We start from the raw sequence: 57,671 nt of genomic DNA on the forward strand, positions 1-57,671 counted from the left end.
GATCATGGTCATGAATCCGGCCCGCCCCACCTTCGACACCCTGGTACAGTATACTCTGGAACCTGAGTTGTACAGCCGCCGCATCCTGACCGACTGGCTCGACTACCTCAACCAGCACCCGGATAACGGTGCGGCTCCCGCCGTACACCTAAAGCTCGACACCGGTATGCACCGGCTGGGATTCATGGAAAACGAAATTGATTGGCTCCTTGGGCAGCTTCGGGCCCAGCCAGCCTTAGAGGTCGCTTCCGTATTCAGCCACCTGGTGGGTGCCGACGAAGGAGAGCACAATTCTTTTTCGCGCCTGCAGTACGAGCGTTTTGTCCGGGGAGCGGCCCTGATTGAGGAAGCCCTGGGACGACCCGTGGTAAAGCACCTGCTCAATTCGGCGGGTATTGTCCGCTTTCCTGAGTTCCGGCTGGACATGGTACGGGTGGGTATTGGTTTGTACGGGGTGGAAGCCACCGGACAGGAACAACGCTTCCTGCAGTCGGTAGGTACCATGAAAACCGTGATTTCGCAGATTAAACCCATTCCCGCTCAGAACACGGTAGGCTACAGCCGGCGCGGCAAACTACAGCGGGATACCCGACTGGGTACCCTGGCCCTGGGCTACGCCGACGGCTACGACCGGCGTCTGGGCAATGGCGTGGGGCAGGTGTGGGTCAATGGGACCCTTTGTCCGACCGTGGGTAATGTTTGTATGGATATGACCATGGTAGACCTTACGCACGCTTCCGCCGAAGAAGGCGACGAAGTGATAGTGTTTGGTAAGGAACTACCCCTCATTGATTTAGCTGCCCGCATAGGTACCATTCCCTACGAACTCCTGACGGGTGTAAGTGAGCGGGTAAAACGGGTGTACTTCAAGGAATAAATCAACCCTTTTTCTTTTTTTAGTATATAATGAGGAATTGAGCAGGCGCTGGCAAAGCTTTCGACGCCCCTTTCTGCCCGGGCTTTGTTGTGTTTTTTCTCAGGTAGAGTACTGTATTACCCATCTTCTTCAGCGTAGTCGAAAGCCCCCGGCCCACTGGTCGACATTTGTTTCGATTGATAATCATCCATTTAACCAGCCAATCCTCCCTTTTTACTTTTTATCCGATTTGGCGCGGCCTTTCTGCCGCCTGATGGCACAGAATTTTAGCAATTAGACCCCTAGTGGGCGGCTATGTGAAAGAGTGATTAAGTAGTGATGACGTCCACGAATCAGGGAGTTTGCAAAAACTCCCTGATTTAAAAAAATTATTAAACCTTAAACCAACTAAGTTATGTCAGGCAAATTGAAGAATTTAGACGACCTGCTGGTACACCAGCTTCAGGACTTGTATAGTGCAGAAACCCAAATCATTGAAGCGCTTCCATTAATGCAGGAAAAGGCTCAGAATGAGAAACTGAAGAAAGCTTTTCAATTGCACTTAGAGCAAACCAAGAAGCAAAAAGAGCGTCTTGAAAAAATTGGCAAACTTCTGAATATTAAAATGCAGGGTGAAAAATGTAAGGCCATGGAAGGTATCATTAAGGAGGCCCAAAGCTTTCTGAAAGAAGACGCTTCTGCCGAGGTGATGGACGCCGGCCTTATTGCCGAAGCCCAGCGCGTTGAGCACTATGAAATTGCCGGTTATGGTACCGCCCGTCATTATGCCCACGAATTAGGTCACAATGAAGCGGCGGATTTGCTGAGCCAGACACTTGAAGAAGAAAAAGATACGGATGAGAAGCTAAACGATCTGGCAATCCAGCGTATTAATGTAAAAGCGGAGTAGTACTTATTCCCTTTTTATATAATAAGAGCGGCCACCTACGGGTAGCCGCTCTTTCTTGTTGAGGTAGGTACGTCTTTAAATGGCTTCCAGAATACGTTCCATAGCTACCTCGTAACCAATTTTACTTTTCAGCTCACTGATAGCTACGCGTTCCTGTTCCATGGAGTCGCGGTGGCGGATGGTAACGGTATCGTCTTCCATGGTCTGGTAGTCTACCGCTATGCAGTAGGGAGTACCTATCAGGTCCTGGCGGGTGTAGCGTTTGCCAATGGCAGCGTTGTCGTCATACACCGTCCGGAACGACGACTTCAGCGACTGCGTTACTGCCTGGGCTTTTTCGGCCAGTCCATCTTTTTTCACCAGGGGCAGCACCGCGGCTTTCACCGGTGCCAGAGCCGGGTGTAGTTTCAGGTACATACGCTCTTTCTGGCTTTCACCCTCTCCTACCGTTTCACGGGTATAGGCGTTGCAGAAAGTGGCCAGGAACAGGCGGTCAGCGCCCACCGATGTTTCTACTACGTAGGGTATATAGTTCTGGTTTATTTCCGAGTCGAAGTACTGCTGCTTCTTTTTGGATAGCTCCTGGTGGTTGCGCAGGTCAAAGTCAGTCCGGGAGTGGATACCTTCAATTTCGCGGAAGCCGAACGGAAACTGGTACTCAATATCCACGGCGGCGTTGGCGTAGTGGGCCAGCTTTTCGTGATCGTGAAATTTTAGACTTGCCGTGGGCAGACCAATGGCCTGGTGGAATTTCATCCGGGCTTCTTTCCAGGACTGGTACCACTCCATTTCGCTGCCGGGGCGGACAAAGAATTGCATTTCCATTTGCTCAAATTCCCGCATCCGGAACGTAAACTGCCGCGCTACGATTTCATTCCGGAATGCTTTTCCAATCTGGGCAATTCCGAAGGGTACTTTCATACGTCCGCTTTTTTGCACGTTCAGGAAGTTCACAAAAATCCCCTGCGCCGTTTCGGGCCGCAGGTAAATCATGTTGGCATCTTCGGCTACCGAACCTACCTGGGTACTGAACATAAGGTTAAACTGGCGTACGTCAGTCCAGTTGGCCGTACCCGACACCGGACATTTGATCCCTTCGGATATAATCAATTCCCGCACCCCGGCCAGGTCATCGGCACTCAGCAGGCGGCCCATTTCGTTGAGCAGGTTTTGGGCCTTCTCATCCTGTCCGGCGGCCTGGTATTCTTCGGCTTTTCCTTCAAGAAGTTGGTCGGCGCGGTAACGCTTCTTGGAATCTTTGTTGTCAATCATGGGATCATTAAACCCATCGACGTGCCCCGATGCCTTCCAGGTAAGCGGGTGCATAAATATGGCCGCGTCAATCCCTACTATGTTGTCGTGGAGCTGGGTCATGGCCTTCCACCACACCGTTTTCAGATTATTTTTTAATTCAACGCCATTCTGCCCGTAATCGTAAACAGCCTGTAAGCCATCGTATATTTCAGAGGAAGGAAAAACAAAGCCATACTCTTTGGCATGACTGATAATGTCTTGAAGTGAGGTAGCAGGTGCCTGGCTCATAAGTTGTAATCAAAAGTATTGATAAATGAAGGAATGTCTTTTTAGCTATTCAGGTACATATAAGAACCTGGAATAGCCGCAAAATTAGGCATTTCGACCGCAAACCACATTGAAGTGCAGAGTTTTTGTAAATTTGATAGAAAATAACCATTCGGCAGGGCCGTTTTCAGTCCGACCGCCCCAAGCCAACTACCCGGCTTTTTTAAAGTACCACACTATATGCTTTAATTTTTATCCGCATGTTTCGTCGCCTCCTTTATCTCATTCAGGACTTTTTTGGCATTTCACCCAGAGAGGCGCGGGGGGCATTTTTGCTTATTATTATCAGCTTTATAGCCCTCTGGACACCTACGCTATTCCGGCACGGGGTACTTCCCTTTCTGGCCGAGTCGCCTCAGGTAGTTCATCCGGTGACGCTGGACAGTGTGGCCGCTACGCTGGAAGCTACCTCTGCGGGTCCCGACGAGCCGCTTGAGGCGGTCGGTCCGCGCAGCCCCGCCACCGCTGCCCGGCCGGTACGTCTGTTTGTTTTCAACCCCAACACGGCCAGCCCGGAGCAGCTACAGGAACTTGGGGTACCTGCTTTTCTGGCGAAGCGCATCGACAACTACCGCCGCAAGGGAGGTACCTTCCGCCGAAAACAGGACCTTCGGCGAATTTATGATTTTCCGGATGACCTGTACCAGCGACTTGAGCCGTACATCCAACTGGATGCACCCCTACCTACAGGTACTTCAGAAACGACTGCGGCCATTCCCGAACGCAAAGCCCCCACCACGCTGCCGGCCGAAATTAAAGCCAGCACCCGACCGGTGGTAGTTCCGTTTGACATTAACACCGTAGATACCGCTCAACTCATCCGGCTGCGTGGCATAGGAAGTACCTTGTCACTCCGCATTGTCCGGTTCAGGGATGCGCTGGGCGGCTTTCACTCCACCGAACAGTACAGTGAGATTTTCGGACTGGACTCCCTGGCCCTGTCCGAACTGCACCGCTACGCCCGGGTCCAGAGCGGAGTTCAAAAGCTGAATATCAACACGGCTACCGCCGAGGAACTGAATCGCCATCCGTACCTGAGAAACCGGCGGCAGAACGAAGTCATAATCCGGTACCGTGAGCAGCACGGTCCTTACCAGACACCCGAAGATTTAAAGAAAATAAAGGTACTTGACGAGAAGACAATAAATAAAATAGCGCCTTATCTGGCTTTTTGAGAAGCTATTCATCAGATGACACCGTGGCCATCCGATGAATAAGTTGATTGAGAAGTATCAGAAGTTAGGTTTCAGCAAGTACTTGGAGTAGAACTCGTCAATAACCCGAACGGCTTCATCAGGCGTGTCAACTACGCTGAAAAGTTTTAAGTCTTCCTTGCTGACGGTAGCTTCCAGGTCCAGCAAAGTACCCTGAATCCAGTCGATCAGTCCGGCCCAGTAGCTGCGCCCCACCATTACAATCGGGAACCGGCCGATTTTTTTAGTCTGGATCAGCGTGAGTGCCTCGAAGAGTTCATCCAGGGTACCAAATCCGCCGGGCATTACAATAAAACCCTGGGAGTACTTGACAAACATTACTTTACGGACAAAGAAAAAATCAAAGTTGATATTCTTGTCGGGGTCAATGTAGATGTTGCTATGTTGTTCAAAAGGTAGTTTAATGTTCAAACCCACTGATTTACCGCCCTGCTCATAAGCTCCTTTGTTACCGGCCTCCATGATACCCGGTCCACCGCCCGTTATTACTCCGTACCCATGGCGCACCAGTTTGGCAGCGATCTCCTCGGTGATGGTATAGTAAGGATTATCGGGTTTGGTGCGGGCCGAACCAAAAATAGATACGCAGGGACCAATCTTGGCCAGTTTATCAAAACCTTCTACAAATTCGGCCATTACTTTAAAGATCACCCAGGAATCGGCACTCTTGATCTCGTTCCAGTTGCGGTCTTCAAATGCTTCTTTTATTCGTTCCTCATCTTCCGGAATCGTCGGATTCAGGAGGGAAATATCCACATTGGCCGGTCCCGGATCTTTTAATTCTTCATTCATATTTGCTGATGCGTTTAATTATACAATTTCAAGTCCGTAACTTTACGTTATGTTTCGGTAAAGCCGGATAGTTACAACGTTAATGTAGCCATTTTAGTTATTTAGACTATACAATATAACCATAAAATGAAAAAAAAGATTGCCATAGGTGCCGACCACGCCGGATTTCCGTACAAGCAGCCTATTACGGAGTGGCTTGAAAAAAATGGCTATGAGGTAACCGACTACGGTACCAACGGCCCCGAGTCAGCTGACTATCCGGATTTCGCCCATCCGGTGGCCAGTGCCATTGAAAACGGAGAATTTGAGAGAGGGGTACTTTTGTGTGGAAGCGGGCAGGGAGTATGTATGACGGCCAACAAACACCAGGGTATCCGGGCGGCGCTGGTGTGGGACCTGCCCCTGGCCGAACTGACGCGCCAGCACAACAATGCGAACATTATCTGCCTGCCGGTACGCTTTATTGAACTGGATAACGCCCTGGCCTGCGTTGAAAAATTCCTGACTACGGACTTTGAAGGCGGTCGCCACCAGACGCGCGTGGGTAAAATGATTTGCTAAACCGGTAGTAGTAGCGCAGCTCTTACCCTATTTTTTCATAGATACCCTTCCATTTGCTGGGCCGGTAGCGGCTTTTCAGTGCTGGTACCCGCACAAACAGCTTGGGCATAATATTCTGCTTGTCAATGATGTACTCTGGGGGGTCCTGCCGGAAGTTGTCGTATACGTGAATAACGCTGTCGAAGTTGTCCAGGTTCTCGAGATCGTAGCTGGCCAGGTCCCAGTTCAGGTAAGGCGTGGCCGAAAAATTATTGATGTACTCGCCCTCGTCTTCGCCCAGTACCAGTATATGCTTCCCCTCAATTTCGCTCGGCAGCAGGGCGCTTTTGGCCCGCAGGTTTTCCAGTCGGCCCGCCGACAACTGTGGTAACAGGTCAAGTACCCCCTGGTACTGAATGAGCAGGATGCCCCCCATCACGAACAGAAAAATAAACTCGGCCGCCCACTGCTTTTTAAAGCTCTGGAAGTAGTAGGTAGAAAAGAACGTAGCGGCGGGTATAAATATGACAAACTGCATCGGGGCCAGGTACTGCATGAGCGGTATGGTCAGGATGGCCGTAAAAAACCAGATGGCCATGATTTGCTGCACCCGTGACTGGTAGTTGACAAAGCGGGCGGCGGTAAACAACCGCATAAAACCAAGTACCCCTACCACCAGCGGTATCAGCAGCGACACCAGCAGGGACGAAAAATCATTGAGATTATACTGCTTCACCTGAAATACCGAGGTAAGCAGGTTGCGGTTGAGGCTATAGATGCCGTCGTTGAGGTAGAAGTAAAGTACCACCATCAGCAGGGGAAAGGCCGAGCCAAAAAAGCCCAGCAGGTAGTGCCGGAAAGTAGCCCCCGTATAAAAAAGCAGGGAAACCGAGGCCCAGACCACAAAGACCGACGCCGGCAGGTAAAACAGCGTGGCTATGCCAATGTACATACCCAACTCAAAAACCTCGTTGGTTACCTGACGGCGGGTTATCAATTTGACCATAGTACCAAAGGCCAGCAGCAGGAAAGTAGTGGCCATTAGCATGGGCGACAGTGTAGCCAGGTCAAACGAGATATTCAGCAGCAGGGCATAAATGGCACCCGGAACGTAGCTACGCTCCGAAAACAGCTCCCGGGAATGGATAACGTAGTTGAAGTAAATGATCTGAAAAATAGAAAGTACCGCCGCAATGGCCTGAAAAGCCAGTTGGGACCGCCCCACCAGGGTATCGATAGTCCAGTAAACCAGCCCCGAAAAAGGGCTCACGTTGTCCCAGATGTCACGGTACAGCATAAAGCCCCGGTTCATCTGCTCACCTACCAGCATCCAGTTCAGTTCGGGAACCAGCAGCGGTACATCGCTCCACAAAAAAGGTAGCCGCAGCAGCAAAAAAAACAGCACCAGGCTGATATTCTGATATACGGCGTTAACTCTAAAAAAACTTAGCAAAGCAGTTCGGGGTTATTACGGATGCGAATTGTTTTACGAATTTACACCCCAGGCTCCCACAAAAACAAAATAAGTATGGATATTTGTATTAATTAAAGAGTAGTACGGTTACTGAAGGGGACAGGGCCTGGAATTTTTCTAAAGAAGCGACGGAGCTACCGGCTTTTCAAATCAGGGCATCGTCCCGGTTTATTTTGATCGCTTCTCCACCTGCTACCTCCTTTCACTATATTTCAAAGAGAATGGAATCCAAAAGACAACAAAAAGTAGGCCGCCAGGTACAGAAAGACCTGGGTGATATTTTTCAGAAGGAAGCGCGGCACCTGATCAACGGCTCGTTTGTGACGGTTACGGCGGTCCGGATGACCCCCGACCTGGGTATTGCCCGGGCTTATCTGAGTTTTTTGCCCGAAAAAAACAAGCGCATACTCCTGGAAAGTATTCAGGAAAATGGGCGCTTTATTCGTCAGAAACTGGGGGAAAGGGTACGTCATCAACTTCGGATCGTACCGGAGCTGCAGTTTTTTATTGATGACACGGCCGAGTACGCCGCCAAAATGGACGCCCTGTTTGCTAACCTGGACATCCCGCCGGCTACCGACGAGGACGAAAGAGAAGACGACACCAATTGACCGGCCCGTATCAGGACTATGAACCTCCCCTTTCGGATTGCGCGCCGGTACTTTTTGTCACGCAATAAGCGAAGTTTCATCAGCATTATCGCGCTCATCGCCATGGTGGGCGTGGGCGTAGGTACCATGTCTATGGTAGTGGTACTTTCCGTATTTAACGGCATGGAGGACCTGAACCGTCAGATCTTTAAAACATTCGACGCGGATATAAAAATAACTCCGGTGGAAGGACGCCGCTTCGCGGTGAGTGATTCGCTGCTGAAGGCGGTACAGACCACCAACGGGGTGTCGCTGGTCACGCAGGTGATTGAAGATAACGCCCTGGCCCGCTACAACGATCTGCAAACCATTGTCCGCCTCAAGGGAGTTGACAGTACTTTTGAGCAAAGGGGGCAGTTGGACACCGCTCTTATTGAAGGTTCACTGCGCCTGCGCACTCCCAACGGTACCCAGTACGCGGTAATTTCGGAGGGTGTACGGAATTCGCTCCTCATTTCGTTGGAAGATTACCTGACCCCGCTCGAGCTCTGGTACCCGCGCAACGACCGCCGGACCCTGAATCTCACCGCTCCCGATGCCTTTAACCAGGTGTCGGTTCGGCCGGGGGGGACTTTTTTTATTGAGAGCCGTTACGACGATTACGTCATAGCGCCCTTATCGGTGGTGGCGTCGCTGCTGCAATACGACAATGAGCGGACGTCCCTTGAAATTCAGTTGAAACCCGGTGCCACGCCCGGCAGCGTACTTCAGCGCCTGAAAAAAGCCATCGGTCCGGACTTTCTGGTTCAGGACCGGGACTCTCTCAACGCTGATTTGCTGCGGGCCATCCGGGTCGAGAAACTGTTTGTTACCATTACGCTTTCCATGATAATTCTGGTGGCGGCTATCAACATTTTCTTTTCGCTGAGTATGCTGGCCATTGAAAAAAAGAGTGATGTTGCCATGCTGTACGCCATGGGCGCTACGCCTGGTTTGGTAAGGCGTATATTCCTGGCCGAAGGAGCCATAGTAGCCCTTACGGGTGCCGTGGTAGGTTTGCTGGGCGGAATTGGACTATGCTGGTTACAGCAGCAATACGGGCTGGTTTCTATGGGCATGGTTAGCTCGCTGGTTGATGCCTACCCCGTTAAACTGGACCTGGGCGATGTGCTGCTGACCGGCCTGATTATTATATTAATTACCATAACGGTATCTTACATTCCGGCCCGTCGGGCAGCCAAATCGGGTCAGTTTGTGCGGGTAGGGTAATTGAATATCTTTTTGAATTACAAATTTGACAAACCATCACGACTAAATTAACATAGCTCAATGATCAAGAAATCTTTTCTTCTCTTTATTATTTCTACTCTGTTTGCTCATTCATTATTTGGACAAATTCAGATTGATTTGAATAAAATAAAAGAATTGACTCGCGACTCAGCATCAGCCTACTACTATAAAACATTAGAAACTGAGTTCATACATTATCCAGAATCTATAACTATGGAGCGGGCCTTATTCCTTTACTATGGAAGGTTATACTCCGCTAATTATAAATTATTTTATACTACTGCCGAAGAATCCCACTTTCTGAGAGCTTTAAAGAGTAAAAACATTATAAAGGCAGCGCAAATAGGGGAAACTATAATTGCAGGTGATCCAGCCAATCTATCTGCCCTTTACCAGTTAGCAGGTTGTTATAAAAAAGCAGGCAACGAAGTCCGTACCAATCATTTAATTACAAGAGTAAACATACTATTAGAAACCATTTTAGAAAGTGGAAGTGGAAAAACTGCGGATGATGCCTGCAAGGTAGTTTCAATTGGCGATCAGTATGCTATTATGTCAATTCTGGGTTATAACGGAGCATTCAAAGGTTCTTCTCAGAAAGGAAAAACGGGGACATCAATGATTGAAATATGGGAATATAAAGACCCTAAAACAAAAAGCACTTCTAAATTTTATTTTGACCTGCTAATGAATGTGGAAGATGGACTAAAGCATATTAAATACCCTGATTGATAAATTTTAAATAATTAAGTATACCCAAACATCTGTAATAAACATCTACTGCGCAAGGTAAGTTTAGTACTTGGAAAGCTGAAGCTATCGGATAGATATTCTTATTAGGCAAAGGCTTTGCTGCCACAATTGCAAAAAAGACCCACTAAATCAAGTAATACCTCTGCATATGATTGTTAAAACGAACCAACCGAATGAGCGATAAAGAGTGTACCTGGTTCAAAACCGTAGTTTTTTTCCTGATGCTGGGCCTGCTGGTACCAGCGGGTCAGGCGGCTGGCCTGACGCTGACCCCGGCCGATACCACGAGGCGGGTACCCGGTGCTGTATCAAAACAAGGCCCCTACCGCCCCGCCCGGACCCTGAAAAACGATATTATCCATACCAAACTGAACGTGCAGTTCGACTGGCTCCGGCAGCACGTGCTGGGCAGCGCGGTTATTACCTTTAAACCGTATTTCTTTCCCCAAAGTACCCTTGAACTGGACGCCAAGGGTTTTGATATTCACAGCGTATTCCAGATTGACACGCTCCGTCAGTACGATTCGCTCTCCCGGCGTACCGTACTGGAACCCATTATTGATTCCCTCGACTATACGTACGACCGTCGGAAGATGACGATTTATCTCAAGCGAAACTATACCCGAAAGGATACCCTGTACGTCCAGATCAATTATACGGCCAAGCCCAATGAGCAGCCCCGGGGCGAACCCGACGACCACCCTACCGACAAGGGCCTGTACTTTATAAACGCCGACGGACTGGACGAGGGAAAGCCCCGCCAGATATGGACCCAGGGCGAAACCGAAGCCAACTCGGCCTGGTTTCCGACGGTGGATGCTCCCAACGAAAAAATGACCCAGGATTTCTATATTAAGGTAGAAGGTAAATACAAAACCCTGTCGAACGGACAGCTCATCAGTAGTATACCCAATGAAGACGGTACCCGTACCGACCACTGGAAACACACGCTTCCACACGCGCCCTACCTGGCCATGCTGGCCGTCGGCGACTTTGCCGTGGAAAAGGAAACCATGCCCAACGGTCTGGAACTGAGCTACTACGTGGAGCCAGAGTACGCTTCGCACGCCAAAGCCATATTTGGCCGGACCCCCGAAATGATTGCTTTCTTTTCCAATACGTTCGGAATTGAGTTTCCGTGGGAGAAATACGCCCAGATTGCCGTGCGCGACTTTACGGCCGGGGCCATGGAAAACACCACCGCCACGGTTCACGAAGAAGGCGTACAAACCGACACCCGCTCGCTGGTTGACGGTAACTCCGACAACGTAATTGCCCACGAACTGGCCCACCACTGGTTTGGGGATTTGGTTACCAGTGAAGAATGGGGCCAGCTACCCCTGAACGAATCTTTTGCCAACTACTCAGAGTACCTCTGGAACGAATACTACAAGGGCGAAGACGAGGCCGACTGGCAGAACCTGCAGGAAATAAAGCAGTACCTGGCCGAGTCGGACCAGAAGAAAGTCCCGCTTATAAGGTACTTCTACAAGCACCGCGAAGACATGTTCGACAGCCACTCCTACGCCAAAGGAGGCCGTGTTCTGCATATGCTCCGCAACTACGTAGGTGACGACGCTTTCTTCCTGGCGCTGCAAAGGTACCTGAAAGCTCACCGCTTTGGAACCGCCGAAATCAACGACCTGCGCCGGGAATTTGAGGCCGTAACCGGTGAAGACCTCAACTGGTTCTTTGACCAGTGGTTTATGACGCCGGGCCACCCGGTCATCAAGGTTGAGCAGGAATACGCCGGAGCAGCGGGCAAGCTTCGTCTGAAGATAAGCCAGCTACAGGATACCCTGGCTACCGCCGTGTACCGTTTGCCCCTCAAGGTAGACGTGTGGGTGAATGGTCAGAAAAAGCAGCATGAGGTTATTATCAACAAGTCCCGGCAAACGCTGGAATTCCCCGTTGCCAAACGCCCGGACCTGGTCGTATTTGACGCGCAGGCGCAGCTGTTGGGTACCGTTGAGCACGAAAAGAGTCGCCCGGAGTGGGTATACCAGTACTACCATTCGGATAAATTTGCCCACAAGTACGAAGCCTTGACGCAGCTGGAAGGCAAGCTGACCGACTCCACGGTGCGGCACGTCATGATGCACGCCATGACCGACCCCTTCTGGAAAATCCGTCAGGTGGCGGTTTCCAATTTTTCCGAATACGATGGGGTGGAGTTTGTGGAGGCCGAACGGCAGGTGCAAAGCCGGGCCCGCGTGGACCCCAACTCGCAGGTACGTACGGAGGCCATCCTGACCCTGGCTTCCTTTGGTGACAATGCCAACGACCCCCTCTTCCGCGAGGCCCTGAACGATACTTCCTACCTGGTAGTATCGGTAGCCCTGGACGCCTACCTCATCGGACGACCCGGCGACGCCGATGACATAACCGCCCGCTTTGAAAATTCGCCCAACGACGCCATCGTAACCGCCATAGGTAACTACTTTGCCGGACTGGCCAAGCCCGATCGTTTTGAATGGTTTCTGGAAAAAATGAAGGATATGAAGCCTTCGGACAAGTACAACTTCCTGCAGGTTTTCGGCAAGTACCTTATCAAATCTCCGTCCGACGTACAGCGCCGGAGCGTTCCGATTCTGGAAAGTCTGGCCCGCAACAGTCCGGCTTACTTCGTCCGGTTCGGGGCGTACCAGGTACTGGGGCTGCTTACGGATATTCAGGGAGTGGCCTCCATCCGGAAGGACATTCGCACCAGCGAGCGCGACGCCAAGCTGAAAGAAATGTACACGCAGATTGGGGAGTTTTAAAGTTGCTGAACTTTGATTTATTTCAAGGAGGAAGCCCGGGGTTTCCTCCTTTTTTTTAGTAAAGTACTTATGTTTCCTGAAAACAGCCGGACCTTTGGATTCAAAGTACCTGGCTATTCAAGTAAAATACCTTGATCTGTGCCTTATCATAGTACCTGCCCGCGACCTACGGATTTTCTTTTTCCCAAATAAAAATAGATAATAAAAAAGCTAACGGCTTTTCAACCAACTTTTTAAAGCTCTTTTCCCATGAAAGATTTCCTCAAACGCCGCTCCTTTCTGAAAGCCACCGCGCTGCTGGGCTCGGCCCTGGGCCTGCCCGCTATTTCCAAAGCCAACGATTCTATTGAGGATCAGATCCAAAGTACCACCTATGTACCCAAAGCCGCCGGTAAGTCGGTAATTGGCCTTAAGGTTGCTCCCATGCAGCAGGTACGCATTGGTATAATCGGGGTAGGTAACCGCGGCACCGGCCACATGAAGCTGGTGCACGGCTGCGGCGACAAGGCCCGCATCGTGGCCATTGCGGATATCCGGGAGAAGTACGCCAACCGGGCCAAAGAATGGCTGGACAGCAAGGGCGTAAAAGATGTGACCTACTATACCGGCAAAGAAGATGCCTGGAAAGAAATGGTCAAGCGCGACGACCTGGACCTTGTGATTGTGGCTACCCCCTGGGAAGACCACGTACCCATGGCCGTTTATGCCATGCAACAGGGCAAACACGCGGCCGTGGAGGTACCTGCCGCCTATACCCTCGACGACTGCTGGAAACTGGTTAATACCGCCGAGCAGACCCAGCGCAACTGCATGATGATGGAGAACGTCTGCTACGGCGATGAGGAGCTGATGCTGCTCAACATGGCCCACCAGGGGGTGTTTGGTACGCTTACCTACGCCGAATGCGGCTACATACACGACCTGCGCGAGTCGCTCCTGAGCCCGGACAACTACTACAACCAATGGCGGATCAAGCATAACGAAACCCGCGACGGCAACCTGTACCCCATGCACGGCCTGGGGCCGGTGTCGCAGTACCTGGGCATTGACCGCGGCGACCGCTTTAACCACCTGGTGTCCATGAGCTCGCTGGAAGCCAGCCTCAGCGAAGACTCCACCACCCTGGCCAAGCCCGGCAACCCGTACTACGGCAAAAAGGGCTTCAAGCACGGTGATATGAACAATACCCTGATCAAGACCCACCTGGGTCGTACCATTCTTATTCAGCACGATGTCGTAACCGCCCGCCCCTACAACCGCATCAACATGCTGGCGGGTACCAAAGCCTTCCACGTAGGGTACCCCAGCCGGATTTCCATCAAAGGCCAGGATAGCCACAACTACCTGAAGGAAGCCGAGTACAAAGCCGTCAAGGAGAAGTACACCCACCCGATCTGGAACAAGATGAAGGAGGAAATCGCCAAAAACGGTGGCCACGGCGGTATGGACTTTGTGATGATGTACCGCATGATCGACTGCTTCAACCGCGGTATGCCGCTGGACATGGACGTATACGACGCCGCCTCCTGGTCGGCCGTTACGCCACTGTCGGCGCTTTCCATCAAGGGGGGAAACACACCGGTGAAGTTTCCGGACTTTACCCGCGGCCGCTGGAAGGAAGACCGACAACTGGGTATGCTCGGGCCATTATAAAAACCCGTACAGCCATTGCAACCAATAAAAGGTTTGTCAGGTCTTACCGGCAAACCTTTCATCTTTTTGTATGAAAAAGCTATACTTCTTTCTGTTAATCGCTATCGCCACGGCCTGCGATTTTGAAACCACCCGGCCCGCTTCCCTGGCCAGCCTCGAAGGCGCTTACCGGACCAACGGTTTTCTGGACCCGCTCTGTATCGCTATTTCGGATGAGAGCCAACTACCCGCGCTGGAAATCAGGAAACAGAGCAACGGCGACTATAAAATTACCCGTACCACCTTTATTCCCCAGAAAGACGTACAGACCCTATCCCCCGTCCGGGCCGAAACCAGCGCCGATACGGTAAAGCTTTTCTACCAGAATAAACCCGTAGGTACCTACGTATCGTCGAAGTGGTACAACGGCAAAAATGAGGTCATATCGCCGGTACTGCGGGTTTCCTACAACAACACCCAAAAACAGGAGTTTTTCTACTTTGCGGGGGTGAAGCGGTGAATTGCAATGACCAGTGATCAATGAACAGTGACCGGTAATTTAGTAGGGAAATAATTATTACTTCTTACCGTAGCAGCAGCCGTCTTATCTTCCGGATAAGGCGGCTGTTTTTTTGCGGTGCCTTTAATAGTAGTAAGGTGTAGAAGGTGTTCGACTGCCTGCGCTACCGGCAGTGGCGGGCGCATTTCAATTCCAGTAAGGTACTATTGAAGGTGGATACACCGGTGATTGCGGTGGTGCAGGGTAACGAATTTCAATTCCAGTAAGGTACTATTGAAGGGACGCAGGGCGCGCTCAATCACATCCTCAATGTAGCATTTCAATTCCAGTAAGGTACTATTGAAGGTATTTCTACTTCCTGATCATTTACGCGGCCGTAACCATATTTCAATTCCAGTAAGGTACTATTGAAGGGGGGAAATATTTCGGGAGAAGCTGGCCGCTAAACTGGATTTCAATTCCAGTAAGGTACTATTGAAGGTATGGATGTTGTACCGACCCCCTAATTATTGGACAAAATTCCTAGGTTTAAGGTTGGAACTTTTTGTTGCTTTTGATGCATGTCTACTCCTCTCTGTAAAAGGAACCGATAGGGGCTTTTGTACCCTATACCCGAGTGGATTCTCTTATAATTGTAAAACTTTTTGAATCGATCCAGCGTCTCCCCAGCCTGCTGGAGGCTATCGAACTCGTACCTGCGGCAGACAGCCCGCTCTAGAATACTATGATACGCCTCAATGTGGGCGTTCTGTTCCGGAGTGGCAGGTTTTGTGAACTCCTGAACTACTTTCCTTTCCCGGAAATACTTTTGTACCATCTCGGCCACAAATTGACTCCCATTGTCATTTCGCACATAGATGTGCAAGGGAAGGGAATAGTTCTCAAAAATCGTATCGAAAAGGGCCACTACGTCCTGTTGGCGCATGTTCCATTTGATCGTATGCCGCCACGGGGCGCCCCGCCAGGTTCCACCGGCTGAATACGTCCAGAGCCGTCAGCACCTGGGCATTCCTACGCTTGCCCTGAATATAGATATACTTGATATCTAATTCAAGGTAGGTGAATTCTGCCTGCGGATCAGGCACCAGCTCCTTTACCCACTGGCGCTTGCTGCGGTTAACAATGCCTCGATTGACATACAGCAGGTTGTTTTCCCTCATCAGGCGATACACCGCAGCGGCGGCCGCTTTTTTAGGGTTGATCAGGAAATTCATCTCTTCACGCAAGTAAACTGTTGTCTTTAAATAGCCATAATCGACGAATTCCAGGCCCAGCAGTAGCTTGATGTCTTTGACTACGGTGCTATCAGGCTCATATTCTCCGTTGCTTTTGTAAGTAACAGTTGTACAGTATCTTCCGGCCTTTCGGCTGGTACATCTGGGTCTATAATAGAACGAACTCCGGTTAATCTGACAGACCCGCAGCACCAGGCTCTTGCGCAGCCCTGCTTGCACACATTCCTGGGCTACCAGCAGACGCACCGAACGAACTAAGGACTTTTTTTTAGCAGCTCATTCTGTACCCGGATCACCAGCTCCTTCTCGGCCACCAGCATCTTTAAGGCATGATTCTCCTTTTTCAGCCGATCAAGCTCTGGGTCAGGCTTGCTACTTTGCTTCCTGATTAATCCTTGTTCTCCCTGCTGGTCAAACTGGCTCTCCCATCGCTTCGGCGCTCCGATTGTAAAGAGTCGTACTTGATATACCCGTTTGGCGACTGCTTCGGCAGTCCGATAGCTTTGCTAATGCCTTCCTGCTTCAAAAGCCGGACTGCTTCCAGTTTTTCAGCAAGGCTCCATGTTTTCTGATGTTTGTCCATAATACCGTAAATTTAAAACTTAGTTCACGGAAATTATGTCCAGTCTATTAGGGGGTTGAGAAGTTGTATTCTTCATTTGAAATCAATTACAGGTATTTCAATTCCAGTAAGGTACTATTGAAGGAAGTACCTTCCAGCTTTTCAGGTACCTAAGTACCCCATTTCAATTCCAGTAAGGTACTATTGAAGGTCTTTGTACTCATCTACTGAATTAAGTCCTAATGTATTTCAATTCCAGTAAGGTACTATTGAAGGTAGAAGTACTCACTCCTAAACCGTCCTTTGTTGTACATTTCAATTCCAGTAAGGTACTATTGAAGGCGTGGTGTATCGGTTTCAAGTCTGACTGCCTTATTTATTTCAATTCCAGTAAGGTACTATTGAAGGTCCTGCCTGAACATCAGCATGCGGTAGAAGAATACCATTTCAATTCCAGTAAGGTACTATTGAAGGTTTTAGGAGCTTTTGGAAGCTTCTTTTTCTTCATTGATTTCAATTCCAGTAAGGTACTATTGAAGGTAAGGATAGATTAAGCTATAAGAAAGATTTAAAAATATTTCAATTCCAGTAAGGTACTATTGAAGGAGCGTCTACGGTTACCGCTGTAGCTCCGTTCATAAAATTTCAATTCCAGTAAGGTACTATTGAAGGCGGCCGTTACCTTCAGGTCGCCGGTCATGGGTATTTTAATTTCAATTCCAGTAAGGTACTATTGAAGGGTGGCTGTCAAGGGACTGCTGTACGAGGACGAAGAAGTATTTCAATTCCAGTAAGGTACTATTGAAGGGCCGACCGCGCTGATACCGCCCGTGGTCTTAACCTATTTCAATTCCAGTAAGGTACTATTGAAGGATTGCTCAGGAGTTTCAGAAGGAGCTGCGATTCATATTTCAATTCCAGTAAGGTACTATTGAAGGCCCGAGCAGCAATGGATCTATCGCACCGAAGAGCTCAATTTCAATTCCAGTAAGGTACTATTGAAGGCGGCCCCGCGCAGGTACTTGATCAGCATGGTCTTGTATTTCAATTCCAGTAAGGTACTATTGAAGGTATACGAACGGTCAATAGTCTGGGTGCTTCTTTGTATTTCAATTCCAGTAAGGTACTATTGAAGGCATAAAGCTCTAACTCTCTCATATTTTTTTGTTGTTATTTCAATTCCAGTAAGGTACTATTGAAGGTCTATTTTTAATTAACCAACAAACCCCTACAATACCCAATTTCAATTCCAGTAAGGTACTATTGAAGGATAATCATGGAAACATCGGATAGCTCACTGGGTGTGCATTTCAATTCCAGTAAGGTACTATTGAAGGTAAGATTAATAGGCTTTGTTATGCTTAAATGGCCTATTTCAATTCCAGTAAGGTACTATTGAAGGGCTTTGTGTGCCTCGTAAAGGCTATTTTCCCCAGCCATTTCAATTCCAGTAAGGTACTATTGAAGGTTCATTATCGCCAGATGCCATATTTACAGGAAAGATATTTCAATTCCAGTAAGGTACTATTGAAGGCTTACTGAGTTCTTTTTCATAGGTAGGGATGGTTACTATTTCAATTCCAGTAAGGTACTATTGAAGGTGGCGAAAATTAACGAAATTCATTCTGAGAGGGTAATATTTCAATTCCAGTAAGGTACTATTGAAGGTTGATGTAGTACAGAGTTTCACTCATGCTGCGGATTTCATTTCAATTCCAGTAAGGTACTATTGAAGGGGAGGCCACTGCGCTCAGCCATCTCCTGCAGGTACTTATTTCAATTCCAGTAAGGTACTATTGAAGGAAAAGTTCCTCGGGTACCTTGGAAGATCTCTCCAATATTTCAATTCCAGTAAGGTACTATTGAAGGAGGCTGGTCCTGCGGTCCATGCGGGCGGCTGCCTTCATTTCAATTCCAGTAAGGTACTATTGAAGGCTTCGAACTCGATCATCTGGTTTGACGAGTACCACAAATTTCAATTCCAGTAAGGTACTATTGAAGGTTCTCCCCCTCCCCCGCACCCCCACCCTCCGGTTTATTTCAATTCCAGTAAGGTACTATTGAAGGCTGTGGCTACTGATGACTTTGCCAGGCACCTGGGGAATTTCAATTCCAGTAAGGTACTATTGAAGGCCCGGGCTCAATCAGCCTGGTATTTTACATTCAATCATTTCAATTCCAGTAAGGTACTATTGAAGGCAAACCTGTAACACCAAGATCATGAACGAAAATTTATTTCAATTCCAGTAAGGTACTATTGAAGGTTGCTGGTTTTGGTGGGCAGGGTGGTCAGCGTATCGCATTTCAATTCCAGTAAGGTACTATTGAAGGCAGTTCGACAGCGTAGAAGAGCTGGCCGACCAGACCCATTTCAATTCCAGTAAGGTACTATTGAAGGGGCCGCGGGAAAACTCTCTCCGGAGCAAGCCTACAAATTTCAATTCCAGTAAGGTACTATTGAAGGACTCCGGAGCGAAAAGCCCAGCTGGCCAGCCTGTACTCATTTCAATTCCAGTAAGGTACTATTGAAGGACCAAACAGTCCCACACCAACGCCCTGCTATGGCATTTCAATTCCAGTAAGGTACTATTGAAGGACATGGCCAACAAGGTCAGGATGAGCAAGTACATCGATTTCAATTCCAGTAAGGTACTATTGAAGGTTCGCCGGCTTCCTCTATTTGCCGGTCCAGCTCCTCGATTTCAATTCCAGTAAGGTACTATTGAAGGTCAGATCTGATACCGGGTTAGCGGCTATATGGGTAATTTCAATTCCAGTAAGGTACTATTGAAGGAGCGGTATGAGTACTTAAAAAAACACCGATGGTCCATATTTCAATTCCAGTAAGGTACTATTGAAGGTCAGCGCCTCGCGCAAGGTGCAGGCTGATTTGCTCCATTTCAATTCCAGTAAGGTACTATTGAAGGAGGAGCTTTTCGGCTCCGCGCTGGAAGTAGGCTTCCAATTTCAATTCCAGTAAGGTACTATTGAAGGATGCAGCATGGCCAGGTGGAGCCGCCGATGGAATCGCATTTCAATTCCAATAAGGTACTATTGAAGGCGATGTACTACCAGTCGCTCTATGACCTGATGAAGAAATTTCAATTCCAGTAAGGTACTATTGAAGGCAAACGCAGAAGCCTTTCCTGAGCCAGACGGATATATTTCAATTCCAGTAAGGTACTATTGAAGGTCGCGCTTAAGATAAGCGAAGTGTACAAAGTCAGTCTATTTCAATTCCAGTAAGGTACTATTGAAGGTTGGCAGTCGCTTTACAACCGGGCCTGCCCTGGCTTTATTTCAATTCCAGTAAGGTACTATTGAAGGTTCATTTTCAACTAAACACAACAATATAATTGCTAATTTCAATTCCAGTAAGGTACTATTGAAGGCCCAGATGGACCTTAATAACATGCCCTGGACGACAGCATTTCAATTCCAGTAAGGTACTATTGAAGGGTTAAAGATAACCTTAAGGACCCTGATAGCTTCGAATTTCAATTCCAGTAAGGTACTATTGAAGGAGCGGGCTTCGGCTGACCTGTTCCTCCAAATTTAATTTCAATTCCAGTAAGGTACTATTGAAGGCATGATAGAGGGTGGGGTAATTAGTGGCTGTTATTCGTATTTCAATTCCAGTAAGGTACTATTGAAGGCGGCTCTCAATGCGGCTCCGGCAACTGCAACAAGCACATTTCAATTCCAGTAAGGTACTATTGAAGGCTTGTTTTGATTCGGCGGTGAAGCTCTCCATCTCGAAATTTCAATTCCAGTAAGGTACTATTGAAGGGATGCGCAGCGTCTTGGTAAATTCCTGACAGACGAATTTCAATTCCAGTAAGGTACTATTGAAGGGCCGAAATGGCTAAGGTGTTCAATCTGGATTGTGAGATTTCAATTCCAGTAAGGTACTATTGAAGGGGTCTTTAAAGCGCCAGGTATTGGCCCGGTACAAGGATTTCAATTCCAGTAAGGTACTATTGAAGGAATATTTTTGCAATGGCCTCACCTGAAACACACTTATTTCAATTCCAGTAAGGTACTATTGAAGGTGTACGCACGTTGGATAATAAAGATTTTGTGGATGCAAATTTCAATTCCAGTAAGGTACTATTGAAGGCTACGCGGGCGGTGTCGGCTTTCCCGGCTCTTAATATTTCAATTCCAGTAAGGTACTATTGAAGGTATGGTAGAATTATTGACATTAATAGTGGATGTGTATTTCAATTCCAGTAAGGTACTATTGAAGGTAAATTAAAGCTCATTGCGTTGGTTCGGTTGCTGGATTTCAATTCCAGTAAGGTACTATTGAAGGCAGCCAGTACGATCAGCTCCTCCCGAGCCTGTCGGTTCAATTTCAATTCCAGTAAGGTACTATTGAAGGAGTCCACTGGTAAAAAGTAGGTACGGTATGCTCCTGCATTTCAATTCCAGTAAGGTACTATTGAAGGTGCGGGTAGATGAGCCACCACTGGCAGCAGCACCATATTTCAATTCCAGTAAGGTACTATTGAAGGACCCAGTCGGTCGGTGGAAGCAGCCCGTCGGCCTGATTTCAATTCCAGTAAGGTACTATTGAAGGCAACCCCGCTCCCTTTACCCCCGAGGGGATTTATAATTTCAATTCCAGTAAGGTACTATTGAAGGAGATCGCCGCCATCCGTATCAGCGGCAGTGGTTTATTTCAATTCCAGTAAGGTACTATTGAAGGACCGTAAAACTATACTGCCTGGTAACGTACCGTAATATTTCAATTCCAGTAAGGTACTATTGAAGGGCAGCTTTAATGTTATCAAAACTAACTTGTTTTATTCTATTTCAATTCCAGTAAGGTACTATTGAAGGTTCGGCGGCTACCGTTTCGGGTACGGCTACTTCACAATTTCAATTCCAGTAAGGTACTATTGAAGGGGGAGTATAACTATTGGCAACCGATACTGCTGTGTATTATTTCAATTCCAGTAAGGTACTATTGAAGGGCCTGTTATGGCCGCCGTCGCTATGTCGGCCTTCTTCATTTCAATTCCAGTAAGGTACTATTGAAGGGTGAGGAGCTGCGGCGGTTTCTGGCCCTGACCGAGATTTCAATTCCAGTAAGGTACTATTGAAGGCGGTTGGGACTCAGGCTCTGCATCAACCAGCAAAATTTCAATTCCAGTAAGGTACTATTGAAGGTCCCGAAAAAATCTGCTTTTCTCAGAACCCCATCCTAATTTCAATTCCAGTAAGGTACTATTGAAGGCCGTTTTGAAAAACGGCTTTATGGGGCAAAGAAAGCACTTTTTTAAGTGGTATTTATAAAGAAAAATCGTCGAAGGCCAGTGGTACGATTTTGCCTGGCCTTCGACGACTGCTGACTTTCAACTAGTTAAATGTCTAAACCCCGACTTTTGACTTTACACAATACGTCAACGAACGTTAGGAAAGGGACTTCGACGACGACGACCTCACAGAAAGTTATCGGTACTCATCCGCTCCTGCCCTATCACCTCCTTGTCAAGCCACCGTTCGTCCCGACTTTTAAATATAATCAAACTATCCTCCTCTTCCCGCATAATACCCCGCGCTCCCAGAACCATTTCTTTCAGCTTTACCTCCGTAATCTCCCCCTCAAACACCGAATTCTGGATCCAATTGAGGTACTTGCGGCAGTGCTTGAGCATCTTTCCCACCCGTTTCTCCCCCATATCATACACCAGTATTACGTACATAGCTGTTAGGTTGTTAGATCATTAGGCGTTAGCCTTTTTATGCTCATTCTGCCAAGTCAGGCTTCCACTCATAAACTCCACACTCTTTCACTCATTCGCTCACCACAGCATCCGGAAAGGCCGGTAGGTTTCCATGCCCAGCAGGTGCTTACTCAGCTTGTAGCATTCCAGCTTGACGAGGTGCTTGTAGCTCACATTTCGGCCCAGGCTGCGGTGCTTGAAAGTTTCTTTCAACCGTTCCTCAAACGCCTGCACAAATACTTTTCGCGCTCCGTCTTTGAGCGTACAGCTGTTAATTTCCTTTCGGAAGTCCGACGCCTGAATCTGCCGCTTGTTGAGCATACTAAATATGGTACGGTCTACGAGCAAAGGCTTGAATATTTCGGCCAGGTCCAGGGCCAGCGAGTACCGCCGTGCCCCCGGCTCGTGCAGGAAACTGATAGTGGGGTTGAGCTGCGTGTGGTAAATCTGGTCCAGACAAACGGTGTAGCAGAGCATGTTCCCGAACGAAATCAAGGTGTTAATTTCGTTGCGGGGCGGCTGTTTGCTGCGTCCGCCCATTTCAAAATCAGTAATAATCGTTTCGAACGAATCGTAGTACGCCTGCCGGATATTCCCCTCAATGCCCATCAGTTCGTCAATGCGGGTGGCCGTCGGAATCAGCGTCATGTACTGGCCGATCCGTTCCAGGGGCCGGGCTACGTCGCGGTCGCGGTTCTGGTAGTATTTCAGGTTTTTGCACATATTAAAAGCCGCCCCCTCCACCAGCAGCCGGGCTAATTCCTGCCTTTTTTTGGGCGAGAGGTAGAAGCGGGTCTGCTCTACCTGCATTTTACCGGCCAGCAGGTACTCCTTCGGCATAAATGAGCCCGTATAGTGCTCGTAGTAGTCAAAAAAATGCACTGCTACCTGGTTCTTCCCCAGAAAATTAAAGAGGGCGCTGTTAGCGTCGAGGCTGCCGAAGCAGTAGAGGTTGTCCACACCCGTAATGGGGATATGCCGGGCCTGCCCCTCGCGCCCCTCCTCGTCTACGGGCGTGAAACAGAGGGTATTGTCGTGGCGGCTCAGGCGGCCGGGGTTAAAGAGGTAGTAGCTTTTCTTCATCAGACCTGGATTCGGTGGGATTCTGGGATTACCTGGATTAGACCGGGATTCTTCTGGATTTTAGGATTACCTGGATTTTGTTTAGTTGGTAAGGTTTAGGGGGCTTTGTGTTTTTTGTTTAGGACTCTTTTGAATTCGAGGGATCGGCTGCCAAAGTTGATCAATAACCCTACTTCCAGTTGAAAGGCTTCGAGGTAGTTCAGGGTCTGGGCCAGGTGCATAACTGTCATTTCTATTTGTGCTTTTAATTCAACCAATACCTGATTTTCTACGAAGAAATCTACCCGCCTTATCCCCACCTCTACCTCTTTGTAAAACACCCGCCTCTCCTGTTCGCGCACGAAATGAACTCCCTGATTGGCCAATTCCACGGCTAGCGCCCTTTGATAAACCACTTCCGCAACGGCGGCCCGGCGGAAAGCCATTGCCAAGGGCCTTGTGTACTTCCATCGCGCACCCGATTATTTTTCGCGTCAACGCACCATGTTTAAACTCTCCTTCATTAACCGCCATATTTCAGTCTTTTAATAAAGCTCTTTCCAAAAATTCAAACTAATAATCAAGCTATTACCCATCCAAATCCCGGCAATCCTTCAATCCCCTAAATCCCGGTCCGGTTCCGAAGTCCAGCAAAAGTCAAAATAGCTGCACGCCTTACACTTCGACTTCGGCAGCAGCGGCGGGCACTGCTCTTGTTTCAGCAGGGCCTCTACCTCCCCTATCCAGCGCTCTACCTGCCGCTCGCCTTCAGCGTCCAGCTCTACCCGCTCGGTTTGCCGCAGCCTGGGGTACTCAATAATGCCGTACTCGGCCCGCACGCCGTTGCGGCGCAGCACGTACAAATAAAACTGCACCTGCGCCACGTGGGCCAGCTCCCGCGCCGCCGACTTCTTCACCTCGTGTACCACCCCCGCCTGTGGGTCATAAAAGTCAATCTTGGCCGTCAGTGCCCCCTCCGGCCGCTCCACCGACACCTCCACTTCCTGGTACCGCTCCGCCCGCTGCGGGTAGGTGGTCTCGCCAATTAGCTTGCCCTCGTACACCACGTCGGAGGTATGTTCCATCCGGATGGCGTGCGCGTGCAGCCACATTTTCCGGTGGCATAACAGGTAGTAATTGAGCAGGGTGGCGTTGATGTTCATAAGGTTTCAATTGAGGAAATAGCCCCTGAATCGAGCTATTTCCTCCTTTTCATTTTTACGTATTTCTCGAAAATCACATCACCCACATTCAGTCGTATAGCCGAAGGCCCTACCTCAATCAGGCGTAAACCCTGTTCTGTTAATCGTATGGAATCATAGGCTTCTCCCCAGCCGCGAAATACAAATCCTGCTTCGTAGAGTTGGCTGAGGCTGGCCTCAAACTCAGCCAGCCATTGTTCTCTGATCTTTTTGTTAAATTGCTGGAAGCCAATTCCAGACGAATGTTCCATGACCAGCATCCAATTCCTCATTGAAATCCACTCTGATAAACCTAACTACCAGCCCATTTACCCCGTTGGCGAATTTCATTTTCTCTACCTCGGAGCCAATCTCCGAACGCGAATTCAGATAGAATAGCTTTGCTATTTCAGTTTCGGAGAGGGTGAGGATGGGCGCGAGCATGAGTCAGACTACTTAGCGAGTTGGTTTTCATAGTCGAAAGCCAGCATCAACTCCGTAAGCTTTGCCTCTGCTTTATCAAGTGCGTCGTAGCTTTCTGAATGTACAGCTATGTATCCAGCACAAGCCAGGGTAACAAATACGTCTGTATCAGGTATATTTTCATCTACTATTGGCCTGGCTTTATTTTCATCTTCTTCGTTCAGTTTTGCCCTAATAGTACCTGCTATTCGATTAGCGTTGTCACTAATGGCTACGGCTAGTGTTTCCTGAGGGCTATACGTTCTTGCCTGGTTGGTGGTTATCCGCCAGTTAATGAGAGCATGCGCCAGGGCGGGAATGATTTCTTCACGTCGTTCTTTGGGACATAGCAAGCAAGGACCAAAGGCATTTTCACTTTCTAGCCAACCTTCTGATTTTAAGCGTTCCTTAGTAGCTTTTGCCAGCTCTGGTTCAAATTCATTTGTTGATACTGAAAATAAGGTTCTCAAATCAATGGCAATATCATAAACAAACAGACCGGTAGCACGTCTGTTATCTGGTATCCATTTACGACGAAGGCTCCTGTCCGTACCTTCCAGAAATGAAACAACTTGTTCGTCTGTGAGAATTTCCCCATTAGAATTACGAACAACCACTTTATGGATACCGGGTTTGTCACTTCGGTCAAAAGTCAGGTTTTCCCGATCATTGGCCGATGCTAATAATGGGTGCAGAGGCCTCATCGCTGAGATAGACAATGGGCTTCTACGCTTGATAGTTCTACTTTCTCCCCCCTGCACAGCGCTCATCCAGCCTCCAATGAGTTGATCAGCGAAAGCCGGATCACAAACAGAAAGTACCTCTCCCTCACCTAATTGATTGCTGGTATTGACATTGAAGACGAAAGTGGTTGGAGATTGTTTTTCTCCAAGCTGGGCGGTCATTCCTTCCAGAATAGATCTTTTTACCTGCTGTCCGCTTGAATACGGTAATGAGACGCGAGGGTACATGGGGTCACGGTAGGTCTTTTGTCCATCCTGAACAACAAACACAGTGTGGTCGGCGCGACGAAGGCCTCGGAGATAGATGTAAGGATTCATATTGATAGTTTGTTTATTATTTTTTTAGAAATGCGTAACGAAATCGAATAAGTGTCATGAAGTAAGGCACATTGTCCTTGGGCAGGAAATGAATAGCCTTACCAAGTTCGAGCAGGGAGTCTCGTTCTTCGGCCTTTTCGGCAATAGTAGTGAGTGCATCCATAAGTGGCCTTGGAAAGGAGACTTTCAGAAAACTCGTAACATCATTAGTTCGGTCTTTTTTGGCCTTACCTGCCCCTTCTTCGTACTTAATTAGAGCCTGGGCGTACTCTTCGGCCTTAGTCCATAGTTCTTCGTTGTTAAGCATAGCTATTATCCATGTTATGTAAATACTAAAATGTAATGGTTGAGAATCTTCATTCTTGGAATACTTAGGTAGCTTCGCCTCACCCTCAAAACCCAAATAAGCTCTTATTCCTTTTGGCTCCATTGCCTTTAAGCCAATCACTCCCATTTCACAGGCCTTCAAGAAGCCGTACTCTGTTCCAAACAACTCTTCCAGTTTCGTTTGACTCAACTTGGCTTCTGTGTCAAATAGCCTACGATAAAGCGTAAGTGGTTTTTTTATTTGGGGTAATACAAATGGGATAAATCCAATGGAGCGGTTAGTCTGCCCATAGCTGTATACATAGCCCAATAACTGACTATTCGGAAAATTCATAGCTAATCCAACGGCAACTTTTACCCAAGATTGAGTTTCCAACTTTTCGCCTCCTTTTTCAATAGGAGCAAAATCAAGTAGTGGTTCTTCCGGGAGAAAATCCTCGTCCAGCCGATGAGCAATCCATTGTCCATTCCAGGTTTCTATCTGGCTGCCTTTCAGCTTTGATATTTTGTTGAGGTAACTTTCACGATAGAGTTTCCATCCATCGAAGAGCATCAGCAGAATATCAGGCTCGTTGAAGAAAATACATAATCCTCCCTGCACCCCAATGCCAAGTCCACCACCAATCCACGACAGGTACATCGTTTCGGTATCTATCGGTACATCTAGCGTTGAGACTTGACTGGAAGTCGTAGCAAACTCGACGACCCGTTCACCTTTACTATCCAGCTTGTTACCTGCCGGAAAGCCTACTGCAATACCTGCGTGAGGTTTGGAGTTAGATAGAGCCGCTTTAAACTTTCCTAGGTTCTCGAATCGGTATTGTTGATCAGAATGCTTTTTCTGTTTGGATAATTGGTCAAAGGGTGAGTTAAGTACCCACTGCATGTATTTTTCATGATTATAAAAGTGCGGGAAGAATACATGCTCGAAGAAACCTGCGGCATCGTAGATGCTTCCACCTTGTTGCATCTGACGGTTGTTGTAGGCGTCTAAAAATGTTCTTCCGATGGCAGCGGCTATCATAGTATTTCAAAGGATTTATAGTTATCTGGAATGCATTCAGCTATTTCTAATCCGCATTCATAGGTGTAGGCTGTATCGGGTACGACAAAGGGCCGAGAGCCCACCTGTTCCAGGCGTTTTAGTTTTCGAAAAGCTATGGACTTAAAGCTAACCGGAATTTCAAGCTCAATTCGTGCCTCTGAACCCAGGCTTTGGTATTTTGTTACTTCTCCTTCCAGAATGCAGGTTACAGAATCAATATCAAGCATCTCGAGAAAGACTGACTTCTTGTGATGGGTGAGCTTTCTGATTTTGAATCTACCTTCCGAAAAAATCGTATGTTCATCTATTTCGGGGCTCCCTATCTCTGTAAACACAGAGTCAATCTTCGATTGCAGTTTTCGCTCGTGCAACACCTCGCCATCCGGCAAAGCATCGTAACTTTTTGTCAGAATGTCTAGCTTGTAAGGCAATGCGGCTTTTTCATCATTGGGCGGGCGAAGAACATACACAGGCTTATAGGTGCCAATGGTTTCCAGGCTTCGCTTACGATTGATTCGACCGAATCGCTGTACGAGTGCATCCAACGGAGCGGCTTCGGTGATCATTAGGTCAAATGAAATATCCAGGCTTACCTCCACTACCTGCGTGGATACTACTATACAGGCTTCCTGCATCTCGTTGAAAACTTCCTTCAAGTCATGCTCTTTCTGTGCCCGGTGGCTCCGCATAAAACGACTGTGTATTAGCATCATAGGGGTATGCTCGTACTTGGGAACATCTTTCAATAGCTGATATATTTCCTGCGCCCGTTGAACCTGATTGCATACGATCAGAATCTTCTGATTTTGAGCCACCCCCTTTTCGATGATAGGAAGTGCAGTATCCCAATCGGGTATTTTATGCACCTGGTGACGGTCAAATGAATTGAGTTCGGCTTCTGTCAAGGCTACCTCAAGTACTTTTTCTTTACCGCCCATCAGGTCTAGTAGCTGATCATAGAGTAGCTGCGGCATGGTGGCAGTACCGATGTGTACCCGACATCCAAGATGCACGAGCATCTCGACGATTTTGAGGACAATGGCTTTGGTGACATCTGTGTAGGTGTGTATTTCATCAAGGATGATGTCACAGCTCCGCAAGTCAAGCATCAAGGCTTCATAGCCCCGGATACCAAATACCATTCCGGCAAGTTGATGAGGAGTAAGTACCTTGATAGCTGCCCCTACTTTATCCTGGATCAGCCTTTCTTCGTAGGTTTTCCCATCCTGACTCAATACCACTTTGGAAGCACCGTGCAGCAGGCGAATATCAAGGTCCGGATTATCATCTGCCAGATCCTTCTTAATCCGGCGGTACATGGCATTGATAGAGGCTTGGAACGGTAGGGTATAGAAGAAGCGCCCCCGGCAACGTCTGATCAGGTAGTCCGTTTTTCCCGCACCTGTGGGGGCAGTAACTAAAGTATGTAATCGTGGATCATGAGATGGCTTTTGCGATAGTTGATGAAGGGGACTTGTTCGTGAATAGAACTGTAAAAGAGGCGTACGAAATGACTTTTTTATCTGTACCTCAGTTTCCTCGATCGCCGCTGATGCAAACTCATCTGCTGCCATCAGGGCTCCTCTCAGCTCTGACCATCCTAACTCTTTGTGTTTTCTCTGGGAATAGGAATGGGCAAAGTCATAAGCTTCCTGCGCTTCGTTTAGAGAAATTGATCTTGGCATAAAATCTCCAAAGCTAGCAAGTAACTCAACGGCATCAGCAGACCAACTTTCCCAGTTTTTGGTATGCATTTCAAATACAACTCCTTCCTCATCATCGGCTTCAAACTCATCATGCAGATCCAAAATCCCTTTTGCTCTTGCATCTTTCTTGATGGATTTGTGATGCGCTACGATAAGTTCTGCTAAATCTTCCCAATATGTCTTGTCAACCAACGGTAGAAAACACAAAGAAGCCAATTCGTGTCGGAATGGTAGCTGAGTCGGGTCTTTTTGTTTCTGACTGAGGCGTTGTTGAAAGATGGTACTGGCTTTCCCAATATCATGTAGCAATGCTGATTGACGCAGGAGCTTCTTATCAATGCCAAAGGCATTAGCTATTGCTTCCGCTGCTATGGCTACATGCTCTAAGTGCGCCGTAAGACTGGTACCGCCGTTTTGCTTGCTTTTGGCTAATAAATGGTCATAACCCATGGCTCTTCAATGGGTTGGGTGAAACTTTGATACTACCGTACATGGTTTCTCCATCGAAGCGGTTATAACCAACCAAAAATGCCCCATCTCCATTCCCAAATTGAAGTTCAAAGCCTTCTAATGCGTCGAAACCTTCTGGTGAGTATTCCTGAATTACATCTAATGGCCAAAGAATATCTTCGTTCCGACAGAGACATATGTGCTGCGTTGCTGCCTGTTCGGCATCTACCAAAGAATGAAAAGCTAGGTATAAGTCTGGATAAAGAAGAACGCCCCGGACAAGTATTGACTGCGGACGTTGGAGCATTTTTTGCTGCTTTTTGTACTCCCATCCCAAAGTTTGAGTCTTCTCCTGTTGGCGGCTAATACCCGCATAGGTAAGTTTATGGCGTACAATCTTGTGAATTCCTTTTTCTGATAGGAGTTCTGGAAAGAGCTTTTTCTCGATTCCCTCTACCATAGAAGGCGTCAAAAACTGCTGGCTAAACGTTTCACTATCACGAACAGCGGTCCAAGGCTTGATAAAGCCGAAGTGTCCGGAATATTTGACTACATATAACATAGATGTATAGTTAGATTAATGCTCCGAAACCGATACCCGTTGAATGCCCAATGCCCACATTCCAGGCAAAAGCTACCTGTTCAGGCGTGCCCCTGACTATTATCGGACACACATTTGCCCGATTACCTATTCCACGGTAGGTCACGAGTTTTTGTCTAGCCCCTCCGTAGGTTCGGTCAAATTGCACCTCTACGCCTTGACTCTCTATGCCAAACTTTTGGAGTTTGGATTGCAACACTGCCGTCATGACAGAATCAGATTCACTGTCTTCATAACTCAGGTGCTTTTGTTGACCGTCTAATTGCTTTTTCACCAGAATCGGACTGTTTACCAGGAAGCGCCGCTCTTCGCCAAATTCAGGTGTTTCTTGCAGATTAACCTCCGCCACCTGCATGCCAAAAGCAAAGTCTGGATCATTGATGATGCCTTTGAGCAGTTTGCGAATCATTTCTTCATCAACGGAACTGATGAACCAGGACGCTCCATCTGAGAAGTGGAGACCATTTTTAGTTGCCTTTCCTCCTATCAGCCAAGACAAAGAGTACAGTGACACATCATTGTGGATTACATTTTCTCCTACCCATTTGTGAAATGCGCCAACTAAAAAACGCTGATAATCAAAAGGTAATAGTCCGCTTGTACTTTTACTTATTGATAAGTGTATCCTCATATTCCCATGTAATGTTTAATTTGAAAGTGTTTGAGAAAACTTTACGAAAAATATACCAATACCTTGATTTTTCCAAATTTCCTGGCTTTATTTGTGCGCTTCCATGAGAATTGAAAGTGTAATGTTTTATTGGATCGTGTGTTTTTAATTGTACTCAGGAAGCTTTCATTTCATACTTGTTCAACCCATGCCCAAGCAAACAGCCCTCTTTATCGATGAAAGTGGGGACCCAGAGTTTTATGGGCATCGCAAAAAACTACTGGTAGGTACTCAGGGGTTTCAGCCTTTGCTCATCCTGGGAATGGTTGAAACCTCCGACCGAAAGGCCTTGTACGAAGCCGTTACGTCTCTGCATTCCTTGGTTCTGAGCGATTCTCGCCTGAATAGCATCTACTCTGTGGCACGGCCCGATTGGTTTTTTCATTCCCGGACTGATCATCCCGACGTACGATCAAGGTTTTTTGAGATGCTTGGAACGCTCAGTTCAGCAGACCTCCGATTTCATGCGGTTATAGGGCGTAAAGACCTGCAAATATTCAATCGGAAGCATAATAACAATCCCTCTGAGTTTTACTTCGATTTGGTGTCGCACCTCTTGCATGGAAAACTGCGGGTAGAAGAGCAGTATGCCATTTATCTGGCAAGCAGAGCCAAAACAACGCTTCATCAACTAACTGATTCAGTCGAACGTGCCATTGAAAGCGATGCACAGAAACAAGGGTTTTTCGGGCAAACGATACACTATACGTGCAGCATAGAACCCAGTAAACAAATGCCTGAATTATGTGTAGTGGATTACTTTTTATGGGCACTTCAACGGTACCTTTTGAAGGGGGAACTTCACTTTTGGAATACCGTTGAATTTCTGTCCGGCAATGTATTGGATTTGTACGGAGAACTGCCCAATGAATACAATAGCACCAACAACTTGCTGCGCCTTGACAATATGAAGCCGCCTTTGAATTTGTAAGGACACAAAAAAACTGATGCATCCCATTGCCCCCGTGCCAATACTGGCAACCCCCATCATGAGATGAGTTGTGTAAGCAACCAAACACATCAGTTCGATACAAATATACTAAATTATTCATAATCAACAGTACCTTTCTGGAATTGAAACTTTACAATTGACATTTTAAGCAGTTCATTACACTCACCCACTCCGCTCCTCCACTACCTCCACGCAGCCGCAGCCCATGGCGTTGTAGCGGCCCAGTCCGCCGAAGTAGCCGACTTCCAGCAGCTCGGGCGGGGCGATGAGTTCGAAGTGGAAATTGTGGTAGCCTACTACCTTGGTTTCGGCTTCTTTATTCTCCTTTATCTTCATTTTCCGGACTTTGATCCTGTTTTGCTCGGGTAGTAGCCGGAACTGCACGAGGCGTTCGGCCAGGTAGGCATCCATTTCGGGCAGCCTATCCGGTGCTACCGAACGGTACTTGTCCACCAGGTTCAGGGCTAGCAGCCGCCCGAAGGCTTCGTCGGTAGGGGCCAGGTACTGGTCCAGGCCGTTTTCTTTTTCGGATACTACCAGCGGCGAAAGGGTTTGCAGGCGGAGGGTTTGATTTCCGGCACCTTCTATCCGGTCGGGCAGCGTCTCGACCCGCTCCACCACGAAGTCGGCGCGGTGGTCGCGGTTAAAGAGGCTCAGCCGCTGGTTCTGGAAAAGCCCTACTATAAAATTTTCGGCCGCCTGGTCTACGTAAAAAGAAACCACCAGCGTCAGCAGGTCGGAACGGAGTACCATATAGGTATCGCCGGGCTTTATTTTTTCGGTGCGGGGTATCTGAAGGGCCGAGAACGTAAAGTGCTTGAAACTCTTGCGGCGATTCAGGACGGTATAGCCAGTCTGGTGCAGGAAGGTGGCGTAGGTTTCGTCGGCGTTGCGCAGCAGCCCGTACAGCCAGCTTTGCAGCGGGTACTGGTAGTTAAACAGGAGCTGCTGTCCGTCACGGAGGGGTTTGAGGTATAGTCTGAATCGCATATGAATCAAGTACTTTGCTTCTTCTGTTTTGGGTGAAACAATATTCAAAAATAAGTTTGACAACTTGTGTCACAGCACAAACTGACCCACCCGTTGGCGCAGGTACTCCCGAAGCTTTTGGGTTTCCTCCACCACTACCTCCCCCGGTATACCCAATATAAACCTACCTATACCCACCTCACTCCGCATTTCGGCTTCGAGGCGGTAGGGAAAACGTTCGTCGGTCTGGGGCAGGGTGAAGGGGCGCGCGGCGGGGTAGTCTTCAATGAGCAGGCGATACGCGCGGGTACTCAGACCGAGCTTGACGGTGGAAGGGGCCTCGTCGGTAAAGCCGAAAATATCCGAGGGAGGGACTCCGTCCTGGTAGGTAATTGGGGTTAGGAGCAGAAGTACCTCTTCGATGCGCTGGATCTTGAAGCTCTTGACAATACCCGATGCGGGCTCGTAAGCACGGAGCAGGGTGTAGTTGTCGGTAAAGGCCAGCGGCTCCACGAGGCGGTCGGTTTGGGAAGTACTGTTGGTGGAGTGGTACCTGACCAGTTGTACCTGCTTTTCGTCCCGGATGGCGCGGGCGAGTCTTTCTACCATACGGCCGTGGTGAATATCGAGCAGGTCCTGCGCCAGGGGTACCAGTTCAGAGGTCACGTATACCTTCTTGTGAATAGAGTCCCGCAGGGGATGTTCCGTTGGTATGGCAGCCAGTAGCTGCCGGATCAGCGACGACTCCTCCTGGGTGAAAGTACCCCGCTGCCGGGGGTCAGCTTCAAAAAGAAAGTATCGGCCCGTAACCGGGTCCTGATCCACGAAGTAGCCAATCTCTTCGAGCAGATGGAGGTACCGCCGGACGGTACGTTCTTCAACTTCCAGGTAAACGGCCAGTTGCGAAAGGGTGCGACCGGGACGCTGGGCCAGTATACTAATTAGTTTAAAAACACGCAGGATTTTTTGCTGGGGAATCATCAGATAGGAGGAGTGGAATTAGAATACCTTCAATATCCGGAATACCAGCAAGAAAAGGAAAGGTAAACCGTCGAATTGTACTTTAATTTTATCCAACGGTACTTTTGGGCCTTGTCCGCCAGTTCTCTCCTCTCTTTCCCCCACAAATCCGAGGGAAAATAGCCCGGCTTTGACAGAGGCGAAAACTACTTCTTGATCGCTTACTTCAAAAAACCAAAGGCAGCCTTTCGATAGGGCTGCCTTTTGATATGATTAATAAAATAAAAGAGCCGACTTAGTCCGGGAGATTGAACCGGGCTTTGGCTTCTTCGTAGGTAAGCCCTTCCAGATTCAGGCGCGCGGCCTGTCCGCCCGGAATAAGTACGTAACGAAACTGGTAGTTAAGGGTAGGTACTACCGGTCCGCCGATCGGGGTAGACCAGAGCCGGATTCTACCTACCTGCGGCAAAGAATAATCAACGAGTTCTTCGGTAAACTGCGCAATAACGGACACGGGCAGCTGGCGGGCCTGGTTGTTATCCGTCGGGTGTTTCATGTAGACCAGTACAGCTCCCTGGTCAATGATGCTTTGGGAAAGCGGCGCGGCTGCTATGTCAATATAGTACCTTTCCCGGCCGTTGATGTTGATTTTGGTCCAGGTACCCCAGGTAGAGGCGGGTGCCCAGCTGGAATAAATAACGTTGGCGGTACCCGTGGCACCGGCCGGTCCGGCGGCACCGGTACCGCCCTGCGGTCCGGCTGGCCCCTGGGGCCCGGCTGGTCCGGCTGGCCCTTCACAGGCACCCATCCAGGTAACCAGGGCCGCCACGGCAATAAACCTGGTCAATAATCTTAGTTTTTTCATATAATTAAATCAATAATAGCTGTAAAATGCCCCGAATATCCTGATTTGGCAACACATAAGCAAAAAATGTTCCATATTTAGCCCGGTCAGGCCCAACACCATGTCCAGGCCCCGCCCCAAACCTTCTCGAAAGGTACTGTTTATCTTTCCCCCGGAGGCGTTATCTTTGAGGAATATAACCCAAAACTACCCAATGCCGCAACCTACCCAAAAGCTGTTTCTGCTGGACGCGATGGCGCTCATTTACCGGGCCCACTTCGCCTTTATAAAAAATCCGCGTATTACCTCCAAAGGCCTTAATACCAGCGCCGTATTCGGTTTTACAAATACCCTGCTGGAAGTACTTCAGAAAGAAAAACCTACCCACATCGGCGTAGCCTTCGACACGCCTAAGCCTACTTTCCGCCACGTGCAGTTTGAGGCTTACAAGGCCCAGCGCGAGGCCATGCCGGAGGATCTTTCCATTGCCATTCCCTACGTCAAAAAGCTCATCAAAGCCATGAATATCCCGCTGCTGCTGCTCGATGGCTACGAGGCCGACGACGTCATCGGGACCATTGCCAAGCAGGCCGCCCGGCAGGACTTTGAGGTATTCATGATGACCCCCGACAAAGACTTTGGTCAGCTCGTGGAGGAGCATATTTATATTTATAGACCCGCCTTTATGGGCAAAGGCAACGAGAAACTGGGCGTACAGGAGGTACTGGACCGCTGGGAGATTGAGCGCATTGAACAGGTGACGGATATACTGGGCCTGATGGGCGACACCGTGGACAACATACCGGGGGTACCGGGCGTGGGCGAAAAAACCGCGAAGAAGCTCATTCAGGAATTTGGTACTGTCGAAAACCTGGTAGCAAACGCGGACCAGATCAAGGGCAAAATCGGGGAGAAAATAAAGGAACACGCCGAGCAGGCGCTGTTGTGCAAGCAGCTGGCTACCATTGATATCAACGTACCCATTGCCTTTGATCCGGAGGATCTTTCGTGCTGTCCGCCCGCCCGCGATGAAATAGTGGAGTTGTTTGAAGAACTTGAATTCAGAACACTCCGCGACCGGGTACTGGGTGACGAGCCCCTCCGGACTATGGCTCCCAAAACGGCTGTTGGGGCTAAAGGACAACTGGATTTGTTCGAAGCCGGAAAGAGAGAGGGCACCCCTGCTCCTGCCCTGGCTGAAGCAGATATTGAAACAGAGCGATTGCCAAAAAAAACCCTGGCCACCACCGCCCACCGCTACCATTTGGTTGATACACCCGAGCTGCGCCAGAGTCTGGCCTACTACCTCAGCCAGCAAACGGAGTTTTGCTTCGATACCGAAACTACCTCCTTGGATGCCCTGGCGGCCGAACTGGTGGGGCTGGCTATCTCCTACCTGCCGGGCGAGGCTTTTTACGTTCCCTTCCCCGCCGACCGCACCGAAGCCTCCGAAGTACTGGGCGATTTCCGGGAGGTACTGGAAAACGAAAACATCAGCAAGATTGGCCAGAACCTCAAGTACGACCTGCTGGTACTTCGCAGCTACGGGATGGAGGTCAAAGGAAAGCTTCAGGATACCATGCTGGCCCACTACCTGCTGGAACCCGAAAAGCGGCACGGGATGGACCTGATGGCTAATACGTACCTCAACTACGATCCGGTCACGATTGAAACCCTCATTGGCAAGAAAGGTGCCAAACAGGGAAACATGCGCGATGTACCCGTCGAGCAAATCGCCGAATACGCCGGGGAAGACGCCGATGTTACGCTCCAGCTGCACCGGTACCTGATGCCGGAGCTGGAAAAAGTACAGGCGACGAAGCTGTTTGAAGGCGTAGAAATGCCCCTGGTCAACGTACTGGTATCCATGGAATGTGAAGGAGTGCGGGTGGATATGAATGCGCTGCGGGAGATGTCGGGCCTGCTGGAAACCGATTTGAAAGTACTGGAAAAGGAAATATTTACCATAGCCGGACAGGAGTTTAACCTCAGTTCGCCGAAGCAACTCGGGGAGGTACTTTTTGATAAAATGCAGCTGATCAAAAATCCAAAGAAAACCAAAACCGGACAGTATGCCACGGGCGAGGAAATCCTGTCGGACCTGGAAAATGAACACGAAATAGCCCGCAAGATCCTGGACCACCGCGAAATTCAGAAGCTGAAGTCTACCTACGTGGACGCCCTGCCCACGCTGATCAATTCCCGTACCGGTCGTATCCATACGTCATATAACCAGGCCGTAACGGCCACCGGCCGCCTCAGCTCCACCAACCCCAACCTGCAGAACATCCCCATCCGTACCGTTCGGGGCCGGGAAATCCGGAAGGCGTTTATCCCGCACAACGACGACTTTCAGATTTTATCGGCCGACTATTCGCAAATTGAACTCCGGATTATGGCGGCCTTCAGTGGAGACGAAAGTATGATCGAAGCCTTTAATCAGGGGCGCGATATTCACGCCACTACGGCAAGTAAGGTATTCAAAGTCGGGTTGGATGAAGTCACCTCCGAAATGCGCCGACGGGCCAAAATGGTCAACTTTGGAATCATTTACGGTATTTCGGCCTTTGGTTTGGCCCAGCGTCTGGGTATTCCAAGGGGTGAAGCCGCCAGCATTATTATGGCTTACTTCGAAGAGTTCCCGGCCGTAAAAGAGTACATGGACCGCATGGTGCAGAAAGCCCGGGAGTGCGAATACGCCGAAACCATACTGGGGCGTCGCCGGTACCTGTCTGATATCAACTCCCGCAACCAGACCAACCGCAGCTTCGCCGAACGAAACGCCATTAACGCGCCTATTCAGGGCTCGGCGGCGGATATGATCAAGCTGGCTATGATTAACATTCATGATTTTATCCGAAAGGAAAAACTCCGCTCGCGCATGATTCTGCAGGTACATGACGAATTGGTCTTTGACGCGCACCGTGACGAAATAGAAGTACTCCGACAAAATGTGGAAGAGCTCATGCGTAACGCCATTCCGCTGGCGGTCAAGATGGAAACGGGTATCGGTGTGGGTGCCAACTGGCTGGAAGCGCATTAAATTGTAAAGGAGAAAAGGAGGAAGGGTTGAAAGGAGGAAAGTGGTTGAAATTGAATTCAAATTAGTAGTAAGAACTATGGGGAGGATGCCGATAGCTGTTCTATTCTCTGCTTTACTGGTACTTTTTGCTCCCTGGGTGGTTGCCGGGCAACGTCTTGCCGGGAAACGCCTTTCCGGGCAAGACGTTGCCCGGCAAAGCGTTGCTATGGATTCTTCCGGCACAGCTACTGTATCCCTGAAAGCGTTCGATTTAGCCACCCTGCAACCCATTCCGGCCCAGTTCCTGCTTCGGGAACAAAAAACCGGTCGCCAGACCCGCCGCCTAAGTACCACCGCTGAGCTGGAAATTAAGCTTTTATTTGCTGTAACCGATTCGCTGCTGCTACTGGTGTCGGCCCCCGGGTACCAGCCGCGCCGCGAGTCGCACTGGGTAGATACCCTGACCTCCCTCAACAATCAGTATAGTTTCTGGATATTTCTGGCTCCGGATATTCAGAAGAAAGCGCCCATAGCGGAGGTAGCCGAAGCCCGGTTCGACAACCTGAAAGCGGGCGAAACCATCCGGCTCGACCGCGTGTACTTTGACCAGAGCAGCTACGTACTCCGCAGCGAATCCTACCCGCAACTGGACCAACTGGTGGCCGCCCTGAAAAAAAACCGAAACCTGAAAATAGAAATAGCCGGACATACCGATAATGTAGGTAATGTCCGGCTTAACCAGTACTTGTCAGAAAACCGCGCCCGGGTCATTGCCAACTACCTGCGTAGTAAAGGGGTGGCCTCCTCGCGGCTCGTCCCGAAGGGGTACGGCCCCTCCCGCCCCTTAACGGACAACGATACCGAAGAAAACCGCGCCCAAAACCGACGCGTAGAGTTCAGGGTACTTGAGGTACCTAATGAGTGAATGAATGATTGATTGAGAGAGTGGTGATTGAGCGGATGCCAAGCGGTGAATAGAGTTGTCGAATTTCAGTTGCTGATTGTCGATTTTTTTATTCTGGTCGACAATCCGCTGGGCGGCGAACCGTCTTTCCCTTGAAAATCGACACTTCCCTCCACTCTTTCGCTCTTTCATTCTTTCGCCCCTAAACCACCCCCGCCTTGAATACCTCGTCCATTTTCTGGCTGATGGTCAGGAGGCGTTGACGGTCGCCACCTTTCACCTCGGCCGAGGCCCAGCCCGAGTACCCGATCTTCCCCAGAGCCTTATTCACCGCGGGCCAGTTGCAGTCGCCCTCCATGAGTTCTGCTTCAAAGCCTTTCCACAGGCCTTCTTCCTGCTGCTTTTTCAGACTATACTCTTTAATGTCCAATTTCATGATACGCTTATCAAGTACCTCAATCCAGTGGACCGGATAGCCGTACCGCAGGATATTACCCACGTCAAAGTACCAGCCGACCAGCGGGTGGTTGATCTCGTCCACAAAACGGGCCGCTTCCAACGGACTGATCAGGAAGTTGTTCCAGACGTTTTCCAGCGCAATCTTTATCCCCGTTTGCTCGGCCACCGGCAGCATTTTCCGGATTTCAGCCTGCGAGCGCTGGTAGGCCTCCTGGTAGGTTATCCCATCGTTGACCACCCCCGGCACCAGCAGTACGGTAGTACCTCCGTACAGTTTGCAGTCACGCAGGGCGGTTTCCATGGACTTCACGCAGGCTTCCCGCTTTTTGGGGTCCGGGTCCGATAGCGGAGATTTCCAGTGCATCGAGTTCACCACCCCCGGAAGTTCCAGTCCGGTTTTATCGCGGGCCGCCAGTATTTCCTTCGGGTCCAGGTCGTTGGGGGAGTCCAGTTCTACGCCGTCAAAGCCCAGGTCTTTCAGGAGTTTGAACTTGTCCATAACCGACAACTTCTCGGTGACCATCCCGTACTTCAGGCTCTTCTTAATCATGGGGCGGGCCGCCGGAGCCGAGGCATTGGCCTCTACTCCGGGCATCAGGCCGGTTCCCAGGGCCGCGGCCGTTGCCACCGCCGTATTTTTTAGAAACGTTCTTCTTTCCATTAAAAACCTTAAATAAAAGGAGTGATACCGGGGCGGGCAACTTCGTAAACGGGTACCGGCAGGTTAAATCCGTAGACGTCGGGGCCCAGTTTCTCGGTCGAATTCATCGCCTGCTCAAACGTGATTTTTTTGCCGGTATAGGCCGCCATGCGGCCCATAATGGCCAGCAGGGTACTATGCGCCATGTACTCGCCATCGTTGAGGGGCTTACCCTTCCGGATAGAAGCGAACAGTTCGTCGTGCTCGGTCTGGTACATGTCGTTGTTGGGGCCGTCGTACTTCCAGTTGGTAGCGCCCACAATCTCGTGCGAGTTGCGCGAGCAGTTGACCACGGCCCGGCCTTTGGTACCCAGTGCTTCCACGGCGTAGCTCCGTTCGGTGTTGTCCTGCTGGCGGGAGAAATGAAAGCCTTTTGCGCCATTTTCGTATTCGTAGGTAATGGCGAAGTGGTCGTAGATATTCCCCGAGTTCGCGTCGGTACGTACCTGCCGACCGCCGGTTCCCATGGCGTTCACGGGTAGCTTATCTCCCATCGCCCACGACATCATATCAATGCTGTGCACGGCCTGTTCTACAATGTGGTCGCCCGACAGCCAGTGCTGGTAGTACCAGTTGCGGTACTGATTTTCAGCGTCGGTCCATTCGGGTTGGCGCGGCTTCGACCACACTCCACTGGTGTTGTAGGTATTATATATCGTCGAAATATCACCGATGGCACCGTCGTTAATCCGGGCAAAGCTGGCGCGCTTGGGCTCGTGGTAGCGCCAGCAGAAGCCCGACATCAGCGAGAGATTCTTCTGCTTGGCCAGTTTGGCAGCTTCCAGTACCTTGCGCACACCCGGCGCGTCCACGGCTACGGGTTTCTCACAGAATATATGCTTTCCAGCCTTTACAGCCGCCATCAGGTGCTCGGGCCGGAAGTGCGGCGTAGTGGCTAGAATGACCACGTCCACGCCCGAATCCAGGAGTTTCTGGAAGGCGTCGAAGCCAATAAACTTACGCTCCTCCCCTACTTTCACCCGGTCGCCGTGTACCTTGCGGAGGCTGTCGAGGGAAGTTTCCATTTTATCCGTAAAAATATCCGCCACGGCGTGCAGTACTACGTTGGGGTCGGCCTTAAGGGCCTGATTGGCCGCTCCGGTACCCCGTCCGCCGCAACCCACGAGGCCTACTTTTAAGGTATCTATGTTGGGAACAAATGCTCCGTTAGCCCGGACAAAAGAAACGGGCAAAGCACTACCGGCCAGGGCCAGCCCCGCCATTTTAAGAATGTCTCTCCGCTTGGTATTCATATTGGCAAAAGGTTTAGAATAGATGAAAGATGATGAATGCTGTACTTCCGAATTTCAGGCAATAAAGTACTAGAGAAAGTCACCCGCGCCGCCGTTTTACCCACCGGACAGGTACCTGTTTCCTACCCTATTACCTCACTCTCACCCAAATGAGTTCCGGTTGATATACATAATGTGCAAATTTCTACGATAAAAGCTGCCCGCTGCCCCAAAAAACTACTCAGGTACCTGATACGCTATACGGCAAAAAAGGAACAACCGTCAGATTATCCCTTTTCTGTTCCTGCAAAACATTTGTTACTTATCCGCCCGCAGGGTACCGGATACGTTCAGGTGAAGAGGTCCTGGACCCGGATGATTTAGTCCGGAATAGATCAGCGACTACTTCGGCAATCGGCTGGCGCTGAGCCTGAGGCCCGACATCCATAAAGAGGCTATCGTAAGTCACAAAAAGGTCAGCGCCTTCAAGAAATAAATGGTTAAATTGGGGACGGGGGCGGTTCTGTATAGGGCCACTCTGCTACCCGCTCCGGTACCAGTTTAGAATTTTTGCAAACTTTTTCCGGGAAGTGTGCAATTCCTACTGTTTTTTGTGCTAAATTGATATCCGTACTATTCAGCGACTTTTATGGAGCAGTCTGGACTTGTATCCCCTAATTCAACAGAAGAATCACTTTGGTTACGGTTTTTGGCGGGTGAAACAGAGGCCTACGAGCAGTTAATAGCCACCCACTACCGACCACTTTTCTACTACGGCAGTAAGTTTTCCAAAGACCGTGAGTTTATAAAAGATTGCATCCAGGACCTCTTTCTTCACCTTTGGGAGCGGCGTACTCACCTCAGCAACGAAGTAGTCGCCCGCCCGTACCTGATGGCCTCCCTTCGCCGACACATGCACCGCAGCCAGCCCTCCGGTCCACTTGCATTTGACCATTCGGCCGAAAGTAATAATGATGTTCACTTTGAAGTGGAGTATTCAATTGAAGACCGGCTGATCCGGCAGGAGTCGTCAGTGGCTCTGGCCATCCGGATAAAAACCCTGTTGGATGCTATGCCCCAGCGACAAAAGGAAGTACTTTACCTGAAGTACTTTCAGGATATGGACCGGAAGCAGATCTCAGAAATCATGAACATTACTCCTCAAACCGTTTCAAATCTTCTTCAGCTGGCTTTCCGGCAGTTAAAAAAGCAGTGGCCTTCCTATGTAAACCTCTGATTATTAACCTTTTATTTCCTTTTAGCTACCTCATTGAAAGATCCTACGACTTTATACTTAAAAATAAGATTAAAAAAACATTAGAATTTTTTGGTATCCCGCGGCAGCTTTTGTCTCTCCTATTACAGAAGCATACCAGCCTGAATGGATCAGTACGAAAACTACAGCGCGGATGATTTTTTCTGGGACTTATTGTTCCGACAATGGGTAGTTGCTCCTACCCGTGAAACCAATCAGCTGTGGACGCAGTGGCTGCGTGAGCATCCGGAACAGGAACAGAGTGTACAGGAAGCGAGGGAGGCCATACTGGCGCTACGGGTACAGGAGCCATCCCTGGGTGAGCAGGAAGTCAGGAAGGTGGTAGAAACCATCATCACAAAGGCTGCCCTAGGTGAAAGGACAAAATCCATGAACCGGAGTAGGAAGACCGTTGCGCTTCATCGCCGGCGGTGGTGGTTGTTTGCGGCAGCATCCATTTCTCTGCTCCTGGCAGCCGGTCTGCTGTACCATTCTACCCCCTCCACACCGTTAACGCTCATTGTCCCCCACGAACAGGAGACAATGACAGAAGCCCCCCCCCACCTGACGAGAACCGTTAACACCAGCGATTTGCCTCTGACCGTCAGTTTGGACGACGGTAGTACAATAGTACTTGGTAAAGGAAGTCAGATCAGCTACCCTCTCCGATTTTCTGATCAGAAAAGAGAAGTACACCTGTCAGGTGAGGCCTTTTTTGACGTTGCCAGGGATAGTGACCGCCCCTTCTATGTGTATGCCAACGAACTGGTGACCAAAGTACTGGGCACCAGCTTTACAATACAGGCTTATGAAACCTCGCATGAGGTTACGGTGGAGGTCAAAACGGGACGGGTATCGGTATATGCCCGCTCCGATCCGAAAGTGCGTCAAAAGGCTTCGAGCCGCGAACTGGAAGGAGTAGTGCTGTCGCCCAACCAGCGGGTAGTGTACTCCCGGAACGAGGTACGTATTAACAAGAGCCTTGTAAAAAAGCCCCGCATGGTAGTTCCCGAGCCTGATGCAATGCGGTTTGAGTTCGAGGATACCCCTGTTCCCAGCGTATTTGCCCGGCTCGAAAAAGCGTACGGAGTAACAATAGTATACGATGAAGTGCTGATGCAGGGGTGCCCGCTAACGGCCGAACTGAACGGTCTGTCGCTTTACCAGAAGCTGACGATTATCTGTAAGGCGATTGACGCTGAGTATGAAATACTGGACGGACAGATTGTCATTCACGGAAAAGGATGCAAGAGTTAACTAGTACTACAACCTAACCCAGACTATATGATATAAACCTACTTTAATTTAATAAAAGAGCCGGCAATGTTCCTGCATTACCGACTCTTACTAAAAAATCCCTTACAGGTTGGCACCAGGTACCTCCATCGGAGGATGGGATTGCTTTGCTAATTCTCACATTAACAAAACATTTAAAATTATGAAAAAAAATGTACAATACTACAAGGTAGTACGAAGGATTATGAGACTGACAGCTACTCAACTCATGATAGCTTTATGGATGATAAGTACCGGCTACGCCCACGAGGGCGATGCACAGTCTGTATTGAGCCAGAAAGTTACCTTAAAGATGCAGAATGCAGAGATCCGGGATATTCTGGCGCAGATGAAAAAGCAGGTAGATGTACGCTTTGTATTCAGTTCAAAACTGATCAGATCCAGCCGGAAGGTATCGGTTTTATCCCAGGATGAACCCCTGTCCAAGGTACTTGACCACGTTCTTATTCCTTTGGACTTAAGGTACGAGGCGTCCGGAAATATTATCATCCTTAAACGAGGCACCCAACTTCCTGCCATAGCTCCGCCGACGGTCAGCAAGGAGGACCCCAAACGCGTTATCAATGGGAGAGTGACCGACGAAACCAGTCAGGGACTGCCGGGCGTGAGCGTGGTGATCAAGGGTACCACCCGGGGCACTACCACCAACGCGGAGGGCCGGTTTCAGCTCGATGTACCCAATGACAATACCGCGCTTGTATTCAGCTTTGTGGGGTATGGATCCAAAGAGGTACTTGTGGGTAGTCAAAGCACGGTCAATGTTACCATGACGGTAGAAGATAAGGTACTTAATGAGGTAGTAGTAGTAGGCTACGGTACCCAGCAAAAGGTAAACCTGACTGGTGCTGTGGGCGTGGCCGATAGCAAGCGCCTGGAGAACCGCCCCATCGCCAACGTTGGCGAAGGTTTACAAGGGGTGATTCCAAACCTGAACGTTAGTGTCCGGAACGGTGATCCTTCACAGGGCACTTCCTTCAACATCCGGGGGTATGAGTCGATCAATGGAGGTTCTCCGCTAATTTTAGTTGATAACGTGCCCATGGATCTCAACCGCATTAACCCCAATGATATCGAAAGTATCAGCGTGCTGAAAGATGCTTCCGCTGCTGCCGTTTACGGTGCGCGGGCCGCCTTTGGGGTAGTTCTTGTCACTACAAAAAGTGGCAAGGCCGGTAAGGTGACTGTAAACTTTGGCTCGCAGTTTTCGGCCGCCAAGCCCATTTTCAATATGGACGTGGTCACAGACCCTTACGAGTTTGTGACGGCCCGTAATGCCGCTAATATTCGCACGTTCGGCAATCCTTCCTACGATGATGATTTTGTGGCCGCTACCAAGCGCTATTCAGAAAATCCGATTCCGGCTAATGAGTGGGGTGTAGTGAATGGTCGCCTGCAATACTATGGTTTCAACAACTACCAAAGCCGGATTATGACCGACTTTGCCCCTACCAACCAGCAGGACATTTCGATATCGGGCGGATCTGATAAATCGAAATTCTTTGTATCCCTGGGACGATTCAGCAAGGATGGCTATCTGCGCATGAACAACGAGACCTTCAAGCGTTATAACCTTCTGATGAAGGCTGATTTCCAGGTCAACAAGTGGCTGAATCTGAACAACAAGGTAGTTTTTAACTCGCAAAACAGCGACAAGCCCCACTTTTACAACTGGGATGTAAACATCAACTCACTAGCGCGGGTAAATCCTATCATGCCGGTGCAGTTTCCTGATTTGGAATACTACATTACCCCCGGCGACCGGGAGCAGTATGAGCAGTATATTGGCAAGTACTTTGGCGGCACCAACTTCTTCCCTTACCTGCAGGACGGTGGACGCGAGACCTGGACCCGTAACGACGTCTGGCTTACTCAGGGTGTTACACTGACACCTTTCACCGGCTTCAAGGTGGTATCCAACTTCTCCTACAACATCTACAATCAGATGTACCAGGATGTACAAAGCAAGATTGATATTGTGGAAACCGACCTGCTGGCAAAGAGCCCAGTCAGCAACGGCTTCAGCGGCGACGACTGGATCGAGAACAGCAATACCTATAACCAATACTATGTATTGAATGCCTACGCAGAGTACTCGCTACCAACCTTCGGCCGCAACAACATTACGGCAATGGTGGGTTTCAACCAGGAGCGCGGCCTCAACCGGAATGTCTATTCTCAGGCCCGCCAGCTAATCACCCCGCTGGTAACTGACCTGAACGCCACCACCGGTGTTCAGCGGGCCGACGGCAGTAAGTCACACGTATCCCTGCGGGGGGTATTCTACCGTCTTACCTATAACTACGACGACCGCTACCTGCTGGAAGCCAATGGTCGCTACGATGGTACCTCCCGCTTTCCCCAGGACAGCCGCTTTGGTTTTTTTCCATCTTTCTCAGCGGGCTGGCGGATCAGCAACGAGCAGTTCATGGCTGGTACCAACAGCTGGCTTGATAATTTGAAAATCAGAGCTTCGTACGGCACGCTGGGCAACCAGCTGTTGGGCAATAACTACTATCCATATGTGGCCTCCATGGGTACCGGGCAGTCTCCCTACATGTTCTCAAACGCTTTCATTCCGTATGTATCAGCCGCCGGACTGGTAAGCCCATCGCTTACCTGGGAGTCTGTTACTTCCAAAAACCTGGGTGTTGACATCACCATGCTGAAGAGCCGCTTGGATATGTCCGTTGATGTGTATACCCGCGATACCAGAGACATGCTTATGAATGTATCATATCCGGCCATTCTGGGTACTTCGGCGCCGAAAGAGAACGCCGCCGACCTGCGTACCAAAGGCTGGGAGCTATCGCTGACCTGGCGCGACAAGATCAAGACTGACTGGAGCTACGACGTAACCCTGGCCCTTGCCGACGCGCAGGCAACCATTACGAAGTTCGAGAATCCGTCAGGAGCGCTGCCCAGCGGCAGCCGGTACTATGTGGGCCAGAAACTTGGTGAAATCTGGGGGTACAAAACCGTAGGTATATTTCAAACCCAGGATGCGATAGACAACGCACCAGACCAGTCGCGGATAGGTAACAACTGGCGCCCGGGTGACGTACAATACGCCGACCTGAACGGCGATGGCATTATCAGTCCCGGTAAGAATACCCTGGAAGATCCAGGCGATCGTACTATAATTGGTAACAGCACGCCCCGGTATAGCTTCGGTATCAATACCAGCGTAGCGTATAAAAACTTCCGGCTGACGGCCTTCTTCCAGGGTATTGGCAAAGTGGATCACTGGCCCACCTCAGGCAACTGGACCTGGTTCTTCCCCTACAATGCCGGTCATATCGAGCGTTACTATATCACCGATACCTGGACGCCGGAGAACCCCAATGCCTACTTCCCGGCAGCGCATATCTCAACCAGCGATAAGAAAAACCTGCAGACCCAGTCGCGGTATCTGCAGAGTGCCGCCTACCTGAGGGCCAAAAACATCACCCTTAGCTATAACCTGCCCCTAAGCTTGCTGAACAAGATCAAAATGAGCCGGGCCCAGGTATTCGTGTCGGGGATGAATCTGTTTGAATTTACTAAGATCAGGAAGCCACTTGACCCGGAAAGTATTCAGTCAGGAGCAATCGAATATCCTATGCAGCGCATCGGAACGTTGGGATTCAATGTATCATTCTAGAAAAGCTATTAGCTGATAGCTTTGTATTATACATTCTATTTATTGAACTTCTAAAAATAAAGATATGAAAAGCAAATTTTTAAAATTCAGCTTCGCGTTATTGGTCACCTATATGGTGAGCGGCTGTAACGACGACTTCCTGGAAAGGTACCCGCTGGATCAGATCACCAACGAGACCTTCTGGAACACCGAGAATGACCTCGCAGTGTATAACAATAGCCTTTATAACCTCATTCGGGATGACATTGATGTACCCATTCTGATGGGTCATCATGATGGGTTTGCCAGCCACTACGCCAGCATCTGGTTTCAGGATGAATTTACCGACAATATGGCCCCCCGCCATCCTCGCCACACCCGCTTCCAGCAGGTACGGGCGGGTAAGCATAATGTCGCCTCTGGTGATCAGTGGTTTGGCTATGACGGCTGGAACTTTGTGAGGGCCATTAATGTAGGGCTCGCCAACTACGATCGGGCCAATATTCCGCAGGCTGCCAAAGACAAGTACATTGCTGAAGCCCGCCTGATGCGGGGCTGGTTTTACGGAGAGAAAGTGAGTAAGTTTGGTGATGTACCTTACGTAGAACGTGAACTGAACATTGACTCAGAAGAGCTTTTTGCCGCCCGTACACCCCGTGCCGAAGCTATGAAAAAAGTGCTGGAAGACTTGAATTTTGCTTCAACAAAACTGCCTAACGACTGGGGCGACGGCAACGCGCCGGGTCGCCTGAACCGTTGGGCCGCCCTATTGGTAAAAGCCCGTATTTGTCTGTTTGAAGGTACCTTTAACAAGTACCACAACACGGGTGAATGGAAAATGTGGCTGGAAGAAGCAGCCAAGGCATCCAAGGAACTGATCGAAACCGGTCCCTATCGGCTTTACAACACGGGAGATCCCAATAACGACTACAACGCCTACCACCGGGTACTGGACCTGACCGGGAATCCGGAAGTAATCGCTTGGCGGAAGTACAAGATCGGGGTGTTTACCAACCACGTTCAGTCTTACTTCCCGTACGCGGGGGGGGCCACCAAAAGCATGGTGGAAGACTACCTGGCTACGGATGGATTGCCCATTACGCTGTCGCCTCTTTACAAAGGCGATGAGAAGCTGGAAGATGTGTTCGCAAATCGGGATCCTCGGCTACGTCAGACGGTTTTGCATCCCGCCGACACCGAAAAGTATCGCTATGACCGCGAAGATGGCCGTTCCTACCCTCGTCTGGAAGGTATGCCGGGAGGAGGTGTAAAGTCTACAACTGGCTACCATATTATCAAGCATTATAATGCCGATGACCTGATCGGTAAGGCCTATAACACGGCCGAATCGCCGGCCATTATCCTGCGCTTTGCCGAAGCCCTGCTGATTTACGCCGAAGCCAAGGCCGAGTTGGGGACTATTACGCAGAATGATCTCGATATATCGATTAACAAACTTCGCGACCGCGTTGCCATGCCCCACATGATTCTGGGTGAAATACCGGTGGATCCTCGTTATGCTAAGGATGGTATTTCTCCCCTGATTGCTGAAATCCGTCGGGAGCGTCGTGTGGAGATGTTCATGGAGGGTCTTCGCTATCAGGATATTCTGCGCTGGAAGCAGGGCAAGAAACTGGAAGACAAGGATTATGGAATACGCTGGAGCGCAGCCAACAAGGCCAGGTTCAGCCCTACCACCATGCAGACTTCCATCGACCCCGAATCAGGCAAGGAATATATCGATGTGTACAAAGGTACCGACTGGGCTAATCCGGTATTTGACGAGAGCAAGCACTATCTGTGGCCCATTCCATTGAATACAATAGCGCAAAACCCTGCCATCAAGCAGAATCCTGGCTGGGAGTGATGAATAAATTTTGAATGATAGAATGAATGATGAAATAAAGAATACCATTCTATCATTCACTCAATCACTCATTTAAAAAAAAGCTACCCACGCGGCATTATAAACGCCCGATGGGTAGCTTTTTTTTTCACCTGTAATTCCTGATCTTATGAGAAGAAAAAAAGAAGTGAGCCTGTTCCTGGTACTGTTACTGGGAATAATGAGGGTATGTGCTCAAACGCTCCCGGCTCCCCCCGCCAACCACCCGCGCCTGCTCCTTTTGGCGGGGGAGGAAAAGCAAATTCAAAAGGCCATTGAAGCTGACCCCACCTGGCAGAAAATGCACCGGGCTATTCTGACTGAGTCTGATCAGATCATTTCCCTTCCTCCCGTTGAACGTATCCAGATTGGCCGAAGATTGCTCGATAAATCGCGCGAAGCCCTCAGGCGGCTGTTTCATTTATCCTACGCCTGGCGCATGACGCAGGACGGCAAATACGCTCATCGCGCCGAAAAAGAAATGCTGGCCATCGCCGGTTTCAGCGACTGGAACCCCACCCACTACCTCGACGTAGCCGAAATGACTATGGCCATGGCCATCGGCTACGACTGGCTATACCCGACACTCTCGCCCAAGTCCCGGAAAACAATCAGTGAGGCCATTACCGAAAAAGGCCTGAAAACATCCATGGATAGCCGGTACAACGCTTTTGTAAACGTAACTAACAACTGGAATCAGGTTTGTAATGCCGGCATCAGCTTTGGTGCTCTGGCTGTTTACGAAGAAAATCCTGACCTGGCCAAACAGATTATAACGCGTGCCCTGACCTCCATCAAGCTACCTATGAAGGACTACGCTCCCGATGGTGCCTATCCGGAGGGTTACAGCTACTGGGGCTACGGGACTTCTTTCAATGTCCTATTTCTGAGTGCAATGGAAAAGGCTTTCGGTACCGACTTTGATCTTTCAAAAGAGCCGGGATTTATGAAGACCGCCCGCTATCTGGAGTATATGACCGGCCCTACCGAATATTCTTTTAATTACAGCGATGCCGGTTCCGGCAAGGGCAGTCTGCACCCCGCTATGTTTTGGTTTGCCCAGAAAAGCGGAGATCCTTCCCTGCTGTGGGTTGAAAAAAATTACCTGGAGAATTCAGATTATGCACCGTTTACTCAAGATCGGCTGCTACCGGCCGTCATGATCTGGGGAGTTGCCAATCCTCTGAACAAAGTTAAGCCTCCTACGACCAACTTCTGGACCGGACAGGGCAAAAATCCGGTGGCTATGATGCGCAGCTCCTGGACCGACCCCAACGCTATTTATGTAGGTTTCAAGAGCGGTACCCCCTCGGCTAGTCACGCCCACATGGATGTAGGCTCTTTTGTGATGGAGTCTGATGGCATACGCTGGGCGCAGGACCTGGGGATGCAAAACTATAATTCCCTTGAATCAAAGGGATTGAACATCTGGGATGGCAAGCAGGGCGCTCAGCGCTGGGACATTAAGCGTTACAACAATTTTATCCATAACACCCTTACAATCAATGACCAACACCAGCTTGTAAAAGGCAAGGCCAAAATCGACGCTTCCGGATCAAGTGATGCTTTACGGTATGCTGTTTCAGATCTGTCCAAATTATATGAAGGTCAAATCGAGCGCGCGCGTCGGGGTATAGGTATCGTAAATGATGTCTACGTAGTAGTGCGTGACGAGGTAAAGGCTGGAAGTCAGCCAGCCAAAGTCCGCTGGGTGATGCTTACACCGGCCGAAGTCACTATCAATCAGGATAATTCGGCAACGCTGACCAGCGGTGGTAAGACGTTAACGCTTCGGGTACAATTACCGGCCTCTGTCGAAATAAAAACCTGGAGTACCGCCCCCACGACCGATTATGACGCTCCCAACGAAGGTACCCAATTGGTAGGATTTGAGTACGAAGTACCCGCCGGAGCATCTCAAACTTTACAGGTACTGCTACTACCCGAAAAAGCATCTGGCACTAAGAAAACAATTGATCAACCACTTGCTCAGTGGGGTAAAAAATAAGTGATGATGAAAAAGGTATTTATAGCAATAGTAGCTCTCTGCTTTTCAGAGCTGTACGCGCAGGTAACACCCCGGAACATTCTGGCTAAGAAGTATTCACAGGAACAGGTAAAGGAAGCCCTGATTCCGCGCAGTCAGTATAAGCCTTACCCTACTACACCCGCAGAATGGAAAAAGGTAGTACCTGACTCCATCCTGAAAGCAGTAATCAAGGCCGGTGAAGCTTCTTTGAATTATAAATTTCAGCCGGTTTCCGCGACCGTTTCTCTGGATTTTGTACGCACCGGCGACCGCGAGAGGCACCGGGGCATTGCCTACAACAAGCGATACGCGCTTACCGATCTGCTACTCGCCGAGAGTGTGGAAGACAAGGGTCGCTTCATAGAGGCTATACTGAATGGCTTATGGTCTATTTGTGAGGAGAGCTACTGGGGGGTACCCGCCCACATATCGGGTACCGGCCTGCCTGATGTGGAAAATCCGGTGGTGGACCTATTCAGCGCCGAAACCGCCGCTCTGCTGGGTCTGGCCGACTACTTCGTGGGTGCCAAGCTGGATGCCATTAACCCGCTGGTGCGCAAGCGTATCTACTACGAAACCAACCAGCGCATTTTCAGGCCTCTTCTCAACCACCCTGACCAGTACAAGTGGATGAGTAAAACGCAGCCCGTTAATAACTGGAACCCCTGGATCATGTCCAACTGGATCTCGGCCACGCTGATGCTAGAAAAAGATGAGGCCCGCCGGGCAGAAATGGTCCACCAATCCATGCTTGGTCTGGACCTGTACCTTAATGGACTAGGTGAAGACGGCGGCTGCGACGAAGGCCCCTCTTACTGGACGGCCGCCGGTGCCAGCGTATTTGATTGTCTGGAAATGCTTGGCGCGGCTACGAATAACAAAGTGAACATTTACGACCACCCGCTCATCCGGAACATGGGTGCCTATTTTTATAAAGTTCACATTGGCGGCCACTACTTTGTCAACTTCTCCGACGCGGACCCCAAGCTCCGGCCCGACGGCCTGCTGCTCTACCGCTTTGGCAAGGCTATTAATGACCCGCAGATGACGAGTATGGGGCAATGGGCAGTAAAGCAATTTCCGGAAGTAACTCTGGAACTAAACGGCCACCACCGCCCCCGCCGGATTGAGAACCTGCTCACGATCCGGGACTTACCGGCTTCGCCTCCCGCCTACGTACCCGTTCGGGACGCCTGGCTATCGGATATTGAGGTACTTACCGCCCGGACATCCAACGGAATGTTCCTGGCTACCCACGGCGGACACAACGCCGAGAGCCACAACCACAACGACGTAGGTGACTTCCTGCTTTACGCCCACGGGGAACCGATCCTGATCGACGCCGGACGCGGCAACTACACCTCCCGTACCTTCTCGCCCCAGCGCTACGACCTGTGGTTTACGCAGTCGCAGCACCACAATGTACCCATCGTCAACGGGCACGGCCAAAAGGCGGGCCGTGAGTTCGAGGCGAGCGGCGTGAACAGTACGATATCAGATAAGGAAGCAGCTCTGAATATGAATATCGCCAAAGCCTATCCGGCCGAAGCGGGTATTGACAACTGGAACCGAAAAGTAGCCCTCAACCGCCAGAAAAACCGGCTGGAAATAACCGATAAATATACCCTGAACCAAAAACCCGGCTCCATCCAGCAGGTATTCATGACGGTCTGTGAGGTAGATGCCAGCGTTCCCGGAACGGTGGTACTTACTACCCCGACCAAAAAGTCGTACGTGTTACATTATGATCCCAAAACATGGAGTGCCACTACCGAATTACCCTCTACCGACGGCATGGAGTACAGCAGTTTCAAAACCAAGTGGGACAGCCACCCGGTAAAGCGAATTCTGCTTACGAACAAATCTCTGAAAGCGACGGATCAGTTCATGTTTACGGTTGATGCCCGCTAAGCCCTTACTAAACTATATTCTTATTCCTACTCCCTGGTTATCATGAAAAAACTATTAGTACTTACCTTCTTCCTTACCAGTTGTCTCCTGGTGCAGGCGCAAATCACACCCCGAAACATACTGGCCCAAAAGTATTCTCCCGAGCAGGTAAAACAGGCTCTGGTGGCGCATGGCCAGTACAAGCCCTACCCCACTACCGCCTCCGGGTGGAAAGCTGCTGTGCCCGATTCGGTGATGAAAAAAATAATTCAAACCGGAGAAGAACGACTCAGTTACACTTTTGAACCCATCACGGCTTCGGTTTCGCTGGACTACAAACGTTCAGGCGATCGTGAACGGCACAGTGGTATCTCTTTTGGCAAGCGCAACGCCCTGATGGAGTTGATCCTGGCCGAAAGTATGGAGGACAAGGGGCGTTTTACCGAAGCGATCCTGAACGGGCTGTGGTCCATCTGCGAAGAGAGTTTCTGGGGGGTACCCGCCCATATTTCCAGCACGGGTCTGCCCGATGTGGAGAAGCCCGTCGTCGACCTGTTTGCTGCCGAAACGGCCGCCTTGCTGGGGTTGGCTGACTACTTTGTGGGTGACAAGCTGGACAAAATAAATCCGCTGGTGCGCAAGCGCATTTACCACGAAACCAACGAACGCCTGTTCACTCCCATGCTTACCCACGGGGATGAGTACGGTTGGAATAGTCCGACCCGCGCGGTTAATAACTGGAATCCCTGGATCATGTCCAATTGGATATCGGCCACCCTGATGCTGGAAAAGGATGAAAGCCGCCGGGCTGCCATGATCCATAACTCCATGACCGACCTGGACCGGTACCTGAACAGCCTGGGCGATGACGGCGGCTGCGACGAGGGCCCCAGCTACTGGACCGCCGCCGGGGCCAGCGTGTACGACTGCCTCGAACTACTAAGTGCGGCCACGAAAAACAAAGTGAATATTTACGAGCATCCCCTGATCCAAAACATGGGGGCTTATTTTTACAAAGTACACATTGACGGGAATTACTTCGTGAATTTTGCTGACGCTGACCCCAAACTCATCCCCGACGGCCTGTTGCTGTACCGCTTCGGAAATGCCCTGAACGACGAGCGCATGGTGAATATGGGAAGATGGGCCGTGGGCCGGTTTCCCGAGCGGGCTTTGGCCGTAACGGGCTTTCACCGCTTTCGTTCGATTGAAAATTTGCTGACCGCTAAAAAAATTGATAAGACCCTGCCTTCCTACGATAAGGTACAGGATGCCTGGCTATCCGATATAGAGGTACTTACGGCGCGCGATGCGGATACTGATTTCTTCCTGGCTACCCACGGCGGGCACAACGCCGAAAGCCACAACCATAACGATGTGGGCGACTTCCTGCTCTATTCCAAAGGCGAACCGGTGATCATTGATGCCGGACGCGGCAACTACACCGCCCGCACCTTTTCGCCCCAACGGTACGAGCTGTGGTTTACGCAGTCTAACTACCACAACCTGCCCATCATCAACGGTCAGGGACAGAAAGCCGGCCGACAGTACGAAGCCACCGACGCAGGCAGTATCATCAACGACAAGGTAGCTTCCCTGACAATGAACATAGCCAAAGCCTATCCTGCCGAGGCCGGGGTAGCGAACTGGAAACGCCAGGTAGCTCTGAACCGGGCCAAAAATCAGGTGGAAATAACGGATGAATACGAGATGCAGCAAAAGCCTACTTCCATCCAGGAGGTGTTTATGACCATTGCCGAGGTAGATACGTCAACACCCGGACAAGTTAAACTGACTACGCCCGGCAAGCAGTCGTTTGTACTTCGGTACGACCCGAAAAAATGGAGCGCGTCCACTGATTTTCCTTCTACGGATGGAATGGAGTACCGGAGCTTTAAAACGAAGTGGGACAGTCATCCGGTGCAGCGGATCTTGCTTACCAGTAAGGATCTTTCACAGAAGGGGAAGCATAACTTTGTACTTAGCAGAAACTAAGCAGGCTATTAGTACGACCTGCCAAAGGCCGGTAAGGGTACTCATCCTTACCGGCTTTTTTATCACCTACCACCCCGCTACCTTGTAAATCTTTTCCTGTACATCCAGGTTCTGCAGGTACTCTTTACCTGAGGTTTCAAAGGGCTGGTCGTGCAGGAGGCAGTCCACAAAATGCCGCTGGCAGAAGTACACGCAGTCCCCGGCAAAATTGCGGTCGTGGTGCTCGTAGTGATGCTGGTAGGCAGGCTGGCCCAGCGGCCTGACCCGAATGGCACCATCTCCCGTGAGTTCGATACTGCCGCCGTTGAGGTCCAGGAGCAGGCTGTCGGCAAAGGTATAGCGGGGATTAGGGTACCGGCTTTCGTTGTAGCGGCTCATATCCAGCGTCGCCCGGCTCCCATTCTCCGTCGTCAGTACTACTAGTCCACTGTCTTCACCCGCTATTTCCGGATTTCGGCGCGTCAGGTCTGCTGCTACCGATACTACTTCACTGCCGCTCAGAAACCGAACGACATCAATCAAATGTACACCAGTTTCGTAGATGAGCAGGCGGGGGTAGGTACGGAAGTACGGTTGTCGGCTCTTATAGGCGTCGGGCTGCCAGCCGTCGCCCATGCGCATCCGCCAGTAGATACTGTAAAGTCGGTCGCCCACTACCTTTTCGTCGAGTAGTTGCCGGATGGCCCGGTGCCAGGGCTGAAACCGGAAATTTTCGTGTACCATCAACCGTACTCCCTGCTCATGGGCGAGGGTTACCAGCTGTTCGGCTTCTTTCAAAGTGGGCGCCAGCGGTTTCTGACAGATAATGGCCCGCCCGTGCGTTGAGGCCAGCCGGACCAGTTCCAGGTGCGAAGCCGGTGGCGTGGCAATATCTACAAAGTCAGAGTTGACCCGCGCCAGCGCCTTTTCCAGGTCTGAAAAAATTGCACCCGTAAATCTCCATCTTTCAGCAAAGGCGGCGGCTTTGGTCAGGTCAGCATCGCAGAGGGCCACCAGTTCCACCTCGGGCATACGCTGCCAGGCTTCCATGTGAAACTGGCTGAAGTACCCGCAGCCTACCAGTATCCCTTTTATTTTCATGGGCAAAGCCGTTTACTCAATTCGGAACATACTCTTTGTCCAACGTCAGCAGAAAAGAGTCCATCCGGAAACCATCTTCCCGCATGGAGAATAAAACTTCGTGCTCACCGGCAGTAGGTACATCAAGGTAGATGAGGTACGGCACGCCGCAATGTACCTCCTGCGTCCGTTGCCGGTTGGACCAGGTCCATTTGTTTTTGCCTTCGCACCACTGCAGGCGCTGACCACTCTCGGGCCAGGTACCGTTCAGTCCGGCGTGTACACCGTTATCTTCGCTACCGGTCGAATAGGCCTTTACCCACAGGTAGTACCGGCCCGGCTTTTTGAACTGTACTTTGTAGCTCAATACCGCCATTTCACCGGGCTTATTCGAAAAATTTATTCCGTTGGTGAGCTTGTCGTCGTGGGTAGTGCGGGTGTCCGGCAGGCAGTGCAGGTAGGTACCTCCTCCCGCCTGGCGCGCAATGGCTACCACGGCCGGGTCGTCCGAACGGGTGTCTTTCACCTGCCATTTGCGGACACCGTCGGAGGTTTGTTGTTTGAAGCTCTCCGCTTCCTGATAAACAGCATCGGCTGGCATGGCGGCGGGTGCCTGCTGGGCCAGACCGGCGGAACTTACCAAGGCCGCAAGCATGGAAGGGTACAGTAGTTTCTGGATGTTTTTCATACTTATTTTTAGTTCTTTCTGTTACCAAATCGTTATAAAGAGTTTTGACACGGAGTTTAGAAAGTCTTTTTCAAGTACCCGGCAACACTCCGAAATCAGCCATTTTTTACCAGATAGTTAAACCTTTCGGTAGTACTGTATTTCCCTACTTTCCCTCAGTCATTTTTTTCAGGAGGTCAAAAAAGCCTTTTTTGCGACTACTGGTAATGCCCCAACTGGCCGGCATGCTCTGGTAGCCCTCTTCAAAGCCTTCGTCTTTCATGCGGTAGTCGAAGTACCCCCAGGAAGCATGGGCTTTGGTGGCGGCGATGAAATTGTTGTAGGGTTTGTCAAAATCAAAATGGTCGTCTTCGTTGAAGACAATGGGTTCACCCTTGTAGTTAGGTTTGGCCTTGATAATGCGTACCATCTCTTCGATCCGGGCGGGGTCTTTTACCCCGTTGCCGTGTACGAGCACAAAATCATTTACCGCCAGCACGTTATCCACGGGGATGAAGCCTCCGCCAAAACTGGTTGAAACCAGCAAACGGCGGCCGTTGCGGTTCATGGATTTTACCAGACTGATCAACTCGTGTACCCGCTCGGGTTTCAGGATTGCATGATCGTACCGGACATTACTTTCGTTGTTTACTTCCACCAGCACGTTACGGTAGTTTTTGTCCAGGAGCCAGTTGGTCACGTTTTTCACCGCATTAATTACGGCTGCCTCGTCTTTCAGGCGTTCGTCCTGCCCAAAATAGAAGTACCCCAGCATTACCACCATCCCCAGCTCGTCGGCTTTGTCCAGGATTTTCTCCATCCGTTTCATGTAGGCCTCGTCCAGGGAGCCGTCGGGTCTGATGGCGGAGTTGATCCAGGGCTGCTCTTTGGAGTACCCCTGCGGACTACCGCCCTGCAGGTTCATC

General features: G+C 49.8%; 44 protein-coding genes and 2 CRISPR repeat arrays (2 of these 46 cut by a window edge). Of the genes, 20 read left to right on the forward strand and 24 right to left on the reverse strand.

Features of this window, described 5'->3' with window-relative positions:
- Positions 1-877, forward strand: the 3' portion of a protein-coding gene (locus tag VGN67_RS18115) for a bifunctional UDP-N-acetylmuramoyl-tripeptide:D-alanyl-D-alanine ligase/alanine racemase (RefSeq protein WP_327488266.1). Its footprint begins 1,613 nt before the window's first position; the window shows 877 of its 2,490 coding nt (coding positions 1,614-2,490); its start codon lies beyond the left edge, outside the window; it ends in the stop codon at positions 875-877.
- A gap of 394 nt (positions 878-1,271) precedes the next feature.
- Entirely contained in the window at positions 1,272-1,766 is a 495-nt protein-coding gene (locus VGN67_RS18120) for a ferritin-like domain-containing protein (RefSeq protein ID WP_327488267.1), read from the forward strand.
- A gap of 75 nt (positions 1,767-1,841) precedes the next feature.
- Here the strand turns inward: VGN67_RS18120 and VGN67_RS18125 are convergent, their stop codons facing one another.
- On the reverse strand, positions 1,842-3,308 hold the full coding sequence (locus tag VGN67_RS18125; RefSeq protein ID WP_327488268.1) for a glycine--tRNA ligase: 1,467 nt from the start codon (positions 3,306-3,308) through the stop codon (positions 1,842-1,844).
- Between the two features lie 239 nt (positions 3,309-3,547).
- Between VGN67_RS18125 and VGN67_RS18130 the strand changes: the two genes are divergently transcribed.
- Positions 3,548-4,522, forward strand: a complete 975-nt coding sequence (locus VGN67_RS18130; protein ID WP_327488269.1) for a helix-hairpin-helix domain-containing protein — start codon at positions 3,548-3,550, stop codon at positions 4,520-4,522.
- A gap of 57 nt (positions 4,523-4,579) precedes the next feature.
- Here the strand turns inward: VGN67_RS18130 and VGN67_RS18135 are convergent, their stop codons facing one another.
- Positions 4,580-5,353: a TIGR00730 family Rossman fold protein gene (locus tag VGN67_RS18135; RefSeq protein ID WP_327488270.1), complete on the reverse strand. Its 774-nt coding sequence runs from the start codon at positions 5,351-5,353 to the stop codon at positions 4,580-4,582.
- Positions 5,354-5,479: 126 nt separating this feature from the next.
- On the opposite strand from VGN67_RS18135, the gene rpiB reads away from it, so the two are divergent.
- Positions 5,480-5,914: a ribose 5-phosphate isomerase B gene (gene rpiB / locus VGN67_RS18140; protein ID WP_327488271.1), complete on the forward strand. Its 435-nt coding sequence runs from the start codon at positions 5,480-5,482 to the stop codon at positions 5,912-5,914.
- Positions 5,915-5,936: 22 nt separating this feature from the next.
- Here the strand turns inward: rpiB and VGN67_RS18145 are convergent, their stop codons facing one another.
- Positions 5,937-7,346 (reverse strand): hypothetical protein, encoded by a 1,410-nt coding sequence (locus VGN67_RS18145; RefSeq protein ID WP_327488272.1) that lies wholly within the window; start codon positions 7,344-7,346, stop codon positions 5,937-5,939.
- Between the two features lie 242 nt (positions 7,347-7,588).
- Between VGN67_RS18145 and rbfA the strand changes: the two genes are divergently transcribed.
- The 6 genes from rbfA to VGN67_RS18175 all read left to right on the forward strand — a co-directional run bounded on the left by rbfA (position 7,589) and on the right by VGN67_RS18175 (position 14,914).
- Complete coding sequence (gene rbfA / locus VGN67_RS18150) at positions 7,589-7,978, forward strand: 30S ribosome-binding factor RbfA (RefSeq protein ID WP_327488273.1); 390 nt, start codon at positions 7,589-7,591, stop codon at positions 7,976-7,978.
- A gap of 18 nt (positions 7,979-7,996) precedes the next feature.
- The gene (locus VGN67_RS18155) at positions 7,997-9,226 is read left to right on the forward strand and encodes an ABC transporter permease (RefSeq protein ID WP_327488274.1); all 1,230 of its coding nucleotides are present in this window, start codon (positions 7,997-7,999) and stop codon (positions 9,224-9,226) included.
- Positions 9,227-9,286: 60 nt separating this feature from the next.
- Positions 9,287-9,979 carry a DUF4919 domain-containing protein gene (locus VGN67_RS18160; RefSeq protein WP_327488275.1) on the forward strand — a complete coding sequence of 231 codons (693 nt, stop codon included), beginning with the start codon at positions 9,287-9,289 and terminating at the stop codon, positions 9,977-9,979.
- 194 nt (positions 9,980-10,173) lie between these two features.
- Complete coding sequence (locus VGN67_RS18165; RefSeq protein ID WP_327488276.1) at positions 10,174-12,762, forward strand: M1 family metallopeptidase; 2,589 nt, start codon at positions 10,174-10,176, stop codon at positions 12,760-12,762.
- Between the two features lie 249 nt (positions 12,763-13,011).
- Complete coding sequence (locus VGN67_RS18170) at positions 13,012-14,415, forward strand: Gfo/Idh/MocA family protein (protein ID WP_327488277.1); 1,404 nt, start codon at positions 13,012-13,014, stop codon at positions 14,413-14,415.
- Between the two features lie 70 nt (positions 14,416-14,485).
- Complete coding sequence (locus VGN67_RS18175) at positions 14,486-14,914, forward strand: hypothetical protein (protein ID WP_327488278.1); 429 nt, start codon at positions 14,486-14,488, stop codon at positions 14,912-14,914.
- 183 nt (positions 14,915-15,097) lie between these two features.
- A CRISPR array of direct repeats spans positions 15,098-15,395; the repeat unit is 30 nt; unit sequence ATTTCAATTCCAGTAAGGTACTATTGAAGG.
- 21 nt (positions 15,396-15,416) lie between these two features.
- Here the strand turns inward: VGN67_RS18175 and VGN67_RS24575 are convergent.
- From VGN67_RS24575 to cas6 (VGN67_RS18240), 13 genes are all read right to left on the reverse strand, one after another.
- Positions 15,417-15,839, reverse strand: coding sequence for an integrase core domain-containing protein (locus VGN67_RS24575; protein WP_327488279.1), 423 nt, complete (start codon positions 15,837-15,839; stop codon positions 15,417-15,419).
- The gene (locus tag VGN67_RS18185) at positions 15,796-16,395 is read right to left on the reverse strand and encodes a hypothetical protein (protein WP_327488280.1); all 600 of its coding nucleotides are present in this window, start codon (positions 16,393-16,395) and stop codon (positions 15,796-15,798) included. Before VGN67_RS18185 ends, VGN67_RS24575 begins: the two co-directional genes overlap by 44 nt.
- 142 nt (positions 16,396-16,537) lie before the next feature.
- Complete coding sequence (locus VGN67_RS18190; RefSeq protein ID WP_327488281.1) at positions 16,538-16,732, reverse strand: hypothetical protein; 195 nt, start codon at positions 16,730-16,732, stop codon at positions 16,538-16,540.
- A 94-nt stretch (positions 16,733-16,826) separates the two neighbouring features.
- Positions 16,827-21,953: a CRISPR direct-repeat array (repeat unit 30 nt; unit sequence ATTTCAATTCCAGTAAGGTACTATTGAAGG).
- A gap of 205 nt (positions 21,954-22,158) precedes the next feature.
- Positions 22,159-22,422, reverse strand: a complete 264-nt coding sequence (gene cas2, locus VGN67_RS18195) for a CRISPR-associated endonuclease Cas2 (protein ID WP_327488282.1) — start codon at positions 22,420-22,422, stop codon at positions 22,159-22,161.
- A gap of 99 nt (positions 22,423-22,521) precedes the next feature.
- Positions 22,522-23,526 carry a type I-B CRISPR-associated endonuclease Cas1b gene (gene cas1b, locus VGN67_RS18200; protein WP_327488284.1) on the reverse strand — a complete coding sequence of 335 codons (1,005 nt, stop codon included), beginning with the start codon at positions 23,524-23,526 and terminating at the stop codon, positions 22,522-22,524.
- Between the two features lie 95 nt (positions 23,527-23,621).
- A complete protein-coding gene (locus tag VGN67_RS18205; RefSeq protein WP_327488285.1) occupies positions 23,622-23,951 on the reverse strand; it encodes a GxxExxY protein in 330 nt (109 codons plus the stop codon).
- Between the two features lie 168 nt (positions 23,952-24,119).
- The gene (gene cas4, locus VGN67_RS18210) at positions 24,120-24,668 is read right to left on the reverse strand and encodes a CRISPR-associated protein Cas4 (RefSeq protein ID WP_327488286.1); all 549 of its coding nucleotides are present in this window, start codon (positions 24,666-24,668) and stop codon (positions 24,120-24,122) included.
- A gap of 35 nt (positions 24,669-24,703) precedes the next feature.
- Positions 24,704-24,979, reverse strand: coding sequence for a hypothetical protein (locus tag VGN67_RS18215; RefSeq protein WP_327488287.1), 276 nt, complete (start codon positions 24,977-24,979; stop codon positions 24,704-24,706).
- Between the two features lie 159 nt (positions 24,980-25,138).
- On the reverse strand, positions 25,139-26,209 hold the full coding sequence (locus tag VGN67_RS18220) for a CRISPR-associated protein Cas7 (RefSeq protein WP_327488288.1): 1,071 nt from the start codon (positions 26,207-26,209) through the stop codon (positions 25,139-25,141).
- A gap of 16 nt (positions 26,210-26,225) precedes the next feature.
- Positions 26,226-27,560, reverse strand: a complete 1,335-nt coding sequence (locus VGN67_RS18225; RefSeq protein ID WP_327488289.1) for a hypothetical protein — start codon at positions 27,558-27,560, stop codon at positions 26,226-26,228.
- Positions 27,557-29,737: a CRISPR-associated helicase Cas3' gene (gene cas3, locus VGN67_RS18230; RefSeq protein ID WP_327488291.1), complete on the reverse strand. Its 2,181-nt coding sequence runs from the start codon at positions 29,735-29,737 to the stop codon at positions 27,557-27,559. Before cas3 ends, VGN67_RS18225 begins: the two co-directional genes overlap by 4 nt.
- Positions 29,727-30,299, reverse strand: a complete 573-nt coding sequence (locus tag VGN67_RS18235; protein ID WP_327488292.1) for a hypothetical protein — start codon at positions 30,297-30,299, stop codon at positions 29,727-29,729. The genes cas3 and VGN67_RS18235 overlap by 11 nt, the downstream gene beginning before the upstream one ends.
- A 10-nt stretch (positions 30,300-30,309) precedes the next feature.
- A complete protein-coding gene (cas6, locus tag VGN67_RS18240; RefSeq protein ID WP_327488293.1) occupies positions 30,310-30,969 on the reverse strand; it encodes a CRISPR-associated endoribonuclease Cas6 in 660 nt (219 codons plus the stop codon).
- Between the two features lie 187 nt (positions 30,970-31,156).
- On the opposite strand from cas6 (VGN67_RS18240), the gene VGN67_RS18245 reads away from it, so the two are divergent.
- A complete protein-coding gene (locus VGN67_RS18245) occupies positions 31,157-31,939 on the forward strand; it encodes a DUF3800 domain-containing protein (RefSeq protein ID WP_327488294.1) in 783 nt (260 codons plus the stop codon).
- 183 nt (positions 31,940-32,122) lie between these two features.
- Here the strand turns inward: VGN67_RS18245 and cas6 (VGN67_RS18250) are convergent, their stop codons facing one another.
- The 3 genes from cas6 (VGN67_RS18250) to VGN67_RS18260 form a co-directional block, all read right to left on the reverse strand.
- Positions 32,123-32,950, reverse strand: coding sequence for a CRISPR-associated endoribonuclease Cas6 (gene cas6 / locus VGN67_RS18250; protein WP_327488295.1), 828 nt, complete (start codon positions 32,948-32,950; stop codon positions 32,123-32,125).
- Positions 32,951-33,019: 69 nt separating this feature from the next.
- Positions 33,020-33,910, reverse strand: a complete 891-nt coding sequence (locus VGN67_RS18255) for a helix-turn-helix transcriptional regulator (protein ID WP_327488296.1) — start codon at positions 33,908-33,910, stop codon at positions 33,020-33,022.
- A 274-nt stretch (positions 33,911-34,184) separates the two neighbouring features.
- On the reverse strand, positions 34,185-34,754 hold the full coding sequence (locus VGN67_RS18260; RefSeq protein ID WP_327488297.1) for a hypothetical protein: 570 nt from the start codon (positions 34,752-34,754) through the stop codon (positions 34,185-34,187).
- Between the two features lie 193 nt (positions 34,755-34,947).
- On the opposite strand from VGN67_RS18260, the gene polA reads away from it, so the two are divergent.
- The gene (gene polA, locus VGN67_RS18265) at positions 34,948-37,776 is read left to right on the forward strand and encodes a DNA polymerase I (protein WP_327488298.1); all 2,829 of its coding nucleotides are present in this window, start codon (positions 34,948-34,950) and stop codon (positions 37,774-37,776) included.
- A gap of 85 nt (positions 37,777-37,861) precedes the next feature.
- Entirely contained in the window at positions 37,862-38,680 is an 819-nt protein-coding gene (locus tag VGN67_RS18270) for an OmpA family protein (RefSeq protein WP_327488299.1), read from the forward strand.
- Between the two features lie 181 nt (positions 38,681-38,861).
- Here the strand turns inward: VGN67_RS18270 and VGN67_RS18275 are convergent, their stop codons facing one another.
- The gene (locus tag VGN67_RS18275; protein ID WP_327488300.1) at positions 38,862-39,779 is read right to left on the reverse strand and encodes a TIM barrel protein; all 918 of its coding nucleotides are present in this window, start codon (positions 39,777-39,779) and stop codon (positions 38,862-38,864) included.
- Positions 39,780-39,787: 8 nt separating this feature from the next.
- Positions 39,788-41,071, reverse strand: coding sequence for a Gfo/Idh/MocA family oxidoreductase (locus VGN67_RS18280; RefSeq protein WP_327488301.1), 1,284 nt, complete (start codon positions 41,069-41,071; stop codon positions 39,788-39,790).
- 628 nt (positions 41,072-41,699) lie between these two features.
- Here VGN67_RS18280 and VGN67_RS18285 point away from each other — a divergent pair.
- The 7 genes from VGN67_RS18285 (at position 41,700) to VGN67_RS18315 (ending at position 55,019) form a co-directional block, all read left to right on the forward strand.
- Positions 41,700-42,287, forward strand: coding sequence for a sigma-70 family RNA polymerase sigma factor (locus tag VGN67_RS18285; RefSeq protein WP_327488302.1), 588 nt, complete (start codon positions 41,700-41,702; stop codon positions 42,285-42,287).
- A gap of 144 nt (positions 42,288-42,431) precedes the next feature.
- Positions 42,432-43,562, forward strand: a complete 1,131-nt coding sequence (locus VGN67_RS18290; protein WP_327488303.1) for a FecR family protein — start codon at positions 42,432-42,434, stop codon at positions 43,560-43,562.
- A 181-nt stretch (positions 43,563-43,743) separates the two neighbouring features.
- A complete protein-coding gene (locus VGN67_RS18295) occupies positions 43,744-47,241 on the forward strand; it encodes a TonB-dependent receptor (protein ID WP_327488305.1) in 3,498 nt (1,165 codons plus the stop codon).
- A gap of 64 nt (positions 47,242-47,305) precedes the next feature.
- Positions 47,306-49,087 (forward strand): RagB/SusD family nutrient uptake outer membrane protein, encoded by a 1,782-nt coding sequence (locus tag VGN67_RS18300; RefSeq protein ID WP_327488307.1) that lies wholly within the window; start codon positions 47,306-47,308, stop codon positions 49,085-49,087.
- A gap of 148 nt (positions 49,088-49,235) precedes the next feature.
- Positions 49,236-51,113 carry a heparinase II/III domain-containing protein gene (locus tag VGN67_RS18305; protein WP_327488308.1) on the forward strand — a complete coding sequence of 626 codons (1,878 nt, stop codon included), beginning with the start codon at positions 49,236-49,238 and terminating at the stop codon, positions 51,111-51,113.
- Positions 51,114-51,116: 3 nt separating this feature from the next.
- Positions 51,117-53,045, forward strand: a complete 1,929-nt coding sequence (locus tag VGN67_RS18310; protein ID WP_327488309.1) for a heparinase II/III domain-containing protein — start codon at positions 51,117-51,119, stop codon at positions 53,043-53,045.
- 42 nt (positions 53,046-53,087) lie between these two features.
- Positions 53,088-55,019 carry a heparinase II/III domain-containing protein gene (locus VGN67_RS18315; protein WP_327488310.1) on the forward strand — a complete coding sequence of 644 codons (1,932 nt, stop codon included), beginning with the start codon at positions 53,088-53,090 and terminating at the stop codon, positions 55,017-55,019.
- A 66-nt stretch (positions 55,020-55,085) separates the two neighbouring features.
- Here VGN67_RS18315 and VGN67_RS18320 read toward each other — a convergent pair whose 3' ends face one another.
- The 3 genes from VGN67_RS18320 to VGN67_RS18330 all read right to left on the reverse strand — a co-directional run.
- Positions 55,086-56,099 carry a Gfo/Idh/MocA family oxidoreductase gene (locus VGN67_RS18320; RefSeq protein ID WP_327488311.1) on the reverse strand — a complete coding sequence of 338 codons (1,014 nt, stop codon included), beginning with the start codon at positions 56,097-56,099 and terminating at the stop codon, positions 55,086-55,088.
- Between the two features lie 16 nt (positions 56,100-56,115).
- Entirely contained in the window at positions 56,116-56,766 is a 651-nt protein-coding gene (locus tag VGN67_RS18325; RefSeq protein ID WP_327488312.1) for a hypothetical protein, read from the reverse strand.
- 145 nt (positions 56,767-56,911) lie between these two features.
- Positions 56,912-57,671 carry the 3' portion of a hypothetical protein gene (locus VGN67_RS18330; protein ID WP_327488313.1) on the reverse strand. Its footprint extends 320 nt past the window's final position, so 760 of the gene's 1,080 nt are visible here — the last part of the coding sequence; the start codon falls outside the window, past its right edge; the stop codon is at positions 56,912-56,914.

Origin of the sequence: Telluribacter sp., assembly GCF_035998675.1 — a bacterium.
GTDB lineage: Bacteria > Bacteroidota > Bacteroidia > Cytophagales > Spirosomataceae > Telluribacter.

Bases quoted from the DNA above. Each gene is read 5' to 3' on its own strand.
- VGN67_RS18295 (WP_327488305.1), top strand. From the start codon at position 43,744: ATGAAAAAAAATGTACAATACTACAAGGTAGTACGAAGGATTATGAGA.
- VGN67_RS18325 (WP_327488312.1), bottom strand. From the start codon at position 56,766: ATGAAAAACATCCAGAAACTACTGTACCCTTCCATGCTTGCGGCCTTG.
- VGN67_RS18215 (WP_327488287.1), bottom strand. From the start codon at position 24,979: ATGAGGAATTGGATGCTGGTCATGGAACATTCGTCTGGAATTGGCTTC.
- VGN67_RS24575 (WP_327488279.1), bottom strand. From the start codon at position 15,839: ATGCGCCAACAGGACGTAGTGGCCCTTTTCGATACGATTTTTGAGAAC.
- VGN67_RS18220 (WP_327488288.1), bottom strand. From the start codon at position 26,209: ATGAATCCTTACATCTATCTCCGAGGCCTTCGTCGCGCCGACCACACT.
- VGN67_RS18160 (WP_327488275.1), top strand. From the start codon at position 9,287: ATGATCAAGAAATCTTTTCTTCTCTTTATTATTTCTACTCTGTTTGCT.
- VGN67_RS18280 (WP_327488301.1), bottom strand. From the start codon at position 41,071: ATGAATACCAAGCGGAGAGACATTCTTAAAATGGCGGGGCTGGCCCTG.
- VGN67_RS18190 (WP_327488281.1), bottom strand. From the start codon at position 16,732: ATGGACAAACATCAGAAAACATGGAGCCTTGCTGAAAAACTGGAAGCA.
- cas2 (WP_327488282.1), bottom strand. From the start codon at position 22,422: ATGTACGTAATACTGGTGTATGATATGGGGGAGAAACGGGTGGGAAAG.
- VGN67_RS18260 (WP_327488297.1), bottom strand. From the start codon at position 34,754: ATGAAAAAACTAAGATTATTGACCAGGTTTATTGCCGTGGCGGCCCTG.
- VGN67_RS18275 (WP_327488300.1), bottom strand. From the start codon at position 39,779: ATGGAAAGAAGAACGTTTCTAAAAAATACGGCGGTGGCAACGGCCGCG.
- VGN67_RS18135 (WP_327488270.1), bottom strand. From the start codon at position 5,353: ATGAATGAAGAATTAAAAGATCCGGGACCGGCCAATGTGGATATTTCC.
- VGN67_RS18225 (WP_327488289.1), bottom strand. From the start codon at position 27,560: ATGATAGCCGCTGCCATCGGAAGAACATTTTTAGACGCCTACAACAAC.
- VGN67_RS18175 (WP_327488278.1), top strand. From the start codon at position 14,486: ATGAAAAAGCTATACTTCTTTCTGTTAATCGCTATCGCCACGGCCTGC.
- VGN67_RS18120 (WP_327488267.1), top strand. From the start codon at position 1,272: ATGTCAGGCAAATTGAAGAATTTAGACGACCTGCTGGTACACCAGCTT.
- VGN67_RS18285 (WP_327488302.1), top strand. From the start codon at position 41,700: ATGGAGCAGTCTGGACTTGTATCCCCTAATTCAACAGAAGAATCACTT.
- VGN67_RS18310 (WP_327488309.1), top strand. From the start codon at position 51,117: ATGATGAAAAAGGTATTTATAGCAATAGTAGCTCTCTGCTTTTCAGAG.
- rbfA (WP_327488273.1), top strand. From the start codon at position 7,589: ATGGAATCCAAAAGACAACAAAAAGTAGGCCGCCAGGTACAGAAAGAC.
- VGN67_RS18270 (WP_327488299.1), top strand. From the start codon at position 37,862: ATGCCGATAGCTGTTCTATTCTCTGCTTTACTGGTACTTTTTGCTCCC.
- VGN67_RS18255 (WP_327488296.1), bottom strand. From the start codon at position 33,910: ATGATTCCCCAGCAAAAAATCCTGCGTGTTTTTAAACTAATTAGTATA.
- VGN67_RS18305 (WP_327488308.1), top strand. From the start codon at position 49,236: ATGAGAAGAAAAAAAGAAGTGAGCCTGTTCCTGGTACTGTTACTGGGA.
- VGN67_RS18165 (WP_327488276.1), top strand. From the start codon at position 10,174: ATGAGCGATAAAGAGTGTACCTGGTTCAAAACCGTAGTTTTTTTCCTG.
- VGN67_RS18155 (WP_327488274.1), top strand. From the start codon at position 7,997: ATGAACCTCCCCTTTCGGATTGCGCGCCGGTACTTTTTGTCACGCAAT.
- VGN67_RS18315 (WP_327488310.1), top strand. From the start codon at position 53,088: ATGAAAAAACTATTAGTACTTACCTTCTTCCTTACCAGTTGTCTCCTG.
- polA (WP_327488298.1), top strand. From the start codon at position 34,948: ATGCCGCAACCTACCCAAAAGCTGTTTCTGCTGGACGCGATGGCGCTC.
- cas4 (WP_327488286.1), bottom strand. From the start codon at position 24,668: ATGAACATCAACGCCACCCTGCTCAATTACTACCTGTTATGCCACCGG.
- VGN67_RS18205 (WP_327488285.1), bottom strand. From the start codon at position 23,951: ATGGCTTTCCGCCGGGCCGCCGTTGCGGAAGTGGTTTATCAAAGGGCG.
- cas3 (WP_327488291.1), bottom strand. From the start codon at position 29,737: ATGGGTTATGACCATTTATTAGCCAAAAGCAAGCAAAACGGCGGTACC.
- cas6 (WP_327488295.1), bottom strand. From the start codon at position 32,950: ATGCGATTCAGACTATACCTCAAACCCCTCCGTGACGGACAGCAGCTC.
- VGN67_RS18300 (WP_327488307.1), top strand. From the start codon at position 47,306: ATGAAAAGCAAATTTTTAAAATTCAGCTTCGCGTTATTGGTCACCTAT.
- VGN67_RS18245 (WP_327488294.1), top strand. From the start codon at position 31,157: ATGCCCAAGCAAACAGCCCTCTTTATCGATGAAAGTGGGGACCCAGAG.
- VGN67_RS18320 (WP_327488311.1), bottom strand. From the start codon at position 56,099: ATGAAAATAAAAGGGATACTGGTAGGCTGCGGGTACTTCAGCCAGTTT.
- rpiB (WP_327488271.1), top strand. From the start codon at position 5,480: ATGAAAAAAAAGATTGCCATAGGTGCCGACCACGCCGGATTTCCGTAC.
- cas6 (WP_327488293.1), bottom strand. From the start codon at position 30,969: ATGAGGATACACTTATCAATAAGTAAAAGTACAAGCGGACTATTACCT.
- VGN67_RS18170 (WP_327488277.1), top strand. From the start codon at position 13,012: ATGAAAGATTTCCTCAAACGCCGCTCCTTTCTGAAAGCCACCGCGCTG.
- VGN67_RS18130 (WP_327488269.1), top strand. From the start codon at position 3,548: ATGTTTCGTCGCCTCCTTTATCTCATTCAGGACTTTTTTGGCATTTCA.
- VGN67_RS18290 (WP_327488303.1), top strand. From the start codon at position 42,432: ATGGATCAGTACGAAAACTACAGCGCGGATGATTTTTTCTGGGACTTA.
- cas1b (WP_327488284.1), bottom strand. From the start codon at position 23,526: ATGAAGAAAAGCTACTACCTCTTTAACCCCGGCCGCCTGAGCCGCCAC.
- VGN67_RS18235 (WP_327488292.1), bottom strand. From the start codon at position 30,299: ATGTTATATGTAGTCAAATATTCCGGACACTTCGGCTTTATCAAGCCT.
- VGN67_RS18125 (WP_327488268.1), bottom strand. From the start codon at position 3,308: ATGAGCCAGGCACCTGCTACCTCACTTCAAGACATTATCAGTCATGCC.